Raw genomic sequence first — 57,445 nt, forward strand, 5'->3', positions numbered from 1 at the left:
CTACCATCCATTCGTGACAAAGAGATTTCTGAAGTCGCTTGTCCTGCACCAGGAGCCGGAATCGTGTAGACAAACCACTCGTCTTCTAAGTGTCCGTTTTGAAAAGGACGGAGAAGGCAGCAGTCTACCTCAAACATGTGCCCGACTGTCTCCACAATGGTTTGGAGAATTTCTTGGTAACTGAGGGCACTGCGAATGGTGTTGGTGACTGCATTGAGCAACGACTCTTGCCGCAGCGTGCGCTGAAGCTCTTGAGTACGGGCTTTGAGAATGCTATGGGTATCTGCGGCTTGGCGCACCACGACTTTGAGTTCGTCGTCGTCCCACGGCTTAGTAACATATTTGAAGACTTTGCCAGAGTTAATGGCTTCTACCAAATCGCCCACGTCGGTATAACCCGTGAGAATGATTCGAATCGTATCGGGATATTGGGTTGCCGTCAGACCCAAAAACTCCGTGCCGCTCATGAGCGGCATTCGTTGGTCTGAAATGATGACAGCGACCTCGCCCTGGCGATCGAGAATCTCTAGGGCAGCCGGGCCGCTTTCTGCTTTCAGCACCTTGAACTCGCGGTGAAAGATGCGATAAAGCAGATCTAGGTTATCCGGTTCGTCATCAACAACAAGGATCGTGAACTTGGTTTTAGTCTTTACATTCATAGCTTTCAGCATTGATCTCGGAGAGATGCCTGCATAAAGAGTTCCCAATTCTGGAAGAGCATAACCTTGAGAAAAGTAAAAGAAGGCAAAGAAATTTGATGCTTTTTGTTTTTTCCTTAACGAATCAGTAGCGAGTTCTCAGGAATTCCTTTGATCGAGTCGTAAAAGCTAGGTCGAAAATGCCAGACTAAAATAGAGGCATTCCATTTCATTCAGCCATGTCTACATCTCCTTTCCCTCGCAACTGGTCGGGTGACTTACCTCAAAATGGAGGTGCAAGTCCTTGGGGCAGAACACTTCCTGTGGCAGTTCGATCTGTTCAGCAACAGGACTTGGCAAGCTTGGCGGAGGTTTTGGTCAATAGCTTTCATTCCAAGGCAGGCATATTGGGGCTTCTTTACCCCTTATTAAGAATGGGAATTTACGAGGACTTACGGAGCCGATTGCGGAATAAGACCCACCGATATGTCTGTTTAGTTGCGGTTCATACCTCTAAAACAGAGACGTTCAATGCGGCACATCTGCACCAGTTAGCCACGATACCGAGGATGGTCGATTGTCCGATCGGCACCGTCGAGCTAACGGTTCGAGCCTCTCAGCCCTGGCACACACGTCAAGGCACTGGATATCTTTACCTTTCTAACTTGGCAGTGCAAGCTGAATATCGCTGTCATGGGGTTGCTCAGCAGCTATTACAAGCTTGCGAACAAACAGCGCTGGACTGGGGATTTGAAAATATTTATCTTCATGTTTTGGAAAATAACGCTTCTGCACGGCGGCTGTACCGGAAGGCGGGTTACCAACTTCATGAAGTAGAGACAGGGATAGGGACGTGGTTATTGGGGCAGCCGAAGCAATTGTTTCTGCGAAAGGTTTTGGTCAATCGGTCAGTAACTTGAAGGAGGATCGACCTATGTTTTTAGTGACAGGTGCAACGGGGGAGCTAGGACGTAAGATTGTGAGCTTGCTTCGACAAAGAGCGATCGCGGTAAGAGCATTTGTACGCCTTACCTCTCGGTATGGAGAGTTGGAGCAGCGGGGCGCAGAAGTTTTTATTGGAGATTTGCAGCAGGAGCGGGATATTCAGAAGGCTTGTCAGGGAGCGCAGTATGTGATCAGTGCCCATGGCTCGAATGAGTTTAATCGAGGTAAACCTGAGGCGATCGATTATCGAGCAAATGTTGATTTGATTGATGCGGCTAAAGCGGCAGGTGTGCAGCACTTCGTCTTTATTTCGGTGCTCGGAGCCGATCGCGGCTATGAAGATGCGCCTGTGTTCAAAGCAAAGTGGGCAGTCGAGCAATATCTCAGAGCCAGTGGGTTGAACTTCACGATTTTGCGTCCCTCTGGGTTTTCATCTAATTTACTGCCTTTGGCAGAACGATTTCAGCAAACGGGCATTTATCTATTGATTGGTGATCCCAAAAACCGATCGTCTATTGTCAGTATCGACGACTTAGCACGAATTGCTGTTGACTCAGTAAGCGTGGAAGGGGCGCGTAATCAAGCTTTGCCTGTAGGAGGGGCGCAGGCTTTAACACGAGATGAAGTTCCTCAAATTTTTGGGCGAATTTTTAACCGACAGCCACTGATTATCAATCCGCCTTTGGCAGCGCTAGATGGAGTAAGGGCACTGTTGGGCTTTGTGAACCCAGACTCGCAGGAAGCTTTAGGAACCTTGCGATCGCTCCTGGCTAACGAGTTCTTCTGCACGCCCACCGAGATTCAGCACCTAGAAACGTTGTTTAATTTCAAGCTAGAAACGTTGGAAAGCTACTTGCGGCGCTATCTTAGCGTTTAAGATCTTAGTGTTTAAGCCAATCCAGATACCAGTGACAGCCCATTGCGATCTGGATCAAGGAGGCTAACGGTGGTGCCTCCCCACGCCTGCTCTTGCGGTTTGCCCATGAACTCTACGCCACGGGTCGCCAGATCCCTATAGACTTTATCAACATCTTCAACGCTAAAAGATAGCCCTGCAAACCGTCCTACTAAGTTTGGCTGGCTGCCTTCGGTAACCTTTTCAACGACTAGAGAGACGCTGCCCAAGTCAAAAAGTAGAAAGCCTTTATCTCTGCCATCTGCCTTAAGAGGCATTTCTAGCAGATCGCAGTAAAACTGTTTGGCGCGTTCAATATCAGTGACAAACAAACGAACGGTGTTGAGCATCCAAGCGTTCATGGTCTTGTCCTCTCTCAGGTAAAAGGGTAGAAATTATCTCTATTGCGTCATTATTCCCTAACTTTATTTTGTTATTTTTACAGACCGGATGGCAATGCTAAAGCGATCAAAATAGCGACGATCGCTCCAATTAAAGTATTCAAAATATTGACCACATCATGGGTGAGCCAGCCTACCTTGCCTTCAATGGTCGCTCCAATCAAGCTTTCAATATTGGTAGCAATGAAAGCCGCGATCGCACAAATCCCAATTCCCACGGGGCTAATTAGACCCACTAGCCAGGCTAGGGTGGCGATCGCAATGGAACCTACGATTCCGGCTAACGTTCCCTCTAAGCTAACGGCTCCCTCAGTGCCCCGAGGGACAGCCTGTAAGGTCGTGATCAAAAACGTTCGCTGTCCGTAAGCTTTGCCAATCTCTGTGCCACACGTATCTGCTAGTTTGGTGCCAATACTAGCCACGTAGGCCAACTGTAAAAGCGGCACCCAACTTTGAGCATCACTAGAGCCATTCCAGTTTGCCCAATAAACTCCCAGCGCACAAAACGCGCCAATTAACGCCGATCCCCAAACGTTCTCAGGGCCTCTCGCCCCCGATCGCTTTTCGGCAATTCCTAGCGCCTCTTTTTGTGCTATTCCAATCCGAGTCACAGCAGAACCTACCAGAAAGTAAAACATCATCACCCCATAGCCTCGCCACCCCAACGTGCCCCAAAGGATAATACCTAGCGCTCCAGCGTGGAGAAGTCCGGCAGGGGTCAACAGCTTTTTGGGGGCGAGGGCAGCGATCGCCATCAGTCCAGCATTTAGTCCAAAGCCAATCAGCCAAGGAGTAACCATAGGAAAATTTAAGAAGGAATTGAAGTGAGAAGACAGTCTTAGAGGATGTCTGAGAAGTATCAAAGATTCTTACACTCGCCCCCCAAATCCCCCATTTTGGGGCAGGGACTTCCGAGCCACTCCTTCTTCAAAGTCCCCCAAAATGGGGGATTTAGGGGGCGGATTGGATAGCAACCTAGACTTCTCAGACAACCTCTTAGTGATTTTCGCATAAGTGCTGAGAAGCGTCACACCATCTAGGAAACTATTGGCACTATCAAAAATCAAAGAAATGTTTAAGAAATTGTAGTGATGCTACAGCAATGGGAAACCTACCAGAGAAGACCGAACTTAGCGATGCCTGCCCATGACTCCCTTAACAGCCGCAGAGAAGAACCATTTTGCCAAGGAAAGTAGCCTTCTCCGTCGAATTAATCAACAAATTCGCCGATCAATAGAGCTTAAAGATATTTTGAGCACTACAACAAACGAGGTGCGAGCATTTTTAGGGAGCGATCGCGTCAAAATCTATCAGTTTCACGCAGACAGTAGTGGTGAAGTGGTCGCTGAATCCATCCATAACCATCGGCTGCCGCCGTTGATGGGGCTAAGTTTTCCAGCCGATGATATTCCTGCCCAAGCACGACAGCTTTTTGTAGAAATTCAAGCGCGGGTCATGGTAGATGTCGCTAATCGACTCGTTGGACAAAGTTTTTGCCGCAATCTAGAAACCGGAGAACAGATTGCCGAGGAGGTTCGCTATCGACCCATCGATCCTTGTCATGCCGAGTATTTAACGGCGATGGGGGTTAAGTCTTCGATGACGCTGCCCATTCTTTATCACGATCAATTATGGGGATTGCTAGTTGCGCATCATTCAGAACCGCAAGAAATCTCAATGGACGACTTACAGGCAGTGCAAGGAGTAGTGGATCAAATTTCTGTCGCGATCGCTCAGTCTACGCTGCTTGCCCAAGCCCACGATCGTGCCGAGCGAGAAGCACAGCTTAATCACATTACCAACCTACTTCACTCCCGCTCCACCATAGAACTACAGGCGGCTTTAGAAACAGCCGTGACGACCTTTAAAGGTTCTGGCGGCAGGCTCTGCATCAAATCTGAATCGTTTAACAACAAAGGAAACGATGCGTCTCTCAGCTTTGCGAACTGTACAGAGGCAAACTGTTGTGCCATTCAGCTTTACCTGGATGGTAAACAGCCCCTCATGCCTGAACTAGCGATGTACCCTTTAATGGAGCAGTACTCGGTTTGGCAAGAGTACTTTCAAGCCCATAAGTTTCAGCCGTGGGCAATTTCAGATATTTACAACACGCCGCCGCTCCGGAACCTCCAACCCGCCTTCCGCGCCACAAAAATCCGGGGGATGTTGGTGGTACCTCTCCAGTACCGTCAACGCACCTTGGGTTACTTGAGCATTTTTCGAGATGAGTTTGCTACTGAAACGCTTTGGGCAGGACAGTTTGACCCAGATCAGCGACAGCTTTATCCCCGGCAATCCTTTGAACTTTGGCGCGATACCCGTAAAGCCCAGTCTTGTGAGTGGACGGCGCAGGAAATCAAACTAGGGCGTACCCTGGGCATTCACTTTGCCACAGCAATTCAACAGTCAGAAACCCATCAACAACTTCAAATTCTTAATGACAATTTAGAACATCTCAATGCGGGATTAGAGCAAAAAATATTTGAGCAAACTTCGGCACTCTGGCAGACTCATGAGCTACAGCAGATTTTGTTTCAGGTTGTTGTTAAAATGCGGAACTCGCTTGACCTGGACACGATTTTTAAGACCACGGCTCAGGAAGTGAGGCGATCGCTCAAGGTCGATCGGGTTGGTATATATCGGTTTACACCTGGCTCAGCCTGCTATGAAGGAGAGTTCGTCTCAGAAGATTGCTTACCTAAAGTTCTTTCTAATTTAGGTAAGAAAATCTATGACCACCACTTTCAAAAAGAATATGCAACTTCTTACCATCAAGGACGGATGCAGGTTCTTAATGATATCCGCACGTCCGGTTTACAGCAGTGCCATATAGAGTTGCTCGAAGGTTTACAGGTTAGGGCACAAATTGTTGTCCCTCTGGTGCGGCAAGAAGAGCTATGGGGACTTTTATGCATTCATCAATGCACCCAGCCTCGGGAATGGGAGCGTTCGGAAATTCAGTTTATTACCCAAATTGCCGCCCAGCTTGACGTGGCGATCCAGCAAGCCGAGTTACTTGCCCGAACTCAACAGCAATCCCATCAGCTTGCAGAAACTCTGGCTAATCTTCAAGAAACGCAACTCCAGCTCGTGCAAACCGAAAAAATGTCTAGTTTGGGGCATTTAGTTGCAGGCATTGCCCATGAAATCAACAATCCGATCAACTTTATCCATGGCAATGTTCATCATATTAATCACTATATTGAGGACATTCTAAATCTGCTGGATCTTTACCAGAAGCACTATGCTGATCCTCCAGCAGAAATTTATAACCGAGAGCAAGAACTAGACCTTAACTTCTTACGAGCAGACTTCCCAAAAATTCTTACGTCAATGAAGATAGGAACTGAGCGGATTCGTCAGATTGTCCTGTCTCTCAGAAATTTCTCGCGTCTTGACCAAGCCGACATGAAGCAGGTCGATATTCATGAAGGCATTGATAGCACCCTTTTAATTCTGCAACATCGCTTGAAAACTCAATCTATTAATGAGATCGAACTGATTAGAGAGTATGGTGATTTGCCGTTGGTGGAATGTTATGCCGGACAGGTCAATCAGGTGTTAATGAATTTGTTGAGTAATGCGATCGATGCCCTTGAAGAAAGCCCAGATTTTCTATCTGTTAATGCTGATGAGGATAGCCATGAGGTGATGATACGCCCCAGAATCCATATCCGGACTGAGGTTCTAGAAAATCAGCGGGTGGCAATTCGGATTGCTGACAATGGCAAGGGTATTCCCGAAAAAGCTCGAAACAATCTGTTTGATCCTTTCTTTACAACTAAGCCTGTCGGGAAGGGAACTGGGCTAGGGTTATCAATTAGTTACCAAATTATTGCAGATAAACATCAAGGTAGCCTTAAATATTTCTCGGCTCTAGGGAAAGGGACAGAATTTGTCATAGAACTACCCATTCGACAATCCTGATGCGATCCAGACGCGATCGCGCAGTTTTTTGACAATCTGGACTAAGAGTTCTGTTGAAATGACAGGAGTTTTGTGCGAATGAGCGTATCATTAATTTTTCCTTGTTCGTTCCGAGGCAGTTTCTCAACACAAATCCACTGCTTCGGATGTTTGTATTTACTCAGTGCTTGGTTGAGAAAAAATTGAATCATCAAAACGGTTACTTTTACGTTCACCGGGACATAAACCACCGTGATCATTTCTCCCCAATGAGGCTCGGCTAATCCTAATACATAAACATCTCTAACCAGTCCACTTGCCCGAATTGCAGCCTCAACTTCAGCCGGAAAAACGTTTTCCCCTCCGGTAATAATTTTCTGACTATTGCGACCGATGATATGAAGATAGTTTGCGGCATCGAAGTAGCCCAAGTCATCGGTTTGGAACAGGGGCGTTGAGAACAAATGAGGATAGTAGCCTAAGGCAAGGGAGCGAGCCTGAATTGCGATCGCTCCATTTTCTGCGATCGTAAGCTGCGCATGGGGCAAAACCTGTCCGCACCCGGTCTTTCCCTGCAAAAAATCCTTTGGCTTGAGCGTTGCTATTTGTGAAGCTGTTTCAGTCATGCCATAGGTTGGAGCCAATTGAATCTGCTGCTGCCTGGCAATTTCTAGTAATTCTGCCCAGGCGGGTGCGCCCCCCAGTAAGACTGTCTGAAACTGGGATAGCTGTGAGGATGCACTTTGTAATAGTCTCTGAAGCTGGGTCGGAACAAGGGATAGAAAAAATTCTGATGGATCAATGGAGATAAAATCAAGGCTTTTGCATGAAGAAATAACAAATTTTCCCTTCGTGAGGAGCGATCGCAAGAACTGCATTAAACCACTGACATGATAGAGCGGCAAAACACAAAAAGAACTCACTTTCTCGACCTGAAAATACTCATAAAATCCCATCACTGAGAATGATAATGTCTCATAGGTATGAATGACAAAGCGAACCTTTCCCGACGATCCGCCAGTCGGAATCATAATCCAACCCGGCGTTGTAGGGGGCAACTCGATTTGCAAAAGATTCGGCGGAGTTATTCCCCAAATTAAATCAGGGTTAACTTGCTGGAATACTTGCTGCCATTCTGATTCAGTCCAACCAGAATTTGCTAAAAACACGGGACAATGGGCGGTAGAGGCAGCAATAAAGCCAGCTAAAAAATAGAGTGGATCACGCTCTGAAATCAAGATAGTTGGATATTTCTTGGGGTGCTGAACGATCGCTTGATATCGATCTTCAGCTAGGTGAACTAGCGTCTGGCGATCGATGCCTCTCAGCCAGTCATCCTGACGGCTTTGAAGAATGACTAAAGGCTCTGCCATAGTTGTTCACCGTCAAGTTGATTCAAATCATCATCAAACCAGTGATTGACTCCAAACCCGATCGCTCTTTCCTGTGTTGAAAGCGATGGAATTAAATGATCTTGAATGTAGCGTTGAGCGATCGCGGTTTCAAATACCGACGACCAAACGATATCGATCCCATGGTTATTACAAAATGCTCGTAACCTTGAAGGAGAACCCGCGATCGCAGCTTTCACCACAAAAATGCCGCGCCATCCTAATTCATAGCAGTGTTCAAGTTGCTCAATAGTTGCCACAGATTCGTCCAGGGCGATCGGGGTTTGGTGCTGGTGGCTAAGCTGTAGCATTGCATCGAATTGAGCGGGCGGTAGGGGCTGCTCTAAAAACTCTACACCGTAGCGATCGCATTTTTGCAACCATAAATTTGCGTCTTCCCAACTCAAACCCCCATTGGCATCAAGCCGAAGCCGAGTCTGAGTTGGAAGAGCAGTCACAAGTTTTTCAAAGATTGCCATCTCCTGATGAATAGGTGCAACGCCAATCTTCCACTTAAAGGTACGCGTACCTTGGTTCCAGAGCGATCGCCAAGCCTGAATGGCAGCAGATCCAGTGGGCAGCAGAGTGCTGTAAGTTAGCCTTCTCGCTAGAGCATGATTCTTTAAGCCCTCCCAAGCTGACTCGAAACCGAAGCGGCAGGCTGGTAGGTAAGCAGGAATCTGAGAAATTTTGGATTGGTCGATCTCAGTCAACGATTGGCACAACCGTAGCGCTTGCTCAAAGCTTTCGCTGCCAAATGCCTCAAGCGGTGCAATTTCGCCCCAGCTTGTTTGCTGGCGATCGCTAAGGCGTAAAATAATGCCCTCTCGCACCTTCCATAGTCCATGATGCGTGACAAGGGGCTGTTTAAAAGAGCGCTGATAGCAGCGAAACTCGACTTTTAGCATAAGAGATGCTCTTTAAACACTTTAAGGGGAACCCCTAAAGCTCAAAAGTTCCCCTCACCAGTATTCGATAACCTTGACTAAGAATAGTAATCGGCTTCGGCGGGTGCTTTAGAACGAGATTTAGCCTTATTGGCGCTCTTCTTCAAAGCTTCGAGCCGCGCTTCGTACTTTTTACGCTGCTTCTTTTTCGGCGTTTGTTCAATCAATACTTTCAACGCGCTCCCCAAACTCTTATAAGCATTAGGCAACGTGTAGCCAAAACGTGTCGCGAGGGCGATCGCCTTTTCATCGGCTTCAATGGCTTCATTGAGAATCTTTTGGCTATTGTTTCGTTGATACAAGCGATAGCCCGAAACGCCACAGAGCGCTGTCGCCAAAAGCAGCAGCAGCCCATCCTGAACCCAAAGCTCACCGACTGCACCGCCTAACCCGATCGCCAGCGCCGCCATTTCCCAACCGTCTCTAGGAATCGTGTCGTTTTGAACACGAGCCACTTCATGCCAGAACATCAGGTTGCGCTGGTCTAGAGCTAATTGATCCCATTTAACTAAATCGACCTGGACTTCTATTTCATCCTTGCCGATTTCTTCGCTAGTGATGAGGGGCGGATTCACAGCCGTTGCCGCCTCAATCATGACCCAGCTTTTTAGTTCGGGGGGCAGTAAGGTCTTTAGCCGTCGGAGTTCGCTCAGATCGGATCGAGCTGTAGAAGTGGCGAATGAGGTCATAATCCGGGGGTTGATACGGAGGTTTAATTTAGGAGTATAGCGGTCTTTTTCACTATCTTCCTATCTTAACTTTTGGTTTAACAGATGGGGCGAACGGATGGGGCTAGGCAATACTGTTGCGTTTCCGAGATTCTTTGTAGGAGGTGCCGATATTTTTCAGCCCAGCGCGAATCATTTGTTGCTCAAGGAGGGCAAAGAAGCGGGTGCGATCGCCCCCTCTAACTACCGCCTGATTATGTGCCTCTGCTAAAGCCACCGGATAGCCATAGCCCTTGTGCACCTGTGTTAGCGTCAGGCTCAGCGCCGAATCTAAAAGCACTGGATCTTCGGCAACCCACGCCGGAAACTCCACCCGCGCCACTTCAGACCCCATATGGATATAGCAAAAATAAACGACATGATCGCCATAGGCTTCGAGAACTTTGGCAGAGCTTTTCCAAATCAAACTTCGCTGTCCGGGCGTTAGGAGCATTGACCAGAGCGCCGTATCTCGCAAGGGTGAAAAGACTTGACAGGGAGCCTGATCGGTTTTTCCGGGGCAGTTGGTCGAGCAATCGGGAGCCATGAAGGGGCAAGTGTGCAGGCGTAGAAAATTGACAGCCTCGCTGCTTCGGGCGGCACTAATATAGCTGACGAGGGGAACACCAGCAGCACGAAGTTGCTCCCAGGCTTGGAGCATGGGCGGTAGGATGCGATCGCGGGCATCGGCGGGTAATGACTCTAGAAACCAGTGAATTAGGGAGCCATCGACCATGGCTAAGGTAGGGGAATTTTGAAGTGGGTCTGCTGCCAGACTGATGCCAATTTCAGCTAACACGACTGCCTCTGAAACTGTGCGCTGATAGCCTATCCATTCTTCAGTACGAATGCCCCATTGCCGAGAAACATAAAGATCTTCGGGGCGGTAAAAAATCTCGGGCAGGCTGTCTAGAAGCGGGTGACGGTTTTGCCCATAGTGGAAGACGACACGCCCAACGTTGATCAAGTAACAGTAGGCGATTTCGTGGTGGCTGGGCGCAATTTGCGAGCCATCTGTGGCGATAACGGTATGGCTAGGGGGCGCGGCAGTCAGATCGATGCGCGTGTCTAGGGGTTCGATGGGTTCAGCGGCGGTAAACCCAAGGCGATCGCGCCAAATTTGCTGCTGGGCTACCAGGTCTGCTTGCCGTTCTCTGGCTTGCTCTAGCAGTCGGTGTGCTAAGTCTAGGCGTTGCCGAGTAGCAGCAGCTTCTTGGTTCAAATGTTGACCAATGCCCTGCATTTGGCAAGCGAGTTTCGTCAGGTCGAGCATGGGCGACGATCCATCAAATCGTTTGTACTAGTAGCTTATACTGTACTCTGATTCGTTGGGGTGGCAATGATAATTGTTTTTTGTAATTGTGGATGTTCAAAATGCAGTTCTTGGGCATGGAGATGGAGTCGCGTTGCCGCTGCAACGCATCCATAGAGGCGATCGCCCAAAATTGGCATTCCCAATCCTTCAACCGCATGAACTCTAAGCTGATGTGTTCGCCCCGTCACAGGGATAAGTTCTACCCGTGTTCCGTTTTTTGTTTCGTCTATGACTCGAAACTTTGTAATACTCGGCTTTCCCCGTTGCCAATCAACTTTTTGCCGAGGGCGCTCTTGCGGATCTCCCCAAATCGGGAGTTCGATGGTGCCTTGCTGGGGCAAGAGTGCTCCTGCCAAAACAGCCTCATACTTTTTATAAATCTGTCGCTGTTGAAACTGCTGGCTGAGATGACGATGAGTTTTTTGATCTTTCGCCAGCACTAAAACTCCCGATGTCTCTTGGTCGAGGCGATGCACTGGAAAGACTGTTTTACCCTGGAGGTGCAGACGAGTCAAAACGCTGTCTTGGCGATCGCCATATCGCCCAGGTACAGATAATAATCCAGGAGGTTTATCTACCACAATTAACCACGGGTCTTCGTGAAGGATGGAGAGTTCTGTGGCAGGCAACCCGGATAGTAAAAAACCCATTAAAGGCTGACAGCGATCGGCACAAGCTCCATAGAATTTTCCTGGCACTTTGTCAGCAGCAGCCGTGCCCCACCAAAATTCAGCCATGGCAATGGGCTTAAGATGATGAGTAGCGGCGTGGTGCAATAGTTTAGGGGCACAGCAATCTCCTGTTCCAGTCGGCATTCCAGCAGGCATGAGTTGCTGAAGTGTAGCGGATGTGCCCAGAAAGTTGATCAGACGATAGTTTTCATACAGTTGAGATTGAAGTGTTTGCGATCGCGCTTTCCGTTGCTTTTTTAGTTCACAAATCCGCATATCTGCTTGTTCAATGATTTGTTTAAGTGGCTGAATAACTGTGTCTCGATTTCGTTTCAGATTGCGTCGTTCTATTCCGTTCTGCTGGCTCTGCTGCTCTAATTTTCTTAGAGTATGTAAATCATTGGTAGTTTGGCGATCGCGCTGCCGTTGTTCTTTCTGTTGCTTATGAATCACTGCTAGTGTTTGCAAACGAGCCTCAAACTCGTGGGCTAAAGCCTGATATTGATGCCGCTCTGGGATTTGCTGTAAGGTAGTTATTTCTTGTTTTAGGTCGGCTAGAATTGCCAAAGTCTCGGCTTCTAAACTCGCGACTCGGTCACGTCCAGGTATGGGCGGCACCCATCCTTCTACCTCAGATAAACCATTCAATAAACCTGAAAATGCTTTGAGAACTTGTTGTTCACCTGTTGTAGATTCTGCTAATAATATGCCATACATTTTTCCTTCATGGACATATCGCTCATTACAGGAAAGCTGTTTCATTAAGATGTGAGCGATCGCTTCTACCTCTCGTGTCCGAGGTAGTCGCAACCGCGTACTACTTTGAGGACAACGTCCTTCATAGTAATAGGTCGGCACCTCACCCAAGTCGTCTCTAGGCATTGGTCGGGCGGTCTGGAGTCTTGACCAGTAATCTGATTTTGTAGACCGCAAAACCGATCGCCCCAATAACAACGGCAATTGCGATCGCCGGGACAGTAAGTGCCAACGCTGATAACACCGCTGCTGCCACTAACTCCAATGCTGAGAAAATTGGATTCGTCAATCCGCCTGAAACGGCTGTTGAGGTAGCGCGGAGAATATTCATTAAGCCCTTAGTGAGTCCTGCTGTGCCACCACCTGCTGCCAGCGCCAATGTCCACTTCACCAGTGGATCCATTTCGGGTGCAACGGATGCAGCAACAATGGTGCCTGTGATGATAGCAGCGGGTGTAGCGAGAATATCGAGTAAATGATCTACCCAGGGAATAGAGTAGCCAATGATTTCTAAAACACAGGCGATCGAAAATAGCCCTAACGCTTGAGGATTCTCGATCCAGTCAAAATTAGGAGGCAAATCAACATGACCTAAGACAGAAGCAGCACTCAAAGCTAGCAGTGGCACAAATACTCGAAAGCCAGCAGCAGCGCTTAAACTAATGGCAAGCATCAGTTCAATTAAGGTATCGAAGTTGAGAACTTGAGGCACAGGATTCTCCTGATTTTTGATTGTTCATTAAACTTTGATTTCAGCTAAATCATACCCGATCGCTAAAGTCCCATTAAATTGCATAGTTTGTAAACTGCCCTTGCCCCCACATTGCCATCCCATTCCCCATTCCCCACCTCAGAAACATCAAACCCAATCAACTGTCGCCCGCTGTTTACCACTTCACGGAATAAGCAAAAGGTCTGTTCTAGCTCCAGCCCGCCAGGAACAGGTGTGCCTGTATTGGGGCAAAGTTTGGGGTCTAGTCCATCGACATCAAAGCTGACATAGACTTGTTGAGGAAGTTCGGCGACGATTTGTTTGCACAGATCCAGCCAAGTCGTGCCAGCGTATAGCTTTTGCTTCAGCATGGGATCGTAATAGGCAGAAACTCGTCCGTCCGATTCTCGGATCAAAGTTACTTCCTCTTGACACAGATCCCGAACACCAACCTGAACGAGTTTGGATATCTGAGGAATCTTTAATGCATTAAACATAATAGATGCATGAGAATACTGAAATCCCTCGTAGGCATCACGTAAGTCTGCATGGGCATCGATATGCAAAATACCAAAGTCAGGATACTGTCCAGCTAGTGCTTGCAGATAGCCCAAAGGAACGCTGTGATCACCGCCAATGACTGCAACTCGTTTACCTTGTTTCAGAGCAGATTGGGATTGGTTGAATAGCCATTGGTTAACGGTTTGGCATTCCTGATTAATGGTTTGGAGGAGTTGAGCCAGGGCAGGATCATCTTCAACGCGATCGCCTCTCTCTAAACAGTCAATGATCTGCTTTGCATCTTGCCGCACTAACGTACTTTTCTGCTGAATCTCTGTCGGAATTTCTGCCATAAAAATTCCCTGCTTCCAGCCATCAGGATTATCAAAATCAAATACATCCAATTGCCGAGAAGCCTCTAAAACAACCTGTGGGGCAGCAGCGGTTCCAGCACCATAGGAAACCGTGACTTCCCAAGGCACACCAAAAATAATGATCTCTGCCGAGTCGTAATCAAACGGCAATCCTAGCAGGTTACCATTATCAACCCCAATAGCATTGGGGTCGTAAGTCCTAAGGATTTCTTCTTTAGTTGCCATGACTCGCCTACGTAGGGACATTTTTAACAAAGCAGATATCTATTATAGAAAAAGTGACGTTGCTAAATGGAGCAATTCCCGAACAGATGCAGGATTGGGGAGGGGTTCTCAGTTAAAACCTGGTCTTAAATCTCCATGATTCCAGGCAGACTCCTCCGTTAGGCGCTGCTGAAGGAAAGTATGAATCCCTTCAAAGCCCCTCTCCTAAAGGAAAGGGGTTGGGGGAGGGGTCTTTCTAGCTGCGTTGTAGAAACCTAACCCCTAGCCCCTTCCCTGCGAGGGCAGGGGAACATGATTTTCATATCGCAATTCGGCAACGCCCTCTGTCAAAAATGTTGGAAACCTCTCGTTAAATTCAACTCTTCATGGGGATGAGTACCGTAGCTATCGGTCAGGACAACACCTGTTTTTTGAGTAATTGTGCCGATAATTGCGGCATCTTCGCTCAAGCGTTGTACTAGCATTTGCGCCAGATGGGGAGCTAAACACAGCACTAGCTCAAAATCTTCGCCGCCGTACAATGCCCAGTTCAGCGCCTGCGGCTCTGAAAGCCAGGTTTTAAAGCACGACGGCAGAGAGATTTTCCGGCGATCGATCGCTGCCCCCACGCCGCTCGCCCGACAAATCTGCAACACTGCATCTGCCAAGCCATCACTGCTATCCATGCCGGCAATTCGGACAGAGGACTCGGTAACCTGCATTAACTTTTCAGATAGCAAAATTTCTTCTATGGCAGCCAAAGCATCGAATCGGGGCACGGGATATTGATGTTTCTTGAGCAACATCTGGCGATCGCGCTCTTCCAACTCGCTACCCTGCTCAGGATGCAACAAAAGCTCCAAACCTGCCTTCGATGCCCCGTGGGATCCCGTCACAACAATGGCATCCCCAGGCTGTGCTGCATTCCGTCGAATCGCGCGATTGGGAAAGACTTGCCCAAATGCTGCGATCGCCACTGTTACTACTCCTGCCCGACAAATATCTCCGCCTACAATTGGCGTATTATACTTGCCCAAACAAGCTGTCAGCCCTTGATAAAGTTGCTCTACCCAAGAAATCTTGATAGAACCGGGTAAACTCAACCCCACCGTAACGCCTAAAGGCGTTGCCCCCATTGCCGCCAAGTCCGACAAATTAGCGGCGGCGGCTCGCCAACCCGCGGCAGCAGCAGGCGTGGTGCGATCGCTAAAATGCACCCCGTCTACTAATAGATCTGTCGTTACTACCAGCGATTGACCAGGGGCGATCGGCATCAACGCCCCATCATCCCCTACCACATCGGCACAAAAGGGCAGGAGCCGCGCCAGCAACCCCTGCTCCCCTAAATCTTCCACCCGTTCACTCATAGCACCGTTCATTCGTAGCACTCTTCACTCATAACGCTCTTCTCTTATAGCGCTACAATTCAGGCTGCATCAAGTTTTCTGCTCCTTGAATCACCTTGGCAGAAATAATCTTGTCGCCCTGCTTTAGTTCTCTCAATACATCATTATTCTCAGTTACATAGCCAAACACAGCATAGCGACCATCCATGAGGTTGCGTCCAGCAGGGGTTAACTCGGCTTCAAATAAGAAAAAGAAAAACTGTGAAGAACCGCCATCGACATTATCTGCCGGACGCGCCATTCCTAAAGCACCATAGGACGAGAAAGGCAAAGCAGGCGCAGCCGTATAAAGCCCAGCATCTTCTAGGGTAATGCCATAGATAGGCTTGCTGTCTCCATCTACCATTACTTCCATGGGAATCGTGCGATATTTCTGCGTCTTGGGGTCAGTAAAGCCATCTTCCTTTCCTGGAGGATCACCAATTTGCACCACGTAGAAATCTTCTGCCCGCGTAAACTCTAACCCGTCATAGAAGCCTCGCTGCACCAAATCGACAAAATTCCCGGCTGTGATGGGAGCGTTGTAGCCATCCACTACCACTGTCATCGTGCCCTTTGTAGTTTCGATCGCCACTGTTGCCCGACCCTTCAGTTGAGGCAAATTGCTGTATTCCTCAGGCACCTCAAAGGGAAACTTCGTCACCATCAGTTCTTCAAGCTCACCAACACGATTCAACAACGCCGATCGCTTTGTCCAAATGGCATCCTTATCCTTTGCTTCGACATCGGCGCGCATCTCCTCAACGCCCGATCGCATCTCAGCAATTAGCTCTTCGGCACGGGGCTTTTTATCTTCAGGAATGCTTGCCAATAGCTCTGTCTGCTTTCGCTCTAAAACTTTCTGCGCCGTGTCTAAATTGCGATTCAGCGCTGCTAGCCGCCTGGCTCGGATGGCATCCGTCATTCGCTCCAGGCTGGTTTGCAATTCCCGTACAGGCTTATTATCGATAGGCAAAGAATAACGCAACAGCGCTTTGCCATCTGTAATGGCGTTACCAGGAGGCAAAGAAGCGAGCAAGCTAGCTGCTGCCGGACGAGCCCACGCCACGCTGCTGCTAAGTAACACCGTTGCAAGCAGCAAAGTCAGCAAACCATTTCGGAGCGCAGCCGCCAGCCGCAGCCCAATTGAGGATATTCCTAAATTGGCAGGAGTTCTAATCATGGAGTCACACAAGATAGCTCGGTAAAAATATTGTCCCACAACACGGTCGGGGCACTGCTCCAACCTGAATCTATGCAAATTAATATTGAGACGTGACCGATCCGCACCGAGAGCGGTAAAATAAATTGCCGAATGTTTTCCCAGAAACAGCAGGATTCATGATTTCTAGTAACGATTTTCGTCCCGGTGTCAGTATTGAGATAGATGGTGCAGTTTGGAAAGTTGTGGAGTTTCTCCATGTCAAGCCTGGTAAAGGCTCAGCTTTTGTGCGTACCAAGTTAAAAAATGCCCAAACGGGAAGCGTTATCGAACGCACCTTCCGTGCAGGTGAAACCTTGCCCCAAGCCACTCTTGAAAAAAGCGTGATGCAGCATACTTATAAAGAAGGGGATGAGTTAGTCTTCATGGATATGGAGACCTATGACGAAGGTCGTTTAACAGCCGCTCAGATTGGTTCTGGCGTTAAATACCTAAAGGAAGGCATGGAAGTCAGTGTCGTCAAGTGGGGCGCACAGGTGATGGAAGTAGAACTTCCTAACACGGTTGTGCTTGAAATTACCCAAACTGATCCGGGTGTTAAAGGTGATACTGCGACAGGCGGCACCAAACCTGCGATCGTTGAAACAGGTGCCCAAGTCATGGTGCCCCTCTTCATCACGACTGGAGAACGGATCAAAATCGACACCCGTACCGACTCTTATTTAGGTCGAGAAACCAGCTAGCAACCTTGGGTTTAACCCACTGCTTAGACACGTGTAGGATATCCAGGTTAGATAAAATTGTGGAACTAGACTTTAACGGACTCCGAGAATTACTGGCAGCCATTAATCAGACAGATGTCTCAGAGTTCATCTTGAAGAAGGGCGATTTTGAGCTAGTTGTGCGTAAAGGAGGAGCACCATCCTACTCTGCACCCTCTAGCCTTCCCATTCCTGAGCCGTCGGCAGCCGTGTCTTTACCGCCTGTAGCTCTGCCGCCCCCTGTTGCACCACAGCCTCTTGCCGTTTCACCCTTGGCTGACAAGCTAGCAGAAGTCACTTCTCCCATGGTCGGTACATTTTATAGTGCGCCAGGGCCAGACGAGCCTGCCTTTGTGCGAGTGGGCGATCGCATTCGTCTTGGGCAAACCGTCTGCATCATCGAAGCCATGAAGCTTATGAACGAGTTGGAAGCGGAAGTAGCAGGCGAGGTCGTTGAGATCTTGACACAGAATGGCGAACCTGTGGAGTACGGACAAGTCTTGATGCGGGTAAAGTCAGCTTGAATCTCTTAAGCCTCACCAAATTTCCTCTCACTCGTTATCATAGAAACTCCAAAATAGAGTAAGGCTAATCTGGAGGAACTCTGTCAGTTTATACTCGCCCACTCGCTCGATTAATTGAGCAACTTCAACACTTGCCTGGTGTCGGACCTAAAACCGCCCAAAGGCTAGCTTTGCACATTCTACGGCGACCCGAAGCAGAAGTCGAAGCACTCGCCCAAGCCCTGATCGAGGCTAAGCAGCAAGTCGGTATGTGTTCTGTTTGCTTCCACCTCTCTGCTGAACCCGTCTGTGACATTTGTCGATCGCCCAGCCGCGATTCCTCGACTCTCTGCGTTGTGAGTGACTCCCGCGATGTCATTGCCCTAGAAAGAACCCGCGAGTATCCAGGCAAATACCATGTCCTCGGTGGTTTGATCTCACCGATGGATGGCATTGGTCCCGACCAACTCAACATTACTCCCCTGGTGCGTCGTGTCAGCCAGCAAAGTATCAAGGAAGTGATCATGGCGATTAGTCCCAGCGTTGAAGGCGAAACCACTACGCTGTACGTGGGGCAACTAATTAAACCTTTCACAAAAGTTACCCGCATTGCCTTCGGTCTGCCCATGGGCGGAGACTTGGAATACGCCGACGAAGTAACCTTAGCCCGCGCCTTAGAGGGTCGCCGGGAAATCTAGCTAGTACCGTACTAACTGTCCTCTTCTAAAAAACTGCCGATTTACACCACCCACCACCAAAATTGTCGCGACCAAAGTCCCGATCGCCATCATAAATAAAATCAAAATCTGATACCCTGCCGCCACTAAAGGACTCGCTCCTCCTAGCAACTGCCCTGTAAAAACCCCTGGTAACGTCACTACTCCCACCACCAGCATCGTATTGATCGTCGGGATCAATCCTGCCTTGATCGCATCCCGGCGGTACTGCGTTGTTGCTTGTTGAGGTGTTGCCCCTAAACTCAAGTGCGTCTCAATTTCTACCTGGCTGCTATTGAGAATACTGACCAATCGATCGCCCGCGATCGCTGCTGCATTCATGGTATTTCCCAACAAAATGCCCATCAACGGAATCAAATTCTGTGGCTCGTACCAAGGATTGGGGCGCAAAACCAGCCAGTTAACGTATCCCACAGTCAAAGCCGTACTTAGCAAAAGCGCTCCGCCAACAATGGGCATTAGATAAGGAATTTTTTTACTAATCTGATTTCGGGCAACCACTGTGGCAATAGATAGCATCACTCCGATCGCCACCAATACAAAAAAAGGATTGCGGAAGGCAAACACTGCCTCAAGCAAATAACCTACTACCAAAAGCTGAAGAATACTGCGACCTGTGGCGATCGCTAAACTTCCTTCCAGTCCTAGCTTCTGCCATGTAGAGAGCGCGATCGCCAACACCATCAATCCTAGTGCCCCGGCTAACTGAACCCCATCAATTTCAATTCCTGCCATAGCTTCTCCTTTAACTCCTTATTAAAAAACTCAATACGAATCATCCCTACTTAACCATTAATCGCAATCAATTCGAGAGACAATGGAAAGCAAGAATTTAACTTGCTAGAAAAGCAGCGATTATTATGAAAAAGCTCATCAGTGGATTACGAGACTTTAAAAATAGCTACGTTTCCACCCATCTTGAGCTACTCGACCAGCTTTCCCAAGGGCAAAACCCCACCGTTCTTTTCATCACCTGTTCCGACTCCCGCATCGCCCCCTCGTTGATGACCAACACCGACCTAGGAGATTTGTTCGTCATTCGCAATGCAGGCAACATTATTCCACCTTTTGGAGCAGCAAACGGCGGCGAAGGAGCTACGATCGAGTATGCCATTCACGTCTTAGGCATTGAACAAATTGTTGTTTGTGGTCACTCTCACTGCGGTGCCATGAGTGGGCTTTTGCAAATTGGCAAACTAGAAGAGCAAATGCCCCTCGTTTATGATTGGCTACGCCACGCCGATGCTACCCGACGCTTAGTCGCAGATAATTATGCAGGTCATGAGGGCGAGGAGCTACTAGAAATTACCATTGCCGAAAATGTGCTAACGCAAATTGAGAACTTAAAGACCTACCCCGTTGTTCGCTCCAAAATGTATCAAGGCAAGCTCCATATTTACGGCTGGGTTTACTACATTGAAACAGGCGAAGTGCTGGCGTACGACCCTGAAACCCATACTTACGTAACTCCTCAAAGCCAGATAAATTATGAGGCAGGCTCCGACCATCCTAAAACTAATGCTCCTCCGGTTTTTTGTGAGTTGCCAGTTGATCCAGATGAACTTAAAACTGAACTAGTCCTCCATAAACCCGACGACAGTAATGGCAGTAGTATTGGGGATGAGAACGGAAATGGTGTATATCAATCGCCCGTTGAACCCGCTTGGATCCCCCCCCAACCAGCCAACGTTTATCGGGGTAGACCCAGAATTAAGCGTCGAGGGCGGTAGCGCGATCGCTTTGTTTTGATCTACCCATTTGATCTAAGTGTTGGGGCGATCGCCGCATCAGTTTCACATTAACTCGATCGCTTGGCATCAAGAAGCTTGTCAAGATCGAGTTGTTGGCGGTCGTAACATCTCCACTACAAAGGTGATGTAAAAGCGTTGAGCTAACACCGTCTGAGCATCCAAGAATGTCAATTGTTGGTAGAATTCTTTTCAGCCACAGCCATACTTCCCATCACATCTCCTGAGAAATCTACGTAAGTTCCTCTCTAACTTCCCAAAACTGGAAGATATACAGAAAATTTTCCAGCAACTCCCTAGCTATGGGTTATGAGTTGTACAAAACCCATCTTGATAACCAACTGAGGAGGGTTAGGTAGACTATGTCTATCTAATAATATTGTTATGCAGTTTAGTCTGTGAGGTAGGGGTGTTACCGAAATGTTGTCTGTTGATAGGGCTATTTAACGAAGATGATTTTAACTATGATCTACCAAAACTTCATCACAATTGAATCTGATAAACGGGGTGGGAAGCCCTGTGTACGTGGTTTAAGAATTACAGTTTATGAAGTGCTTGAGTACTTGGCTTCCGAGATGACTGAAGCAGAAATTCTTGACGATTTTCCCGATCTGACGCGAGAAGACTTAAAAGCCTGTATTGCTTACGCTGCTGACTGTGAGCGTCGGTTAATGATTTCTCCATTATCTGCATGAGATTACTTTTTGATAAAAACTTGTCGTCAAAATTGCTGAACCGTCTGGGCAATCTTCTCCCAAATTCGCTTCACGTTCCAGATTTGGGTATGAAGGCAACAATTGATCCAATCGCTTGGAATTATGCAAAAGACAATGATTTGATGATTGTCTCAAAAGATGCGGATATGCACGATTTGAGCTTAGTATTTGGCAATACCACCGAAAGTTATTTGGCTTCCCTTGGGAAACTGTTCAACATTGCAAGTATTATGTGAACCCTCGACTCGAGATGAAAACTAGCCCCACCACTCAACTTTGCAAACGATGAAGATACCTAATCAATGTGAAAACATGGCGGATATTCGAGCCGAAATTGATCGGTTAGATCGTCAAGTTGTTGCTCTACTTGGTCAGCGTTTCGCATACGTCAAAGCTGCCTCCCAATTCAAGACGAGTGAAACTACCGTTAAAGCACCTGAACGCTTTCATGCAATGTTGAAGCAGCGTCGAGTCTGGGCAGAAGAGGAAGGATTAAATGCAGATGCAATTGAAAAAATGTATCGGGATTTAGTTAATCACTTTATTGATGAGGAAATGAAGTACTGGAAGCAATCCAAAATTGAGTAGAAGCGCCGTATAAAAATCTGCTTGCACACCGACTATATCGAGATAGCTGGTTGAGTCCGAAAAGTTACTAGCGGCGGGGAAAGGGAATCGTTTTGTACTATATGCTGGAATTTAGTAACGCCATAGCCTAAGGGTGTTGGAACCGACAACCGCATTTTAGTTCTTTCTACTCAGTGAGCAGAACCGCAAGCGGTACGGCTCAACTAAGCTTTATACTGCTTAGTCCTCTGAGGGGGTGAGTGTCACTTACTGATTCACTAAGCCATTGACAGTTCACCGATGACTTCCAGGCGATTGAATTTTCCTAAGGTCATATAGGTTTCTGTCAGAACTTCAGCGATCGCCGGCGTAATCCATCCCATTTGTTTCAGCAGATGAATTGCCACCGCATACTTTGCCCGCTTGGCTCCATCTGCCACCTTAATTGCCAGCCCCAAGCCTTCACCCACACGCCCAATGCACTGAATCCCCTCTGCACCAGACTTGCTGACCAGTTCACCCTCAGCCAGCCGCATTAGCTCTGTATCGAACTGTCCTTCACCGGCAACCATACTCGGATGATGAGTCATGGCTCGCACAATTCGCTCCATATCTAAGCTATTGCCCGAAGAAAGTTGAGCATATAAGGTCGCCATTTGACCTAACTGCATATAGTAAGTAGGTGCGCCACAATCATCATGTGCTGAGATAAACTCGTCGGGCGGCATTCGCAAAAGCTCTGCAACCTTGCCTAAAATTAGTTGCTGCACCGGATGGTTCCGCTGAAGGTAACTGCTAAGGGGAAAGTTACGTTGCTGACAAACTGCTAGCATTCCAGCGTGTTTACCGGAGCAATTGTACTGAAGTGGACTTGCCTTACCTGCGGGCGTAGGGCACTGCAACGCCGATGGATCAATATCACATCGCCACAGAATATTGAATGCTTGTCTAGCTTGCTCAACATTGCCTTGGTGAGAGCTACAAATGATTGCCAAATCCCGATCGGTTAGCCCAAACCGTTCTAATGTTCCACTGCTTGTCACTGCCAAAGCTTGAAACGGCTTAAGGGCTGAGCGGACGAAGCAAGCAGTTTCGGCACTGCCCGCTGTGGTGAGAGTGCGCCCTCGATCGTCTGATACTACGGCTTGAACGAGATGGGTCGATTCGACGATGCCTTCTCGGAGCAAGTGAACTTTTAATTCTGCGGTGCGTTTTCCCCTAGTCATTCCTGAAACTTTTGCATAGTGCCGTATTGAGTACAAAAAATTGCGGGTTCGGAAGATTACTACAAAACAATCCACAATACGCCGCCACTCAAGAGCAGTAGCACTAAAGCGCCAAACGTTTGAGATAAGCGCTTTAAAAGCGATTGAATTTCATAGCTGACGATGAGGCGATCGCGCTGCAAGACCTCTTCTGGTTTCGTCCAAACCTGTCCATCATACCAGCCTGACTCTTCATAAAAAATCTCAGCTTGCGAGAGGCGATCGCGCACATACATCCAACCCAAGTACAGCCGCACCAGCGCCAACGTTGGCACAATCAGCGCTCCTGCTGCTGCACTCAAAGCAAATTGCACCGGATACTTTGCCATTGGGAAACTCACGACAGCAACGGGCGCAGAGAGAATTAATCCGACTCCCCAAAGAATGACAATAGGCTTCCAATAGCCTGCCCCCCTCAGCAACGCCCAACGAAAAAACCAGGAATCTTGAAGTTCCTGATATTCATTGAGAGGCTGTTGCTCAGTTGGAACAGGACAAACAGGCGCAGAAGATTTCATAGTAGAAGCGATATTCAGGAACCCAAAAGCTTGGCATTACTCGGCATCAGTTGAGCTCAAATGAGGCAAGCCCTCTTCTGTACTTTACCTAATCCATGGCTAGTCGAGGAACCGAGAAGCGCGTTTTTTCGGCATGTCCCCAAAATGCTTCCAGGTCATAGAACTCGCGCTCTTGGGGCATAAAGACATGGGCAATCACATCCCCATAATCCAATACAATCCAAGACCCATCGCTTTTACCTTCACTTCTGACAGGGAGCCGATGCAAGTCTGTCTCTACTTTATCTTCAATGGAACCCGCGATCGCCCTCACTTGCACACTTGACAGACCCGACATCACGACAAAATAATCTGCTAAGTAAGACACCTCAGATACTTTCAAGATCACAATGTCTACCCCTTTACGGTCATCTGCGCCTTCAGCAATTGTTAGGGCTAGTTGTCGGCTAGATGGGTCAGTGATGACCTGGCTATTGTGAAACTCGGATCTGGGGGTTGGGGACGAAAAAGAGTTAGACATCAAGGGGCAGTTTCTCCATTTTTAAAGGGGTTGTTAGGGACATTGAGTTAATTAGACTGACTCAGATAACGTAACGCTTCGTGGGCAGAGCGAGCCGGGCTAGTCTGTTGCAAAAACCAATTTCGGGTGAGTAACACACGCGGATGAATCAGCCGACGAGATACAGTTAAGTGCTTAATAGAATCGTCGCACGACATCCACACCGCCCGCTGTAAGTTTTGTCTACTGGTATGCCGCAAAATGTTAAGGTCTGGCGTATTACCTCGCCCCGGCTCAAGGCTATCTGCCAAAAAAACAACGCAACTCAAAGCACTCATGCCAGGTCTGCCTAGAGTATGATTAGCGATCGCTTCCAAGATTTCTGGGTCTTGAATTCCAAACTGATCCCGAGCGACGATCGCTCCTACCTCTGCATGAAGCAAATGGGGTGTCACTTCATCAACCGGGTCAAGGGGTAAACCTTCCCGACGAGCTATTTCTAGCAGTAGCTGCGGCTTGAAGTATTTTGCCAAGTCATGCATTAGCCCAGCTTGAGCGGCTTTGTCGGTGTTGAGAGAATGATCCTTAGCCAAAGCGATCGCCATCTGCTCAACTCTCAGAACGTGCTGCAAACGGGATTCAGGCACGTTATTTGATAACCAGTGCAAGATGTCATGACGCAATGTTTCTGGATTTTCTCCCATGTAAAGATTGATAAGTGTACAGGAATTAGGATTAAAAATGTGCCTTCATTCTAGATCAATTCCTTAGAGTTGAGTAAGTTAGGAAAGTGAAAATCTTTACCTTGTCAAGCGGTACCCGTTGAGAAATATTGAGAAATAGCGAGAAACAATAAAAAGCGATCGCTCACAGGCGATCGCTTTTTCAACAAGAACTTTAAGAGCCGCCTAATCACAAATAATCAGGCAACCGGGCAGATGGAAAAAATCATTGAAGGCTGATCAACCTCTTGTAGCTGCACATCAAGCCAGTAAGACTGATTGGGCTCTAAATCAAATAACTCTAAGCTAAAACTCCCAGCACCCGCACGCTGAGCCGTTGTGTGACTATTCTGCGCCCTAAAGTCAACCTTGCCCGCAGTGGGAAGTTGCCCCTGCACCCGCACCCGCTTCATTGTGACATCGTACTCAGCCATTAAATCCAGGATTCCCGCCGCCAGTGTCCATTGGCGTTGAACAGGATTGCGGGGCGAAACTTTGAGAGTCAGCGATTCAATGATTTCGCGAGCAGCGATCAGTGACAGCGCCATCTGTTGAGGGGGAGTTGCAGAGTCATAGTTGCTTGGAAAGTTAGCACCTGGAGCATTTTTAAGCGGGGAAGCGATCGCCCCACTCCGAACTGGAGAAGCAATCACAAGTCCCGCCAATTGGTTCAGCGCCACCTCTTGCCCAGGAAATAGCAGTTCCACTGCTCTAACTAACTTTGCCCCTTCTTGCAGTGAGGACTGCATCACAGATTGGCACTGGCTAAACAGTTGAGCTAAAACTTTCTCTGGCATCGGCACAGGCAAGTTCAGACTCTTCAGTTGGGTTGCCCAAGATGGAACTTGCTCAGAATCATACTTGTAGCCCTCAGTCTCCCAGGGAAAAACAGGAGGCTTTAGCTCAAGCTCGGCACGAATCCGACGCTTTATAAGGGAATGAAAACGGTCTTGCACAGCAGGTGTCTCTCCGGGTTCAAAAAAAGAAAATTCCTCAACTGGAAAATAGCTTGACTCTGATGAACGGGTCTGCCTCACAGCAACCGATTCAGAATCAAGGGGATCAGGAACAGACTGTAGATCCGCCGCACCAAACCCATCCGATTCAGTTTTCCGACAATTGAAACTCTTCCCCGATGGCGCTGCAACTATCCAGCTTGGCTCTTGAGACAGCCAGATCAGAAAGTTTTTAACAGCTTCTGCGTCTTTATTCATACACTTGTGCCCCTGTTCCGGATGCAAAATTGTTACAAATGCAGCAATCTTGTTTCAATCTTTTTGTAAACCCAGGTCTACATCGATCCAATCTTATCGAAATCATCACAATTAAAAGACAACCTTACGATATCCTCACTATTCATCTATTGCTGCCCCTGCTCCGGACACAACACTGTTACGAATTTCCCAAGCTTGCTCTAGCAGTTTCGACCACTGCTTTTGTAACTGGGTCGGGGTGCTGCCCAACGTTTTGGCGATCGCAACATCGGGTAACCTCTTCTGCTTCAAATGCAAAAGCTCTCTTTGCTGGGAAGTCATTTTGTCTTGAAACAGCTTCCACTGCTGCGGCGTTAAACCCAGGTTCCGATCTAAATCAGCCTCTAGCCATTGATGAACCAACTCCCAGTGGTGAGACAGAGCAAAGCGAATCAGGTGATATTTGAACCGCTGTTGTAGATAATCCCGTTGCCGAGCATTCAACCCCAAAATAGACTCAATTTCATTGGCAGGCAGGTCTTGAAGCCGCAGCGAAAAATAGTTGGCGCAATCCTGCTGATCACGCTCCTCCAAATACTGCATCAACTCTGTAATTACCGTATTGCGCAGCGCATCTTCTGATATCTCTGGTTCTTGCGCCATCATCTGTTCCCGCACCTGCGGAATCGAAGCCATGCTGCGCCCATGTTCCGAGTCACCCGAGGAGCCTTCTGCAACTTGCTCTATGTCTACCATCGTCTCAGGAGGCTGCTGCTGCGAGTAAGTTTGCGCTCGTAGAATAATGAGCTGCTGACTCCGCCGACCTGCTAAGGGAATCCGGCGCTTGCCGTATCGCTCGGTAAACGACATATATTCAGCTAACTCCAGTAGAGAGCGAGGGCTGTAAGTTGGCAAAAGCTGAGTTTCTCGCCGAAAAGCATTCAGAGATTCAATGTAAAAACCCTGAAGAAAATCTTCAATTAGAGTTAGTCGAGCTTGGTAGCTTGACTGAACTTGGGGCGGCGTGATGTAGCGATACACCACCGCACTGAGTGTACTATGCAGTTCTACCCGACCTCGATGGGAACCGAGCTGATAGTATTCAAGACATTGCTTGAGGCGATGGCGAGCCAAAGTATTTAACCAAGCCTCTACCTCCCCCGAATCTTGAATGCGTTTGCTCTCTGAACAGATGCGAGTGACTTCCTCTGCTAAACGAGTCGCCACATCTTTACAGTTGTGTTCAGAAGATCGAGTGGATTGCTTTAGTTCGCTGTACAACAGCTGAAAAATAGCCTCCACGCTTTATTACAGTCTCCCCCTGATGGTTAATCGCCTATAAACCTAACACAGTCTCATAAAATCGCTCACAACCGATAAATCCCTAACAAAACCAACGATAGGTGCACTTTCTGATCAAGAAATCTTTCGCTTTCAAAGGTCTAGACTAGACTATTGAAGCCGGTGAGCTTTGGCGCTACCCAAAATATAGATGACATGGATATCAATCAGCAAATTCAAATGTTAGTTCAGCAAGCTCCACAGTATGGAGCTTCTCCTAAAGAAGTAGAGGCGATCGCCCCTGCCCTGATTACGGTTGCCGATCGACTTAAACACCCTGAATATTATGTGCTGCAAACCCTGGAGCAAAACTGGGTCATGACGGTTCTTAACCATCCTACCGAATCTGAGGTCACAAAGAACATTCTGTCTGTTTTCCCGACCCTTGAAGACGCTAAAACCAGCGCTAGTGAATTTGACAATGCTCATGTGATTGCTGTGCCTGTGCCTGTAGTTCATATCCTGTTTCAGATGTTGGCAATGGAGCCGGTAGACAGCATCATCTTTTTTGAACAGCCTAGGGAATTCACTACAGGTGTAGAGGTCACACGGGCAGATCTTTTGGAGTTAGTTCAGATTTCTCTGCAAACGATGCGATCGCGCACTCCGACAGATATTGCTTAGCAGGTTCAGAGTTTTGGGTCTAGGCATTAGTAAAGGCGGCTTAGAACATAGTCTGCTAGCTCTAATAAAGCTTGCCGTGACTCAGTCGCCGGAAAGCCAGAAAGATGCCCAACAGCAGCCTGAGCATGATTGGCAGCAAGTTCGCGCGATCGCTGGATGCCTTGGCTGTCTTTAACCAGAGCGATCGCTTGCTCCAAGTCATCATCCTGGGCAAATTCTCGCTCAATTAATACCTCTAGGAAAGGTTTCTCTTCAAGTGCAAAGAGTACAGGAGCCGTTAGGTTGCCGCTTTGCAAGTCAGACCCAGCAGGTTTACCCAGAATTTCACTCGAAGCCGTAAAGTCCAAGATGTCATCCACAATTTGGAATGCCAAGCCAATATTACGTCCATAGTGATAAAGGTGCATATTTTCTTCTGCCGAGAGTCCACTCAGAACGCCCGCTGCCTTAGAGCTATTGGCAATGAGAGACGCAGTCTTGTAGTAACTCTTTTCTAGGTAGGCTTCTAGCGTCAAGCTGGTATCAAAACCATTTAAGCCCTGTTGAATCTCGCCTTCTGCCAAGTCCATAATGACTTCTGAAAGCAGCTTAACAACGGTCAAATTGTCCAAATTTGCTAAATACCAGGAAGACTGAGCAAATAAGAAGTCCCCAGCTAAAACCGCCACTCGGTTAGTAAAGCTGCTGTGAACGGTTGGAATGCCTCGACGCATTTCTGCTTCGTCAATGACATCATCATGCACCAAGCTAGCGGTATGGATCATCTCAGTGATTTCTGCCAAGCGTCGGTGCTTAGCAGTAATCTCCTGATTAGGCATTGTCGCTCTAGAGATGAGAAAAACGATCGCCGGTCTGAGGCGCTTGCCGCTTGCCCCAAACAAATGCTCTGCGGCGGCATAAAGAATGGGATGACGGGCACCGACCAACTGCTTTAGGTTATCGGTGAGGAGGTGAAGATCTTTTTCTACTGGAGAAAAAAGAGAGGTGGCTGAGGTCATGGATAAGCTGACTCTGGCTCGATGTTACGGAACTTTACATATCTTACACTTATTTTAAGCTAACCCTAGAGGGAACCTAGGATGTAGGGAAGATATGCCAAATTGGCGATCCCTGGCAAGACATCAACTAGGAATTTTCTAGTCTAAATTTTTGCACGATCGCTTCAGTGCAGCCGCGCGATCGCTGAGCCGATTTGCTTGAATCTGCGGCTCGATTTGGCGCATGTGAACGGCACGACTGGCGATCGTGGCTTCTTGCCCCTCAAACTTTACGAACACTCGCCCCGACAACCATTTGTTAATGCCCGATCGCGCGTAAACTCGCACCTCGTCTCCCTCTTCCTGAAGTTGATAGCCCATTGCGGTCAGCAAGGTTTCTAGCTCTACCAAAAATTTCTTTTTTTCTGCAAACGGAAGAGCTATGGCAACCGAGCGATTGAAGTAAACTCCGACCAAACCGGCTAATGCTCCTCCTAAAGCCCCGATTTGCTGAGGAATGCCTGTGGCAATTTGCAACCCTGTTGCCCGCGACACAACGATCGTTAAGACAATTGCAGTGGTTGAAAAATAGTAAATAAAAGTGGAAAGGAAACTGGGGCCTGCTTGCATAAATCTGATGGGAATGAAGATCGTACGGTTGAAAAGCTGAAATTATTTTACGGGCGATCGCGCGGCAGTGCTGGAACTCATGCCGATCGCTCATCCATTTGGGTGAAGTACTCAACGGTTGTCTAGCCCAATATGAGGCAACTAGGCGTTCTTTGTTGAGTCATTTCGGATGAATTAGGCAGTCATTTACACCGATAAAACATGGCAGTGAGTAGGCAACAACGAGAATCATTTGTACTGAGTGGAGGAGTGATTGCGATCGCATTATTACTCACTCAAAATGTAGTGTTACTGCTGCTTATCCTAGTCATCGGAATATTCGTTACGACAATAACTTTCACCCTCATTTCTGCGAAGCACCAAAAAGCCTTAAATACTACCCTTGAACAACAAGTCGAAGCACACACGCTGCAACTGCAAGCCAGCATGGCAGAGTTAGAAGAACTCAGCAATCTTCAGGATTTGCTGCTTTACGCAATTTCCCATGACTTGCGCACTACGGTGATGGGCAGCCTGATGGTTTTAGAAAATTTGCAGGGGCAAGCCGGAGACATGATTCCCGTGTCGCGTGAGCTATTGCGACGCATGACCCAATCTGGCAAAACTCAACTCAATCATCTCAACCAACTCTTGGAAGCCTACGCCAACATTACTGATGGCATTCAGCTTGAAAAAACCTGGGTTTCGATGAGTGCAGTGCTGCAAGAAGCGATCGCCGCCCTCTCTCCACTTTTGCAAGAAAATCACATTACGCTGGTTAGTCCTATTTCGACCGACCCACTTTGGGTAATGGCAGATATAAGCCAGATCCGCCAGGTCTTTCACCATCTTATTTCCAATGCGGCGAACCATAACCCACCGGGCATAGAAGTGCGCGTGGAGGCGACCCTTGCGGTATCTACGAGGCAGCCCGTTGAGAAACAGACCTTTCAGTTCACTATCACTGATACGGGCATTGGCATTGATTTATTGGAACAAAAAAATATCTTTGAACTATGCCTAAAGCCATCTCAAGAGCGCCAACTGACTCGCATGAGTTTAGGTCTGTGCCTTTGTAAGCAAATTGTCAAGGCACACGGAGGACAGATTGAGGTTCATAGCCAAGTCGGAGAAGGCACCACAATTGAATTTACGTTGCCAGCTGAAGGGTAATTGCCACCGTTTCGGCAATGATGTCTGCAACAAAACTTAACATTTAGTTCACGCCTCACGCTAAATTCTGCTATATTTGATACAGAAACAAACCGTTCATCTCTTTCTAAAAGTCTAGATTTTTGGCAAGAGACGGAAGTAAGGGAATCCTGAAGGAACGCGCCTCCGAATCACACTAACTGTAAAGAGGTAAGCACCATGGAAAATACAAATCAACAACCTAATAAATCTAAAACCTATCGGGTTAGTCCTGATACGGTTGCATTCATGCTGTCGAGTGGCTTTTCCACCGATGGTAGCTGGTATCAGTGGGTTAAAAAGAACCGTCAACAATCAATCGATCGCTAGTCCGATCGCTTAATTGGCTGGGCCAGTTTTAATTTATGTAGAGACTTGTTCCTCTAGCTTTTTGTCCCTTGGGTAAGAGCTAGAGGAATTTTTGTTTGACTGCTTACTTGAAGTAAATCAGCAGGTTCAATCCTGGAATTGTCCGAGAGAGCGTCCATAGCAAGAGCGCAAAGTAAAGTAATCCTACTCCCCACTGGTACCAGACGAGTGCAGTAATCAAGGCAGGCATTTGTTCATCGCGTAACCGAATATCGTTGAACCCAAATTTAAGCAAATTGTTGAGGCTGAAATCTAAGTAATTTAGCCAACTCCAGCTTTTGTTCCAAAGGATAGGGATGTAGCGTTCCCGAAAATAAGGAAACGCTGGAATATTAGGTAATCGACCAATTAAAAACCTTAACTGACGCATACTGCTATCTTCAACAAAATAGCTAGTGTCCATCAGGTCATGGTAACGACCTTGCCCGTAAAGAATACCAATAAGCAGGGCTGGAATAGGAATGATGACTCCGCCTAAACAAGCTAGAGTGAGCCAAGGCTGTTCTGCTGTCCGAAACAGGGCAGAGAAGCCGAGGATTGAAAAAATGCCAAAGCCACTAATGCTCCAGACGACTTCTTCGGGTGTAGGAATAATCGGTTTAGGGTGCAGTTTGCGGAAGCGATCGATTAACCAAAACAAGAAGGCAAAATGGGCGATCGCAATCATTCCCACTCCTAACACCAGCCAAGAACTTGTCCCAAATCGGGTCAGCAGCAGCAGCAAGCTTAAACCCAACCAATTTACCCCTTCCACAAACCAGTTGCCCACAGAAACAGGCTTACCGACCACAACGCGATCGCGCACCTTGACATAAGCTCCCAGCATTCCTTCTAGCTTGAGCAAATCGGCGATGCTGCGGAAGGGTTGCTGAGAACGAGTTTGGGCGATCGTAGCGGCTTGCTTCGCTGAAAAGCCAACTGCTTGAAGCTGAGCTACTGAGGCAGTATTTAAATCTACTCCCAACAATCGCTGGCGCAGTTCCTTCAGGCGTAATCGCTCGGTGGTGTATTCCACCTGGTTCGCATCCGAAATTTGTTGCTGCAACCGAAAGTTTTGCACCAGGTTACGCAACAGCGTTTCATTCCCTTGCAGTGTTGGCACCGAAAGCACCCGCCCCACCTTACCGAGGTCGCCCAAAATACGGGCAGAACGCGGGTCAAATTGCAAATCTGAAATATTGAGATAAGCCCCTTTCGCAAACCCAGCATTGGCAAAGTCTGCCTGGTCTAAAATGCTGGCTCCACGGAGGTTGACCAATTTATTGAACTGGGTTTGGCGAAAGCTGACCAGTTTATCAAACCGCGTCTCTGTTAAAAACAAAGCCTGGGCAAATTTATCGCGGTCAAAAAGCACCTGACCCATCCAGCGAATCTGTGAGAAATCGGCTTTGTCATACCATTGAATTCGGGTAAAGTTGGCAAGCTGTTGAAACCGGGACTGATGAAAGCTGGCAAATGCTCGAAACTCACTGCTTTGAAAGTTGGCATTGGTTTTGAACTCCGCTTCGTTAAAGATGGCACGATTAAAAAATATGGTGCTAGGAAATCGGGCTTCACGCTGAAAAACGGCATCCATAAAGGTGGCTGTTTGACTGAAGCGTGCGCCTGACCAGTCTACGTCTTGCCCAAAATTTACGCCTTGTGCCTCGACGCGCCCCAGAAAAAATGTGTTGGTGAAATTAGCAAAGTTTTCAAAGCGAGTTTGGACTAGCGTCAGTGTGCCACGCAGAACGGTGAGTTGGAGCGGCGCAGCTTGGCTTTGTAACAGAAGCGATCGCGACAAATTACTTAACTGAAACAATCGCAAACTATCGCGCTTCAACTGTGCCTGCTCGGCTTCACTAAACGGGAAAGGCGTTTGCCCAAACAGATCCGTCCGTAAACCTAAGTCCCGAATGGTTAACTCTCCTCGAATCAGCGAGTAACTCAAATCAATTCCCAGTGGCGATCCGGGTTGCTGAAGCTGAGCCTGAACTAAACGATAAAACTGATCACGAAATGCTGCATTTTCGGGGCGTAAATCAATGACTAGCCTCCTTAGATCAATAGTTCGGATGCCTTCTGTTTGAGTCGGCGATTTTAGTCGTCTTTGTAGGAGTTCTAAAGTTAAATCGATCCGCTCAGGTGCAGGAGCAGCCCAAGCAGGGTAGGGCAAGACGAAGCAAAAGCAGAGTAATAGACAAATTAACGCACGCAACACAGGCTTGGACAAGTGAGTACTTCACAAGAAGTATAGGTGAGTCCTAGGTTATCTTCTATTTGCCATCTATCTGCCAAACTAAGTGAGCCATCAGTCAAGACTTATGGCTGCATGGCTACTTTTACAACCTTCCGATGTTTCATGTCCTGAAACACTTGCTCTAGCTGGGTTAGGGGTTGATAATCACTAATTAGCAATTCAAACGGTAAAGCGCTACTAGATAACAAATTTAGGGCTTGTCGAACGTAGTGCGGTGTACTGTGAAACACGCCCTTAAGAGTTAGTTCGCTGTAATGCAATTGCTCGGTGTTGACGGTAATGGTGGTGTTTCGGGGACACCCACCAAATAGGTTTATTGTCGCTCCAGGGCGGGCACAGGCGATCGCCGTTTCCCATACAGCAGGCGAACCCGTTGCCTCCACAACCACATCTGCGCCCCAACCATCGGTGAGTTCTTGGACGGCTGCTGGAATATCGCTGACTTGGTGATGGTTAAACGTCTGCACTACGCCAAACTTCTCCCCAATTTTCAATCGATCGCCATTGCCTCCAAATAAAAAGACCTCTGCACCCAACTGCACCAACGCCCCCGCAAACATTAGCCCGATCGCCCCATCGCCTAGCAACACCACGCGATCGCCGGGCTTTGTGTTAGAGCGGGCAACACCGTGGAGAACGCAGGCAAGTGGTTCAGTCATGGCAGCGATCGCATCTGGCACTCCTGGTGGAATGGGGAGCAGATTATGCCGAACGATTTGTGCTGGAACCTTAAGGTATTCGGCAAAGGTGCCATTGTTAAAACTCAGGTCAGTGCAGAGTGAATACTCTGCTTTTTTGCAGAAAAAGCAGTTTAAGCAGGGGGCAGAGTTATTGGCAACAACGCGATCGCCTATCTGCCAGCCTGTAACCTCATCACCTAAAGCCACAATCTGTCCCGCCGCCTCGTGCCCAAATAGAGTTGGCAGACTCAACATCTTGGCGTGTCCGCCCCGTCGCCACACCTTCAAATCAGTCCCACAGGTGGTAGCAGCAGTCACCTTAATCACAACCTCGCCTGCCGCTGGTGTAGGGTCAGCGACCTGTTCTAACCGCAAATCTTCCTGACCATAAAGTAAAGCTGCTAGCACGGCATCAGTTATTGATAAGTGAAAGTTAATAAGTGAAAATTGATCAATGAAGAAGTAAATAGTAAGTAAAACTAAGTCATTTTCTGTAGAACCTTCCCCTTCCCCAAGCTCCAGCTTAGGGAAGAGGGAATACAAGACCTAACTCAAAAATTTACTCGTAAACCCAAGGCATGATCGTCGGTTGCCAAGTAATTAGTTCATCCTGGGTAAACCAAAGCGCAATTTCCTGCTCAGCCGTCTCGATCGCATCAGAGCCATGAATCAGGTTGCGACCAATGTTTGCCCCATAATCGCCTCGAATGGTTCCTAGCTCGGCGGCTAAAGGGTTCGTTGCCCCAATCATCTTCCGAGCCGTAGTGACTACGCCATCGCCTTCCCAAACCATTGCCACAACTGGAGAAGCAGTAATAAAATCGACCAGACCTGCAAAAAAAGGTCTGTCCTTATGAACGGCATAGTGGTTTTCAGCAAGTTCACGACTGACTTGCATAAACTTCATGCCCACTAAAATAAAGCCCTTGGCTTCAAAGCGACGGACGATGTCGCCGACTAACCCACGTTGCACGCCATCAGGTTTAATGGCAATAAATGTCCGTTCCAAAGGTAAACTCCTCGTTTAATTAAAGCGCCAGTCCAACCTTACCTTAGAAGAATCTGATCTCAGCAAAGTTTTGTAGGGTGCGCTACAGCTTCACCTCACACCCTACAAAACTTTGTACTAACCCTTCTTCTTGATGTCGCGCGCCATATTGCGGAACATATCCATACTGGGGTCACTACGGCGACGCTCAGAGGAATTTGAGGAATTTGAAGGACTGGAGGAGGGAGGCTCTGAAGGCTTAGATGGCGGCTGAGAGCCATTGAGAGGCGTAGTGTTAAAAGGCGATACTGTAGGCGGCTCCTTGCGGTCAGACTTCTTCATTGAAGATACTTCATTGATGAATTCATTAATTTCGCCGACTATTTTTTTTGGGAAGGTTCTTCGGGTTTTCTTGCTAGAACGCATGTAATCAATGTCGCCAAAGGTTTTGGCATCATCGTCAGGTAGATAAAAAGCCTCTCTGGACTGAGGAGTTTCTTCCGAATCACGCTTTGACTTGGAACCAAACAGCCCTCTAATAAATCCGGTCACTGATTTCTCCTAGCATATAAAATATTAATTACATTATGCTAAGCATTGTGAATATTTATCAAGCTCTTGAATCCCTTATTTCGAAAGGGTTAGAAGTTTGTCAGCTTCTGATGACTTCTTTGAGAGTGAAAATAAATTTAGCAAGCCTCCCTAATGAGCGTGGATCTTTGGTGAAGAATGCTTACACACTCCTGCCGAAATAAAATTGCGGTGATAGGCTGGGCTCAGTAAAGGGAATTTGGTGTTATACCAAGAATCCTGTTAGCATTTCCAAGTGATTTTAGGTCATGGGTGCTTACTTAAAACTCAGTTATCCTAAGGGCTATTAAAGTGAAACAACTTCAATGCAATTCGGTCTCTCTGTCTTTGCAAAAAACGTTGGATGAGATTTCTGGAAGAACTGCCGACCAAAAGAATGAAGTGGTTGATTTACTAAGCGACGAGCAACCTTCTAAGAGCCGTTTAGTTGACATAACCTACAACCAATGTATTTGGTGGGAAGGCTGCTACTACTGCCAGGATGAATCTAGGAGTTGGTATCAGGTGAAGTGCTTCATTTAAGCTGAGCGACGACAAGAAAAGCCATTGCATCAGCGATCGCTCTTCTTATGTCCATTGAAATATCCAGACAAATGCAGATTTTTAATTCTTGCTTAGAAATCTGCATCTTCTACTTAATTTCGGCAGCATTTCTCTCCAATGCTGCTTGCCGCTTTGCCCATGCAGGGACTGCCATAGAACCTCCCGCAGAGAGTTGAGCGGCAGCTTCTTGCAGGTATTCTAGAAAGGCTGTTGCCACGACAGAAAGTCGTTTGCCTGAGAGCGAAACGATGTACCACTGACGGGGCAAGGGAAAGCCTTCAACATCCAGAATAGTTAGCTCTTCGCTATCGGAGGTCAGAGTATGGCGCGAAAGAACAGAAAGCCCTAGTTGCCCGGCGATCGCCTGCTTAATCGCCTCATTACTGCCTAACTCTAGCCGTACCCGCACCGACAGATTGTGGGTATCTAAAAGTTTTTGAAAAGAACGACGAGTGCCAGAACCAGGTTCGCGCATGATAAAGGTTTCTTCGACCAAGCGCTGCAGCGAAATATTATGCTCTTCGGCAAGAGGATGGTTGCGAGGAGCCACAACTACTAATGGATTTTCTAAAAAAGGATAGGCTTTGACATCCATATTCTCAGGCAATTGGCTCATTACGTAGAGATCGTCTTGGTTGTGAGCTAATCGCTCGATCACTTGTTCATGGTTAGTCACTGTCAGGGAGACATCAATGCCAGGATAAAGCTGACAAAAAGGCCCCAAAAGGCGAGGCATGAAGTATTTGGTAGTAGTAATCACAGCAATCCGAAGTTTGCCTTGCTTCATCCCTTTGAGATCAGCAATTGTCATTTCAAATTGATCAAGCTTAACAAAAATTTCTTCACAGGTAGAAAAAAGCTGCTTGCCGGCTTCAGTTAAATATAGTTTTTTGCCGACTTGCTCAAACAACGGCAACCCGATCGCCTTTGTTAGTTGCTTAACCTGCATAGAGACAGTGGGCTGAGTTAAAAACAATTCTTCGGCAGCACGAGTAAAGCTGCTATGACGGGCAGTGGCTTCAAAAACTTTGAGTTGATGTAAGGTTGCGTGAATCATTGCCCTTTTTCCTATGCGATCGTGTGGCTAAGCAGTGGAGGATTTATAGACATAAGACTATCATAAATATTAAAACAAGTGAATTTTATCTATGGAAAATCGAGTATAGTTATTTTTACTAGAAATAGTAAAAGTTTTCAAAAGTTCCCTTCTAGTCAGCGTTGATTGCTAACAGAACGGGTGTTGAATTTAGTATGCTCTCAATGCTGGTGAGCTATCTAACCTGGTGAGCCGTCTAAAATGTCAACCTCTTTCCCCATACAAGCAACGCTTTTTCCCTATTTTTTAGCGAGATAAAATCTATGGCAGATATTGTGGACATTGCGATTAGTGCAGGTTCTTTCACAACACTGGTAACTGCTGTGGAAGCAGCTGGGTTGGTAGAAACGCTCAAAAGTCCAGGGCCCTTCACCGTTTTTGCTCCCCATGATGAGGCGTTTGCAAAGTTGCCTCCCGGAACCATCACGACGTTAGTGCAGAATATTCCCCAACTGGCACGCATTCTGACATTTCATGTCGTGCCTGGTAAACTCATGCAGGCAGACCTGGCTAAGCTAGGCGTAGTAACTTCGGTAGAAGGCTCACCAATTCCAATTCACTGCAACGGCGCATTGGAAATAAAGAACGCCACTGTTGTTGCTGCTGATATTGAGGCGGACAATGGCGTTATTCATGTCCTTGACACGGTAATTTTGATGGGTTGATTTTGATGGGTTGATGCTGTGACGAATTGCACTAGCTGTTTCGGCAGAAAAAGCGGATGAAGGTTGCCAGGTGAAGACCATTAAGCTTTAGAGCAGTCCTTCTAGCTCAATTTCTTCAATGACTTGCAGACCTCGCGGGTCGCCTACCTTCAACATGGCAGAACGAGCATCTTCCCGAACGCCTAGTTCTTCATCTTCAGCAAAAGCTTCAATTAAGGCATCGATCGCCGTAGCATATACCACGTTAGACGGTAGCTCTCGACAGAGTTGACCAAGTGACCAGGCGCAATTACTCCGTACTGCCGCGATCGCATCTCGGCGCAGTCCTTGAATTAAAGGTGGGATGGTGGCAATCATTGCCTCGTAGCTAATGACTGCCATCTGTGCCAGCGCAGTGGCTGCCCATAGACGCACAGCAGGAATATCCGTCTTGAGGGCATCGATCAGAGGCTCTAGAGAACGGCGATCGCGGCTATTGCCCAATGCCCAGACAATGCCTTTACGAGCATGACCATTCCAATCTTGCTGAAGCTGAGCAATTAATGGCTCAACTGCGGTTGGGCTAGGGTTTCGCCCTAAACCATAGGCGGCGCTTACCCGCAAGAGAGGACACGCAGCCGTTAGGAGATCGATCAAATAGGGAATTGCCCGTGAGTCTTCTAATTCGCAAAAAGCTCTGGCGGCAAGAATTCGTTGCGCCTGAGTTGGTGACTCTAACAGACGCAACATCTCCTCTGGGTCAGGTTTGGCGATCGCTTCCTCACTACCCACTGTGCCCACGTGGTCGAGGGGATCAAGTTCAAGGGTAGTGTTAAGGACTGTTAAGTCGTCGTTGTCATCCATACTGCCACTTTACCGAGAAAAGGGACGAAGATAACGAGATAATAAAGAAGCATAGCGAAAGTGATGCTGCATTTCTAATTGGCTCTTATCAGAAATCTATGATGAGGACTTCTGGTTAGAAGTAACGACTGGCATCTGGCATTCTTGGCATCTGAAATTCTTGGCATCCATGACTAGCATTCAATGAGCATTCAAACTTCTGTGTTGGACGAGCTACTCAAACGCTCGCCTCAGCTACGCCCCCAGCTTTACTTCAAATCTTCTTTAACGGCTTTGTCTCACGCAATGGAGGATCAAGTTTTGGCAGGTGGGGCGGCTCAGTTGCCGTTAGTCATTGCCAGTTTTCAACGAGAACGATTTTACCGCCAGGAAGCGAATCGCTATTCGCGAATTGCAGCACTCACTCGGCAAGTATATGTTTTAGCTGCACCCGAAACTAGCTTCACAAATGAGTCGCGAGAATATGAGGCGATCGCCTTTGACCCGAGCGATCAGCTCAGCCAAGAGTGGCATTTGGTTGTCATTGGACAAAAATACGCAGCTTGTTTGGTCTGTCAGGAGCGTAAAAATCTTGTAACTGAACGGGTGACGACCGAGCCGCCTGCAATGGATCAAACCCGTCGCTTTGAAGGCATCTGGACGTTCGATCGCCAGGTCAGCTACCATGCCGCAGATATTTTGCTAGATCGAATTTTGGTCTATCGCCCCGAACTTTGGCAAAAGATTGAGCAAGCAAAACAGGAGTTTTTGGGGGAAGTTTCTCAGCAGTCTCAAGAAGTTGACCCTGATCCATTTGCGCAACGACTGATGACGTACATTCAAGCGAGTCAATATAAGTTGCAAAAAGCCTATCGTTCCATCGCTTCGCAAGAGCGCCGAGAACGATTGACTAACTCTATTACGTCGGCAATTCGACGATCGCTTGACCCCAACGAGATTTTCAAGGTCGCCGTTAAAGAAATAGGGCAAGCAACCCAAAGTTGTCGTTGTTTGATCTACCCCTGCAAATCTACAGATACCAGCACTGTCATTACTTACGAGGCTCTGGCTGATGATACCTTGTCTTCTTTAATGGGACAAACTTGGTCATTGGTCAACAACCCGCTATTTCAAGTGGCAGCACAGCGCCAAGAAAGTCTGGCAATTGCCGATACTCGGGCAAAAGAAAATGGGTCAGTTGACTTTTCGACGATGAGCGATCGTCTTGAACGTTGGCAAATTCGTTCTTGGCTAATGGTTCCTATCCTCTATCAAGGGCGACTGCTAGGCATTGTTGAATTACATCATTGTCAAGTTTCCCCACACGTCTGGACGCACGACGAAATTACACTCATTGAAGCCGTTGCCACTCAACTCGGCGTTGCACTGATTCAAGCCGAATCCTACGCCAACCTGGAAGACCTGAACCAGCAACTCGCAGCCCTCGAACGCACCCGCAGCAACCTCATTGCCATTACAGGACACGAGTTGCGTACGCCCCTCACCACCATTCAGGTCTGTCTTGAAAGCCTCGCTAGCGAACCCGACATGATCCCCGAACTGCGCCAAGTCATGCTAGACACGGCATTAACCGATGCTGACCGAATGCGAAAGTTAATTCAAGACTTTTTAATTCTGTCGCGCCTAGAGAGCGGTCGGGTTGAATGGCACCTCGAACCCATCTCTCTAGACGAATGTGTCAGCCTTGCCCTCAGCAGCATCCACACCCGTCCCACCCAACAAAGCTTGCCTCACATTCGGGCTCAAGTCCCTTTAGAACTCCCCCTCGTTCAAGCCGACGGGGAGTGGCTCGTAGAAGTCATCTCCAAGCTATTAGACAATGCCTGCAAGTTTACTGAACCCGAAGGCGAAGTTTTGATTGAAGCTAAACCCAACGGCGGCAAAATGCTAGAAATCACTATCACAGACACGGGACGCGGCATTGAACCCAACCGTCTAGAAACCGTATTTGAACGCTTCTACCAAGAAGAAGGTGCCCTCCGCCGCACCGCAGGCGGCACTGGCATAGGACTTGCCATCTGTCGGCAAATTATCCGCAATTTGGGCGGACAAATCTGGGCAGAGTCTTTGGGACGCGATCAGGGCAGTCAGTTTCACTTCACTCTACCGATCGCCTCAGAGCGAGTTTCCTCTAGCCAAAATGAACCCAAGCCCGCCAAAGGAAAACGCCAATCCAAAGTGAAAAGCAAAAAATAACCTTTCCTGTCTTTTCTTTACGAGGATGTCTGAGAAGTATCAAAGATTCTTACACTCGCCCCCAAATCCCCCATTTTGGGGGACTTCTGAGCCACTCCTTCTTCAAAGTCCCCCAAAATGGGGGATTTGGGGGGGGCGGATTGGATAGCAATCTAGACTTCTCAGACAACCTCTAACGCTGTTCTGGATTACTTTGCACAGAACGAACTTTAAAGCGTGTGTAACCCAAAGTAGCGATCGCCCCCAACAGCAACCAGTAGGGACTGTAAACCATTAGCCAGATTCCTAGCTGAAGTAAATCAACGGTGAATTTGCCAAAAGAAGAGGTTGCACTTTCCCAGGTATTGCTGATTTGCGCACCTACAGCAGGCTGCGATCGCGCTGAAGCCGTCACCTCAACTAGATTTAACTGCACAGAAGAATAAGCTACTTGGTTTTGCAGTGCCGTTAACTGAGCGGTGATTTGCTCAACCTGATTCCGTACATTGCTCAGTTCTTGCGCCACCTTCAATACATCACTGACCCCGCCCGATCGCTCCATAATCTCTAGCAGCGTCGCTTCTGTCTTCCGCAAATTCTTTAACCGCGCCTGCGAATCGATTAACTGAGTTGAAACATCCTCCGCAGTAATGGACTGGCGATCGAGACTGCCTAAGGCTTTCAAAGCCTGCAAGGCAGCATCTAATTTTGCTTGAGGCACCCGGATTTGCACCGATGCAGTCCGATGGCTATTACCATCGGTCGGAATTTCATCGCGCAGGTTCAAAATATTGCCCTGCTGCTGTTGGGCGATCGCCTTCGCTTGGTCAATGCTAGTGATAATTGATTTGACTGTTAGTTGGAGGTTTGCTGTCTTGATGAGTTGAGGCTGCACTTGCGATAATGGCAAAGCCGAGCGGAGCGATGCTGGGGCACTTGCAGAGACATCTGTCCCCACAGAATTCTGACTCAAAGCCTCGCTCATTGGGGCAGAAGCAGGGGCTCCAGAAGTAGCTGTTTGAGGAGCCGAGGCACAACTTGCTAACACGGCACTGGCAATCAACGCCCCAAACCACATAGGCTTGAATTGAGTACGGTTTACGGAATTCATAGAGGGATTACAGGTAGCTTCTTACCCGCTAGTATGGCTAATCATTGAGGCGCTTTCGCAACTGTTACATTTTGCGTAACGTCCGGCGTAAAACCCTCAACACTTTCCATTAAAATATGTGAAGAATCTGAGCAGGAACCGTTAGCGGATGAAAGTTGCAATTATTGGAGCAGGTTTGGCGGGTTTGGCAAGTGCCGTTGAGCTAGTCGATGCCGGACATGAAGTAGAAATTTTTGAATCTCGTCCGTTTTTGGGAGGCAAAGTTGGGAGTTGGGTTGACTCAGACGGTAACCATATCGAAATGGGACTGCACGTCTTTTTCAATAATTACTACAACCTGTTTGCTCTAATGAAGAAAGTGGGAGCCTGGGAAAACCTCTTACCCAAAGCGCATGTTCACACCTTTGTAAACCGAGGTGGAGAAATCAGCACGCTTGACTTTCGGTTTCTAGTGGGCGCTCCCTTCCATGGGCTGAAGGCATTTTTTACGACTGGGCAATTGACTGTGCAAGATAAGGTGCAGAATGCGATCGCCCTGGGCACCAGCCCGATCGTTCCCGGCTTAATCAACTTCGACGTTGCCATGAAAATGATTCGGGCGCTCGACAACGTTAGCTTTGCCGATTGGTTTCGCAGTCATGGCGGCTCCCAAAATAGCCTGAAGCGAATGTGGGATCCGATCGCCCTTGCTCTGGGCTTCATCGACACCGAAGAGATTTCCGCCCGCTGTATGCTGACCATTTTTTTGATGTTCGCCACCAAAACCGAAGCCTCACGCCTCAACTTGCTGGCAGGTTCTCCCGCCGAATACCTGCTCAAGCCCATCATCAATTATTTAGAAGCACGGGGCGCAAAACTCCACATCCGCCGCCAAACTCGCCAAATTTTGTTTGAAGCCGACCCTGACAGTCTCCCCGAAGCAGTGCGCGTCACTGGTTTAGTCATTGCCAACGGCGACACCGAAGAAACCATCACCGCCGATGTTTATACCGCCGCCTGTGATGTCCCTGGCATTCAGCGACTGCTGCCTCAAGAATGGCGAAAGTGGAAAGAGTTCGACAATATTTATAAATTAGAAGCCGTTCCCGTAGCTACTGTTCAGCTTCGATTTGATGGCTGGGTCACAGAACTAAACGATGCAGACCAACGCCATCAAGTCGAACACGCAGCCGGAATTAATAACCTGCTCTACAGTGCCGATGCCGACTTCTCTTGCTTCTCCGATCTCGCCCTTAGTAGCCCCAAAGACTACTACCGCGAAGGTCAAGGTTCACTCATTCAGCTGGTGCTGACTCCTGGCGATCCATTCATCAAAATGAGTAACGAAGACATCGCCAACCATGCACTTCAGCAAGTTCATGACCTCTTTCCCTCCGCTCGGAAACTCAAGATGACTTGGTTCAATGTTGTTAAACTTGCCCAATCTCTCTACCGCGAAGCACCTGGTTTAGATCCCTACCGTCCTCCTCAAAAAACGCCCGTTTCAAACTTCTTCCTTGCAGGCAGCTACACCCAACAAGACTACATCGACAGCATGGAGGGCGCTACAATTTCGGGGAAACAAGCCGCCGCAAAGATTCTAGAAGGAACAGGATACACAGTGGAAGGGACAGGGTTGTTCAAGTATTAATGAAAATCAGGGTATGCGGTATATTGTATTGTTTGTTACCTATAAAGATGAATAACACTGAGCGATCTAAACCTGCTTCATAATGTAGAAAATTCCTTTGAACATATTTTCCTGATTTTTCCTTCATTCTTTAATCTCTTATGACTGACTGGCTAGAACACACGGTTCAAGTAGAAGTGGCAATTCCCATCGATCGCGCTTGGAAAATTTGGTCTGACCTGGAGCAAATGCCGCGTTGGATGAAATGGATCGAGTCGGTGAAAGTGCTGGAAGACAATCCAGAACTTTCTCAGTGGAAACTAGCCTCGGGCGGACTTGATTTTCGGTGGCAGTCTAAAATTACTCGGCTCATCACCAACCAGATTATGCAATGGGAATCTGTAGATGGGCTGCCTAACCGAGGAGCAGTAAGATTTTACGATCGTGGTGAGAGCAGCATCGTCAAGCTGACCGTAGGATATGCTATTCCAGGAATTTTAGGAAAGCTCATGGATGGGCTTTTTTTAGGAAGAATTGTAGAGTCGACGCTTCAAGCAGATATGGATCGGTTTCGGGAGTACGTGGCTCAGTTAGAGACATCTAACGACGTATGAACTTAGGGTCAAAGTGATTAAAGCTCTTCCCGTAGCATTTGCTCATAAATTTGGGGAAGGTCGTTACTGACCGAATTCGTCTCGATACCATAGCCCAAACTTGTCCAAGTGGGCGAAAGAATGCGAAGAACTTCATTGACCCTGCCCTCTCTCAGCATTTGAGACAAGTCAGCACCCCAAGCTTGGGGGTCGCTGAGCCATCGATAGGTGACTTCATCTTGATACTCTGGCACAAAGCTGTAGCTTTCCCAAGGCAAAAACGGGGGCTGAGGATGGTATGACTGGGCTTTGTCTAACCACGTACTGCTGAGCATTTGGTAACGTCCGGCGGCAGTCGTGCAGTCGCCTAAATTAGGTCCTGTTATGATGCGAACACATTGATCAGGATGGTTGCTGAGGTTAGCAATGTGTTCTCCACCATAGAGTAAGGAATAGGGGCGATCGCCACTTGCCTCACTCGCTGAAATTGTTCGCATCATTGCCCGAATATAGGGATCACCCCCCTTCATGACCAAAGGAATCGGAGAACCATTCCCTTGAGGTTCGTTGAAGGGTATCATCTGCCGCCACGAAATCCCTCGTAGTCCACCCGTCCATCCTGCAATCAGCACAAGTGCTGAACAGCTAATCAAACACCACCAAACTCCCGAAGAAGATTCAGCGGCAGTTGTAACAGGGCTGCTGGCAACGAGTTTGTTGGCAAGAGGACATTGATTCTCCGACTTTTTGCTATTAGAAGTCACGGTGGGATGCAATGATAGGTACGACTACAAATTGTTATTCATCATATCCTCACTTCTTCGACCCTAACCTAAACCGCTGCAAATAAAGCCTCAAGAGGTTGAGCCGGACTGTCGGGTTTCGCCACAATTTCAACCACTTTATTGCGGGCGGCAGGCTGAGACAGTGCCTCAACACAGACTTGGGCAACCTTCGTACGAGGAATACTGCCATCAAATAGTTTGTCTGCGCCAGTCATAACAATTTGATCTGAATTATCTTCATTCTTTAAGCCGCCGGGTCGGACAATTGTGTAGGGCACACCACTTTTTTGTAAATAGTCCTCAGCTTGCTTTTTCCAAACCAAAATTAGCCAAAATAAGTTGAGCGGATGGAAGAGTAAGGAAGTACAGAGCGAAGAAACCATGACAAACTGCTGAATGCCTTTTTCTTTGCCAACATCCACTAAGTTTTTCGTGCCCTCATAATCTACTTTGTAGGGCCCTGTCGGGTCAAAACTTGGGGCTGCGCCTGTGGCAGAAAGAATAACTGTGCAGTCTGCGATCGCCTCCCTTAAACTCTCTAACTTCAGCACATCTCCTACCACTAACTCTGCTTCAGCAGGCAACATTGCTCTTGCCTTTTCAAGATCTCGTACCAGAGCCCTTACCGGAATCTGGCGTTCTACCAAAGCTTGAACAATCCGCCGACCTGTCTCACCTGTTGCCCCTGCTACAAAAGCTTTCATAAACTACCCCTATATTTCTTGATTACTGAAGGTTGATGTTAATCTTTTAGTTAAGATCCTTAATGGATTGTAATGAATCCACTATTCATTACGAAATAAACCTGAAAGTTTAAGTAAAGAACTTTGGCAGTTCCTATCTTTTACTTAGTAGAAAAGAGTGTTTTTTATTACTCTCTCTGGAAAAATACTTCTTCTTAGTGTTTCAGTAAATCAATTGAGACACCTCAACAGAAAGGCGTAGATTAGATTCTTTTCTACGTATATCAATCATCACTCTGTAGCAATTTTGCAAGATATGCTGAGTACGTTGCAATCTGCCCCTTCTCTCGATAGGCTGCTAGACTAGGCTCCAGACCTTAGCTATTAACGAGCCAACCCGTCAGTTGGAGAGACGCAACTCGATTCAAGACGATTTTTAGGAAGACTTCGTATGCAGGCAAATCCGGCTGAACAAAACGCTTTCAAAACCACACCCACCGTCTTTGGGGCAACTTCCGGTTTGCTCGAAGCGCAGGACAATCAAGAACTCCTAACCCAGGAGCAACAGCCTATCAGTTTTCATGGCAACTTTGAAAGCTGCATGGAAATGTACACCAACGCCCAAACAGTTGCAAGTTATTTAGATGCCCATCGGAGTTGGTTTCCTCAGTCTGCTCGACCCATGAAAGCAGTTCCTATTGGAGCCAACGGTTACGACTTGACAGTAGGAAGATTTGGGGCGTTTGGATATGAAGTGGAAGCTAAGGTAGGGCTAGACTTGCTGCCTCAAGATCAGGATGTTTATCGCATTCAAACGATTCCGATTCCAGGGTATCAAGCTCCAGGGTACGATGTTGATTTTCAGGCAGCGATGCAACTCACTGAAGTCGCAAATGGTCAGGCATCTGAGCCAGTGACCCACGTGGAGTGGGAATTAAGTTTGCAGGTCACGCTCCAGTTTCCTCGCTTTATTCATGCTATGCCGAGAACTTTGATTCAATCGACGGGCGATCGCCTCCTCAATCAAATTGTTCGACAAGTCTCTCGTTGTCTTACTTACAAGGTGCAGGAAGATTTCCACCGAGCAGTCGGAGTCAAGTTTCCCAAAAAGCGGCGAATGCTTTGGACAAAGGGCAAGGACATGAAACTTGGAGTCAGCGAATAATTAATTCGTAGGCTTATATTTATTTAGAAAGGCGGAATCTTAGGAATTCCGCCTTTTGTCTATCTAGCGTTCCGACCTAAGACTTACCGAAACTCTGAGTCCAGTAAGCGTTGTAGTTAGTAGTTCCAGTATCTTGAGCTAGAAAGAAATACCCTACCCCAATTTCTTTGATAGTGGTATTCAGAATATTTTCTCGATGTCCAGAACTATCAATCCAAGAGTTAACGACTTCACTGGGCGTACTTTGCCCTGCTGCAATGTTTTCTGCCACAGTGCGCCAGTCGTAGCCTACTCTGGAGACGCGATCGCCTACTGAAGAGCCGTCTTTGCCAACATGACTAAAAAAGTCTTGAGTCGCCATATTTCGGCTATGAGTTTGTGCTGCCTGACTGAGCTTGGCATTAAGGGCGAGCGGTGCAAGTCCATTCTTGGCACGAAATTGATTAGTAAGTTTTACGACCTGTCCTGTAAAGCTCTGCACGCTCTTAGTTTCTGCACTGCCTGCCGCCGCTGCCGATAGCTTCAACCGGTACGGGCTGCTACCCTGGGCAGTAACTTGCAGGTAGTAAGTCCCTAGTGCCAAATCTGCCAAATCAAGTTTTCCAACTCTCTTCGATTTGGATGACAGAGTTTGAAAAACTTCATCGGCTTCAACCACTCCGTTTTGATTGAGATCTCGAATCAGATTGAGGCTTGCCGATCGCCCCAAACTTTTGAATCTAATGCTTAGCACACCAGGATTGGTCAAATTAAAACTAAATACATCGCTCGGGTTTCTAGAACTTACTTTATCTCTAAAGGCTGTACTGCTAGGAATTGCAGCAGCCTGTCCAAGGCTGATTCCAATGGGCTGACTAGGCATAGTTTTATTTACTCAGGAACTTTCTTTAATCAGTTCCAGTAAGCAAGTAAGTGCCTAAACAAGTCACCCTAAAATATACCGAGTTTAAGCCTATAGCCTAAGTAGCTCTACGGAGTTTTTGCAGCTTAAAGTCTCTTCCTGTGGTCAAAAGTAAATATGTGGCTGAAAACTTTGCTGTAAAAAAACAGATCTATTGTTTCCCGTATGTCAAGGTTGACAACAAGTGACTAAAGGCAGTCAAGAGGTTCAAAGCTCCGAAAATGCTGAGTAGCTAGTTCTAGGGGATCTCAGTCATCTATTAGTCCGAACAGTGCAAAAAATAGAGATTGCTTGAGAAGTCCAAACAATCTCTATAAAAAGTATGAACGCTTACTCAAGTGCAACTTGGGCAAGCGTTCACCAAAGTAGGATAAAACGACAAATCTATCGCTACAAATCTATCGCTTAGACGTTTTGAGCCGCCAATTCCTGTTTTTCAGGTAGATCTGCGTATTCTGCTACCAATTGCCTAAACTGCTCTCCTTCAATCGTCTCTTGATCCAGTAGAACTTCAGCTAATCGATCGACGAGAGGACGATTCTCCTTAATCAGACGACGAGCTTCGGCATGACAACGAAAAACAATTTCGCGGATCTGGCGATCGATCTTTGTTGCCATTTCTTCTGAACACTCAGACGATTGATTCATTAAATCTCGTCCTAAAAACACTTCTCCGCCACCGCCTTCTAAAGCGATCGGTCCCAGATCAGACATTCCGTAGATAGTCACCATCTGACGAGCAATACTAGCAACACTGCGAACATCGCCTGCCGCTCCATCTGTCACTTCGTCATGACCAAACACTTCCTCCTCAGCGGCTCGCCCGCCTAAAGAGACCGTGATGCGATCGAGAATTTCGCTGCGGCTGTCAATCCGCATGTCTTCACCACTCAGTAAAGGCTTGGCAAAGCCACCAATGCCCCCCGAACGAGGAATAATAGTGACTTTATCAAGGGGGTTAGTGTTTGGCAGGAGAGTCATTAGCAGCGCATGACCAACCTCGTGATAAGCAATCAGTCGCTTTTTTTTGCTGTCTAACAGCGGCGTTAGGGTAAGACCAATGGTAACGCGATCGATCGCGTCATCAATCTCAAGCCCACTGATAGCATCTTTGCGCCGTCGAGCCGTCAAAATAGCCGCCTCGTTGAGCATATTGGCAAGCTCTGCTCCCGAAAAGCCAGGAGTACGACGAGCGATCGCCTCCATCGAGACCTCTGGGTCTAGCTTTTTGTTACGAGCATGAACTTCCAGAATGCCCAAGCGACCCTTGTAGGTCGGTAAGTCTACCATCACCTGCCTATCAAACCGACCCGGACGTAGCAGCGCCGAGTCTAGTACATCTGGACGGTTAGTTGCAGCAATAATAATAATACCTGTATTGCCCTCAAACCCGTCCATTTCAGTCAATAATTGGTTAAGGGTCTGTTCGCGCTCATCATTGCCACCCCCAATCCCAGCACCTCGCTGCCGACCCACTGCATCAATTTCATCAATAAAAATAATGCAGGGCGCGTTTTCTTTTGCCTTCTTAAACAAGTCCCGAACGCGAGAAGCGCCAACCCCCACAAACATTTCCACAAATTCAGAACCCGAAATACTGAAGAAAGGAACGCCTGCCTCTCCGGCGATCGCCCTAGCCAACAGGGTTTTCCCGGTTCCTGGAGGCCCTACTAACAACACACCCTTAGGAATCTTCGCGCCCACAGCGGTGAATCGCTCTGGCTTTTTCAAAAAGGTCACGACTTCTTGAAGCTCTTCCTTCGCTTCTTCAATGCCTGCCACGTCGTCAAACATAATGCCTGTTTTGGCTTCCATTTGAAACCGTGCCCTCGACTTGCCAAAACTCATGGCTTGCCCTGAAGAACCTGCACTACGTCGCAGGAACATCAGCAGCGCCATAACCAGCACAAAAATCAACAACCCATTCAGAATAAAGCCAGTGACGGCGCTACCGTCGGTAGAAGGTTGAACACTTAGCTCAACATTTTTTGTCCGAGCAAGGGCAACTAACTCAGGATTGCGATCGCCTAAAAATAAAGGCACTTCTAAAGGAGCGGTTTCCCGTGGCTTGCCTTTGAGCTGCACAAGAGCCACGTTACGCACCGGGTCAATTTCAACTCTATTGACTTCGCTCGCTTCAATCTTACGGAGCAAATCGCTGTAACTAAGAGCCTGCTGCTGTTCCTTCGGAGCGTTTGCCTGCGCTAAAACTGGACTGCCTATTACACTTTGCAATACTAGCCAGAGTACAGTTGCAGCACCAGTCAATTGTGAACCTGTTCTGCGCTTAACACCCCGAAGAGAGAACCTCGATATTTTTTGCTCAGCCTGCTTCATAAACTTCACTTACCTTTTGATCTCTACCAGGACGTGGTTCTTCCATGCTAGTTCTCAGCCAAGGATTTGACCTCAACGTAACGATATAGGAAGAGTTATCAACAAGATTTTTGAACTTCAAATACCAGTGTACTCTTCTCATCTTAACTATTGGAGGCAGATCTTTCACCTAAATCGTAGTCATATCGACTTCGCCTTGCTAAGATAGAGGAAATAAGTCTGTCTCTTTATCAAAATCGCAGAGGGATCTATGGTGAAAATCGTTGGGATTGTGGGAAGTTTGAGGGAAGGTTCTTATAGTCAGCAAGCATTGAAAGTTGCGGTGCAAAAAGTTGCAGATCTGGGGGCTGACGTGGAAATTGTGGATTTGCGATCACTTCATCTTCCCTTTTGTGATGGCGGTGATGATTACTCTGCATATCCTGATGTGGCAAAGCTGAGTCAAACGGTTAAAGCCGCTGATGGTCTGATTTTAGCGACACCCGAATACCATGGCAGTGTCAGTGGTGTCCTCAAAAATGCCCTTGATCTGATGGGATTTGAAGAACTTTCAGGCAAAGTAACAGGGCTGATTAGTGTCTTAGGTGGGCAACCCAACAGCAATGCGCTCAACGATTTGCGCACTATTCTTCGCTGGGTTCATGCTTGGACTATTCCTGAGCAAGTGGCGATCGGGCAAGCTTGGCAGGCGTTTGGAAAAGATGGTGAACTGCTAGATAACAAACTCGCCCAACGATTTGATTCATTTGCTCGGAGCTTGGTAGAAAACACTCAAAAACTGCAAGGAGCAACTTTGGCTCAGGCATCTTAAAAAGCGGGGCAAGAGTGCCTTGCCCCGATCAAAAGGTTGTTTGAAGTTGGTTTTAATTCCCTAGTTCCTAAGTTTTCTCGGGGGAAGACTTTGAAGCGATCGATCGTACCAACTGCTCAGAGTCTGGTGATGGTTCACTCTTATGACCATGAAATCGAATTCCTAAAAACAAATCATAAATAAAACTCCAAAAGTCTTTCCCTTTCAGCAGCCCTAAAGACTGATGACAGCCTTTGGCATCTAACAAAGGTTGGATGTCTCGATAAGCCTGTTGATAGTTGTACCAAGGGATAGAGGGCCAGAGATGATGAATTAAGTGGTAATTCTGACCCATAATCAAAATATTGAGGATGGAGTTAGGGTAGACTCTGGCATTTTTCCAGCGATCGCGTTCTTGAAAAGGACGATGAGGTAAGTAGTCAAAAAATAGTCCTAAAGCTAGTCCTACCACCAAGGCTGGGGAAAACCAGAAATCGAAAACGTACCCTAAAAAGTCATACTGAACTGCCAGATAAATCACGACACCGACTGCCAAGCGGGCAAGAAACCACTCAAGGAGTTCATATTTTCGCCATAGTTTTCTTTTAAAGAAGAAAATCTCGTGATAGAAGAAACGCGCTGCGATCAGCCAAAGCGGACCACCCGTAGAGACATAGTGATCAGGATCATTCTCGGGATCGTTGACATTTGCGTGATGCTGCATATGGACACGAGTAAATACTGGGAAGGAAAACCCCAGCATTAACGCACTCCCATGCCCCAGAATTGAATTCATGATGCGGTTTTTATGCGCCACATTATGTGAAGCATCGTGAATGACCGTACCCACCAGATGAAGGGCGATCGTATTAATCACGAAACAACACCAGCCCAACCAATCCCAGTACCAGTAGCCTAGGGTCGAAAAGACTGCCATTAACACTGCTAGTAGAAAAACTATCAGCGTTGGGTTAAAAGCACCCGGCGGACCTAACAACTGTCTCGGCACAGTCAGGGGCTTTATTGCCTCCGACATTATGTTTTCACTCCTTAACATCCACTTTGCGTAGTATAAAATACTGGACTACCAGAATAAAGTTTTGTTAAATCAGCTGATTTAATCAGATACTTAGTCAGAATGCTTTTCTTCCTATATGTCAAGCCTACAACGTAGGAAGAAGCAAGAACGACTGAAGTTATTTTCCAACGATTCCTAACCCTCCAAGATTCTCTAAAGCTTTTCAAAATTCATCATGCCTTTATGCAGGAAAGGTGAGTTATTCCGGAAAGGTTCACAAAGCAGTCGAAGCTTTTCCGTAATACTACTGGAAATAGTAGTGGCTTTCGTTGGACGTAGAATTTATTGTCCTTTTGAAACGTACTTATTCTCTTCTGGTTCCTCTTCACCTGTACCCTAAACCGATATTTTCAGCTTTTTGGAGATTTCAGTACTTTCAACCTTACTTTCGTAAGGCGGACACCTTATTAAGTGACATATAGAAACCCTTGTAGAAAACCGAAGCACTAGACACTGCTTATAAGGGTTCTAATAGCAGATTCATTATTCATTAGGCTCTAAACGTTGTGAGGACGATATGGACATTAGCTCTTTTACGGGTCAAAGCAAGCATACAAGACGATTGACCAGAGTCATGGAAACGAAGTCTCATGCAGGTGGCTCTACCCATAAGCGTTGGCAGCCCAAGTCCCACAGAAATCATTCTAGTCCTTCGCAATTGTTACCCTTAGTTTTCAAACCAGAGTCTGATTTGATGCTACGCCAAAGGAGTTTAGCGAAGGCTAAGATGGGTCACTATGATGAGGCGATCGCCCTTTTTACCCAGCTTATTGAGCGTAACCCCCTTAATGCAACTGATTATAGCAACCGTGGCTTAACCTACTTTCAGAGCGGACGACGAGATGAAGCATTTGCAGATTATAGCCGCGCTATTGAGCTAAACCCGCGTCTGGATGGAGCATACAACAATAGGGCGAACTACCACGCCGCGCAAGGACAATTCTTAGAAGCAATCTTGGACTACGATATGGCGCTAGATTTGAATCCTGCGAACATTCGTGCCTGGATTAATCAGGGTATTACGTTTCGGGATTTGGAGATGTATGAACGGGCGATCGAAAGCTTCGATCTGGCGCTCCACTTAGGTTGCCTGAAAGGGCATATCTATGCAGAGCGCGGTAGAACTCATCATCTTTACGGAGATTGGAACTGTGCGATCGCTGACTACCAAAGAGCGATCGTAAACATGCCTGAGACTCTAGCTTCTAATCGCCTTTACTTACAAGTCGAACTTTGGATGGACGAATTGCTTGCACCTTTGCATGGGTAGTCTATGTAGCAATAGTGCATGTAGCCTTAAGCAGCTAGCGTAATGAGCAGGCTTAGCCAGTATTAGTCAATATTAGTCATATATTATCAGTCAATATCGATCGATTGGGGTCCGGAACGACCATTAGCGTACGTAGCTGTTCCTGTAGTAGACGTATGTTGATCTAACCAGCTTTTAACAGGATCGTCGGATAAATTCAGGCGCAGCAACCCAGAAACAAAGCCACCTAAAAACGCTATAGGCTGACCGACTAACTCTTTGACCAGAGGGGTTATTTCAGTTAAAAACATTCTGGGACTCCTTCCATATCTATACCTATTGATCCTAGCGTGAAATTTGGGCATCGCCACAATACCCTGAAGCAGCTATACCTTTAAGAAAGCCCTACCTAGACAAACGCAACGGCTCGTCAGTTTCATAGATATTGTTGTAAGTACTTCTGATCACAAACGGCATAAGAGAAATCAGAGGAAATTTGACTTCATAAACTCAATCCGTTTTCGGCTGACGCTTGTACTCACTACAGAGCCTTTACAGATAGCGCTTTGCCACGCATCAGAGCTATTGCTAGACGCGTGGATAAAGGTTGCGATCGGTAGGGAGTCATTCTTAATTGCATCAATCAACGCAGGCTGCAGACAAAGTAGCTTCACGACAGATTTGGAGGGGCAGATGCCGGAATCTCAGGTTTCTTGGAAGGGTTGGGTTGTAATCGGTATTGTGACGGCTGGGATCACTCCATTTGTGATGGAGTTACTTCCTTCGATCGCCTTGGCTATCTCTAAACAATGGCATTCTTCTACTCACTGTACGGCTATAGTTAGCCAGCCTCAGCTACCGCTTAAAATTCATCAGGCTCCTACTTTAAAGAGCATGGCTAGCATTTGGACACAGCAAGGTTCTGCGGCTCAGGTCATAGTCGTGGGAGAGCAGCAAGGGTGGTATCGGGTAAGTGAACCAACCAAAGGTTGGGTCGAGCGCGATCGCATCAGCGGCGCTTGTTTAAAGGCATTTTAGGAAAAGCTTAAAGTTTCAAAGTCTGCTTGCCCATAGGTCATTTGGCGATCGACCGCCGACAGCACCCGGTTGTCTGCTCGGTCGGACTCTAGGCATTGGCAGACAAGTCTGGCTACATCAGGTCGGTGAATGGTTCCGGCGATCGTTGGATCAGGCGTTAATACACCGTTTCCTGTAGCAGATTCAGACTTCAGCCCACCAGGACGAATAATGACATAGGTTAAGCCGCTGCTAATGAGGTACTGCTCTGCCTGCGCTTTCTCAATCAAGACAGGACGCAAAGTTTCTAGGGCTGCGGGAGGCAAGGCGATCGCGCTATTTCCACTGCCAATGGAAGAGACCAGAATAAACTTCTGCACACCTGCTTTAAGTGCTGCATCAACTAAGTTTTTGTTACCCAAGTAATCTGCCCGCTCTCCGTCTTTAGGAAGTCCGCCGACGGTGCTAATTACTGCCCAAACAGGCTCTGCCAGCATGGCTGCCTCTAGCTCTGTAGAATTGAGAGCATCGCCTCTAACGGTCTTAATGCCTAAGCTTTCTAATTCAGCTTGAGCAGCATCGGTTCGCAACAAGGCTTTGACCTGACAAGCTCTTGTCAGGATCTGAGCAATTTCTCTCCCTACGCCTCGGCTGGCTCCTGCTAAAAAAATGGATTTGTTCTCAAACACAATGATTTCCTTCTGGGTTACGTCGTTTGTAGCGCTTCTACAAGCTGCGCCTCGATCGCCCTCTGAGCTTCTGTTTCCGCATCTAAAACTTGCCAAACCTGCTGCAACAGAGGGTCTAATCCTACCCTTGCCACCGCAGAAATGACGAATACTGGACAGCCACTAAGGTCTTCCAATTGAGCCTTGAGATCTTCTACGAGCGGGTCATTAGGGGCGATCGCGTCTATTTTACTCAGTGCCACAATTTGCGGACGCTCTGGCAAACCTCGTCCGTATGCCATCAGTTCTGCCTGAATCGTTTGGTAAGCTTCAATCGGCGCTTCCTGGGTCACATCTACTAAGTGCAGCAGTACCCGCGTCCGTTCAATGTGCCGAAGAAAGTCGTGCCCTAATCCTGTTCCCAAGTGCGCACCTTCTATTAACCCAGGAATATCTGCAAAAACGGTGCCATCTCCGCTGGGCTTCTGCACGACACCCAAGTTGGGCACCAGAGTTGTAAATGGGTAATCTGCCACCTTGGGACGCGCCGCTGATAGAGCAGAAATCAGAGTTGACTTTCCAGCGTTGGGTAGCCCAATAATGCCAACTTCTGCGAGTAGCTTCAGTTCCAGGCGAATAAATCGCTCTTCGCCAGGTAATCCGGGTAATGCCCGTTCGGGGGCGCGATTGCTGTTGCTGAGAAAATGCTTGTTCCCTAGTCCACCCTTGCCACCTGACGCAATGCAGAGAGTTTGGTTGGTGCTGACTAAATCGCCGATCACCTCGTCGGTATTGGCATCGTAAACCACTGTGCCACAAGGAACTTCGATGATGCGATCGTTTCCTGAAGCACCCGTCATATTTTTTGACCCCCCGCGCTCGCCATCCTCTGCTTTGAAAATGTGGGCGTAGCGAAAGTCGAGCAAAGTCTGCAAGTTATCGACCGCCTTCAGGATCACCGAACCCCCTAGCCCTCCATTCCCTCCGGCTGGACCTCCGGCGGGTACATATTTTTCTCGACGAAATGCGACTTTTCCATCGCCTCCATCCCCTGCTTTAACCTGAATTTCTGCTTGGTCTATAAATTGCATGATGCCATTATCAAGATCTCCCACATGCCATATTAGGTGATTTTGCACAAGTCCTGTTTCTTGAATCAGTCAATCCTTAATGAAAAACTAAGAAACCATCCGGATTTGATATTCTATTGCATGATCACTGGAAAGCTGAGCTTTAGTTAGCTTAGCCTGAGCCAGGGGAAGGTTAAATAAGAATTATGGGCAGGATATGCGTGTCCTGGCATGAATATTTTACTAATGGGTTTTAAAAAAATTGAGCCTTTAAAGAGCCTATTGGACTTTATAAAGAGTACTATCGGCTTCTTAACCCATCAGTTCAAAAAATTCTAACCTTGCTTGCTACAACTATGTAGCTTTAAGCACGTCTAAAAATAGAGATTCCTCGGATATCTATTGCTACTCTCTAAGCAATTCAGAAGGCATACCAAGCATGACGCAGAAGAAACGCGCACTGATCACAGGAATTACTGGTCAAGACGGCTCCTACTTGAGCGAACTCTTGTTGGATAAGGGTTACGAAGTTCATGGCATTATTCGCCGAACCTCAACCTTTAACACCGATCGCATTGATCACATCTATGATGATCCCCACGAGGAAAGCGCTCGTCTATTTTTACATTATGGAGATTTAACAGATGGCACGACGCTGCGCCGCATTTTAGAAGACGTTAAACCCACTGAGATCTATAACTTGGGCGCGCAGTCACATGTTCGGGTTAGTTTTGACTCACCTGAATACACTGTTGATGCAGTTGGGATGGGTACCCTGCGCTTGTTAGAAGCAATCCGAGATTATCAGCACCGAACAGGGATTGAAGTGCGATTTTACCAAGCTGGATCTTCAGAAATGTATGGGAAAGTGCAAGAAGTTCCTCAGAGGGAGGACACGCCTTTTTATCCTCGAAGTCCTTATGCCTGTGCCAAGGTTTATGCCCATTGGCAAACAGTGAACTACCGAGAATCTTATAACCTATTTGCTTGTAACGGCATTTTGTTTAACCATGAGTCGCCTCGACGGGGCGAAACCTTTGTAACTCGCAAAATTACTCGGGCGGTTGCCCACATTGTTGCTGGGAAACAAAAGAAACTTTTCATGGGTAACTTGGAATCTAAGCGCGATTGGGGCTACGCCAAAGACTATGTACAGGCTATGTGGTTGATGTTGCAGCAAGAAACTCCCGATGACTATGTAGTGGCAACTGGCGAAACCCATGCCATTAGCGAATTTCTCGACCTTGCTTTTGGTTATGTCAATCTAGATTGGCACGACTATGTAGAATTTGATTCTCGCTATCTCCGCCCCGCCGAAG

General features: G+C 47.5%; 58 protein-coding genes and 1 pseudogene (2 of these 59 cut by a window edge). 23 read left to right on the top strand and 36 right to left on the bottom strand.

The features are described from left to right. Nucleotides 1-659 carry the 5' portion of a response regulator gene (locus tag KME11_09405; GenBank protein ID MBW4515428.1) on the bottom strand. The gene continues 2,791 nt to the left of window position 1, outside the view, so 659 of the gene's 3,450 nt are visible here — the first part of the coding sequence; it begins with the start codon at nt 657-659; the stop codon falls past the left edge of the window. 218 nt (nt 660-877) lie between these two features. Here KME11_09405 and KME11_09410 point away from each other — a divergent pair, with 218 nt between their 5' ends. Beyond that, nucleotides 878-1,558, top strand: coding sequence for a GNAT family N-acetyltransferase (locus KME11_09410; GenBank protein ID MBW4515429.1), 681 nt, complete (start codon nt 878-880; stop codon nt 1,556-1,558). Between the two features lie 14 nt (nt 1,559-1,572). After that, the gene (locus tag KME11_09415) at nt 1,573-2,460 is read left to right on the top strand and encodes an SDR family oxidoreductase (GenBank protein MBW4515430.1); all 888 of its coding nucleotides are present in this window, start codon (nt 1,573-1,575) and stop codon (nt 2,458-2,460) included. Nucleotides 2,461-2,471: 11 nt separating this feature from the next. On the opposite strand, the gene KME11_09420 is transcribed toward KME11_09415, so the two are convergent. After that, on the bottom strand, nt 2,472-2,840 hold the full coding sequence (locus KME11_09420; protein MBW4515431.1) for a VOC family protein: 369 nt from the start codon (nt 2,838-2,840) through the stop codon (nt 2,472-2,474). Between the two features lie 77 nt (nt 2,841-2,917). Beyond that, nucleotides 2,918-3,679, bottom strand: coding sequence for a TIGR00297 family protein (locus KME11_09425; GenBank protein MBW4515432.1), 762 nt, complete (start codon nt 3,677-3,679; stop codon nt 2,918-2,920). 346 nt (nt 3,680-4,025) lie between these two features. On the opposite strand from KME11_09425, the gene KME11_09430 reads away from it, so the two are divergent. Then, nucleotides 4,026-6,806: a GAF domain-containing protein gene (locus tag KME11_09430; protein MBW4515433.1), complete on the top strand. Its 2,781-nt coding sequence runs from the start codon at nt 4,026-4,028 to the stop codon at nt 6,804-6,806. Nucleotides 6,807-6,847: 41 nt separating this feature from the next. On the opposite strand, the gene KME11_09435 is transcribed toward KME11_09430, so the two are convergent. From KME11_09435 to KME11_09475, 9 genes are all read right to left on the bottom strand, one after another. Continuing rightward, entirely contained in the window at nt 6,848-8,158 is a 1,311-nt protein-coding gene (locus tag KME11_09435) for a 2-succinylbenzoate--CoA ligase (GenBank protein MBW4515434.1), read from the bottom strand. Then, nucleotides 8,143-9,084 (bottom strand): o-succinylbenzoate synthase, encoded by a 942-nt coding sequence (locus KME11_09440; protein ID MBW4515435.1) that lies wholly within the window; start codon nt 9,082-9,084, stop codon nt 8,143-8,145. Before KME11_09440 ends, KME11_09435 begins: the two co-directional genes overlap by 16 nt. Nucleotides 9,085-9,161: 77 nt before the next feature. Continuing rightward, the gene (locus KME11_09445; protein ID MBW4515436.1) at nt 9,162-9,812 is read right to left on the bottom strand and encodes a DUF3318 domain-containing protein; all 651 of its coding nucleotides are present in this window, start codon (nt 9,810-9,812) and stop codon (nt 9,162-9,164) included. A 103-nt stretch (nt 9,813-9,915) separates the two neighbouring features. Beyond that, complete coding sequence (locus KME11_09450; protein MBW4515437.1) at nt 9,916-11,103, bottom strand: DNA double-strand break repair nuclease NurA; 1,188 nt, start codon at nt 11,101-11,103, stop codon at nt 9,916-9,918. Between the two features lie 35 nt (nt 11,104-11,138). Beyond that, on the bottom strand, nt 11,139-12,698 hold the full coding sequence (locus tag KME11_09455) for an RluA family pseudouridine synthase (protein MBW4515438.1): 1,560 nt from the start codon (nt 12,696-12,698) through the stop codon (nt 11,139-11,141). Continuing rightward, complete coding sequence (locus tag KME11_09460) at nt 12,691-13,245, bottom strand: DUF4126 domain-containing protein (GenBank protein ID MBW4515439.1); 555 nt, start codon at nt 13,243-13,245, stop codon at nt 12,691-12,693. The genes KME11_09455 and KME11_09460 overlap by 8 nt, the downstream gene beginning before the upstream one ends. A 101-nt stretch (nt 13,246-13,346) precedes the next feature. Then, nucleotides 13,347-14,384 (bottom strand): agmatinase family protein, encoded by a 1,038-nt coding sequence (locus KME11_09465; protein MBW4515440.1) that lies wholly within the window; start codon nt 14,382-14,384, stop codon nt 13,347-13,349. Nucleotides 14,385-14,710: 326 nt separating this feature from the next. Beyond that, nucleotides 14,711-15,730 (bottom strand): thiamine-phosphate kinase, encoded by a 1,020-nt coding sequence (locus KME11_09470; GenBank protein MBW4515441.1) that lies wholly within the window; start codon nt 15,728-15,730, stop codon nt 14,711-14,713. 52 nt (nt 15,731-15,782) lie between these two features. Then, nucleotides 15,783-16,931 carry a peptidylprolyl isomerase gene (locus KME11_09475; protein ID MBW4515442.1) on the bottom strand — a complete coding sequence of 383 codons (1,149 nt, stop codon included), beginning with the start codon at nt 16,929-16,931 and terminating at the stop codon, nt 15,783-15,785. 158 nt (nt 16,932-17,089) lie between these two features. Between KME11_09475 and efp the strand changes: the two genes are divergently transcribed. The 3 genes from efp to recR all read left to right on the top strand — a co-directional run bounded on the left by efp (nt 17,090) and on the right by recR (nt 18,872). Continuing rightward, on the top strand, nt 17,090-17,653 hold the full coding sequence (gene efp, locus KME11_09480; GenBank protein ID MBW4515443.1) for an elongation factor P: 564 nt from the start codon (nt 17,090-17,092) through the stop codon (nt 17,651-17,653). Nucleotides 17,654-17,712: 59 nt separating this feature from the next. After that, nucleotides 17,713-18,195, top strand: coding sequence for an acetyl-CoA carboxylase biotin carboxyl carrier protein (gene accB / locus KME11_09485; protein ID MBW4515444.1), 483 nt, complete (start codon nt 17,713-17,715; stop codon nt 18,193-18,195). An 80-nt stretch (nt 18,196-18,275) separates the two neighbouring features. After that, the gene (gene recR, locus KME11_09490; GenBank protein MBW4515445.1) at nt 18,276-18,872 is read left to right on the top strand and encodes a recombination mediator RecR; all 597 of its coding nucleotides are present in this window, start codon (nt 18,276-18,278) and stop codon (nt 18,870-18,872) included. On the opposite strand, the gene fetB is transcribed toward recR, so the two are convergent. Beyond that, entirely contained in the window at nt 18,873-19,646 is a 774-nt protein-coding gene (fetB, locus tag KME11_09495; GenBank protein MBW4515446.1) for an iron export ABC transporter permease subunit FetB, read from the bottom strand. A gap of 125 nt (nt 19,647-19,771) precedes the next feature. Between fetB and KME11_09500 the strand changes: the two genes are divergently transcribed. The 4 genes and pseudogenes from KME11_09500 (at nt 19,772) to KME11_09515 (ending at nt 21,963) form a co-directional block, all read left to right on the top strand. Further along, nucleotides 19,772-20,641: a carbonic anhydrase gene (locus KME11_09500; GenBank protein ID MBW4515447.1), complete on the top strand. Its 870-nt coding sequence runs from the start codon at nt 19,772-19,774 to the stop codon at nt 20,639-20,641. 482 nt (nt 20,642-21,123) lie between these two features. Continuing rightward, on the top strand, nt 21,124-21,354 hold the full coding sequence (locus KME11_09505) for a DUF433 domain-containing protein (protein MBW4515448.1): 231 nt from the start codon (nt 21,124-21,126) through the stop codon (nt 21,352-21,354). Then, nucleotides 21,351-21,636: pseudogene (locus KME11_09510) on the top strand (DUF5615 family PIN-like protein). Before KME11_09505 ends, KME11_09510 begins: the two are co-directional and overlap by 4 nt. A 24-nt stretch (nt 21,637-21,660) precedes the next feature. Next, nucleotides 21,661-21,963, top strand: a complete 303-nt coding sequence (locus KME11_09515; GenBank protein MBW4515449.1) for an isochorismate lyase — start codon at nt 21,661-21,663, stop codon at nt 21,961-21,963. Nucleotides 21,964-22,220: 257 nt separating this feature from the next. Here KME11_09515 and KME11_09520 read toward each other — a convergent pair whose 3' ends face one another. The 6 genes from KME11_09520 to hetZ all read right to left on the bottom strand — a co-directional run bounded on the left by KME11_09520 (nt 22,221) and on the right by hetZ (nt 27,441). Then, nucleotides 22,221-23,168: an asparaginase gene (locus tag KME11_09520; protein MBW4515450.1), complete on the bottom strand. Its 948-nt coding sequence runs from the start codon at nt 23,166-23,168 to the stop codon at nt 22,221-22,223. 59 nt (nt 23,169-23,227) lie between these two features. Further along, nucleotides 23,228-23,725, bottom strand: a complete 498-nt coding sequence (locus KME11_09525) for a CGLD27 family protein (protein MBW4515451.1) — start codon at nt 23,723-23,725, stop codon at nt 23,228-23,230. A gap of 88 nt (nt 23,726-23,813) precedes the next feature. Further along, nucleotides 23,814-24,245, bottom strand: coding sequence for a ribosome silencing factor (gene rsfS, locus KME11_09530; GenBank protein MBW4515452.1), 432 nt, complete (start codon nt 24,243-24,245; stop codon nt 23,814-23,816). A gap of 47 nt (nt 24,246-24,292) precedes the next feature. Beyond that, complete coding sequence (gene yqeK, locus KME11_09535; GenBank protein ID MBW4515453.1) at nt 24,293-24,928, bottom strand: bis(5'-nucleosyl)-tetraphosphatase (symmetrical) YqeK; 636 nt, start codon at nt 24,926-24,928, stop codon at nt 24,293-24,295. A 218-nt stretch (nt 24,929-25,146) separates the two neighbouring features. Continuing rightward, nucleotides 25,147-26,160 (bottom strand): hypothetical protein, encoded by a 1,014-nt coding sequence (locus KME11_09540; GenBank protein MBW4515454.1) that lies wholly within the window; start codon nt 26,158-26,160, stop codon nt 25,147-25,149. A gap of 138 nt (nt 26,161-26,298) precedes the next feature. Beyond that, nucleotides 26,299-27,441, bottom strand: coding sequence for a heterocyst differentiation protein HetZ (gene hetZ, locus KME11_09545; protein MBW4515455.1), 1,143 nt, complete (start codon nt 27,439-27,441; stop codon nt 26,299-26,301). A gap of 162 nt (nt 27,442-27,603) precedes the next feature. On the opposite strand from hetZ, the gene KME11_09550 reads away from it, so the two are divergent. Then, nucleotides 27,604-28,104 (top strand): hypothetical protein, encoded by a 501-nt coding sequence (locus KME11_09550; protein ID MBW4515456.1) that lies wholly within the window; start codon nt 27,604-27,606, stop codon nt 28,102-28,104. Nucleotides 28,105-28,130: 26 nt separating this feature from the next. Here KME11_09550 and sds read toward each other — a convergent pair whose 3' ends face one another. Then, nucleotides 28,131-29,102, bottom strand: a complete 972-nt coding sequence (gene sds / locus KME11_09555; protein ID MBW4515457.1) for a solanesyl diphosphate synthase — start codon at nt 29,100-29,102, stop codon at nt 28,131-28,133. A 138-nt stretch (nt 29,103-29,240) separates the two neighbouring features. Then, nucleotides 29,241-29,711, bottom strand: coding sequence for a hypothetical protein (locus KME11_09560; protein MBW4515458.1), 471 nt, complete (start codon nt 29,709-29,711; stop codon nt 29,241-29,243). 201 nt (nt 29,712-29,912) lie between these two features. On the opposite strand from KME11_09560, the gene KME11_09565 reads away from it, so the two are divergent. Both KME11_09565 and KME11_09570 read left to right on the top strand, forming a co-directional pair. Then, nucleotides 29,913-30,863, top strand: coding sequence for a hypothetical protein (locus KME11_09565; protein ID MBW4515459.1), 951 nt, complete (start codon nt 29,913-29,915; stop codon nt 30,861-30,863). Nucleotides 30,864-31,061: 198 nt separating this feature from the next. Next, nucleotides 31,062-31,211, top strand: a complete 150-nt coding sequence (locus tag KME11_09570) for a hypothetical protein (protein ID MBW4515460.1) — start codon at nt 31,062-31,064, stop codon at nt 31,209-31,211. 103 nt (nt 31,212-31,314) lie between these two features. On the opposite strand, the gene KME11_09575 is transcribed toward KME11_09570, so the two are convergent. From KME11_09575 to KME11_09590, 4 genes are all read right to left on the bottom strand, one after another. After that, nucleotides 31,315-33,462, bottom strand: a complete 2,148-nt coding sequence (locus KME11_09575; protein ID MBW4515461.1) for a helix-hairpin-helix domain-containing protein — start codon at nt 33,460-33,462, stop codon at nt 31,315-31,317. 89 nt (nt 33,463-33,551) lie between these two features. After that, complete coding sequence (locus tag KME11_09580; GenBank protein MBW4515462.1) at nt 33,552-34,577, bottom strand: alcohol dehydrogenase catalytic domain-containing protein; 1,026 nt, start codon at nt 34,575-34,577, stop codon at nt 33,552-33,554. A gap of 151 nt (nt 34,578-34,728) precedes the next feature. Next, nucleotides 34,729-35,178 carry a nucleoside-diphosphate kinase gene (gene ndk / locus KME11_09585; GenBank protein ID MBW4515463.1) on the bottom strand — a complete coding sequence of 150 codons (450 nt, stop codon included), beginning with the start codon at nt 35,176-35,178 and terminating at the stop codon, nt 34,729-34,731. 117 nt (nt 35,179-35,295) lie between these two features. Then, nucleotides 35,296-35,709 carry a hypothetical protein gene (locus KME11_09590; GenBank protein ID MBW4515464.1) on the bottom strand — a complete coding sequence of 138 codons (414 nt, stop codon included), beginning with the start codon at nt 35,707-35,709 and terminating at the stop codon, nt 35,296-35,298. 378 nt (nt 35,710-36,087) lie between these two features. Between KME11_09590 and KME11_09595 the strand changes: the two genes are divergently transcribed. Then, nucleotides 36,088-36,270 carry a hypothetical protein gene (locus KME11_09595; protein ID MBW4515465.1) on the top strand — a complete coding sequence of 61 codons (183 nt, stop codon included), beginning with the start codon at nt 36,088-36,090 and terminating at the stop codon, nt 36,268-36,270. A 109-nt stretch (nt 36,271-36,379) separates the two neighbouring features. On the opposite strand, the gene KME11_09600 is transcribed toward KME11_09595, so the two are convergent. Then, nucleotides 36,380-37,348, bottom strand: a complete 969-nt coding sequence (locus KME11_09600; GenBank protein MBW4515466.1) for a LysR family transcriptional regulator — start codon at nt 37,346-37,348, stop codon at nt 36,380-36,382. A gap of 302 nt (nt 37,349-37,650) precedes the next feature. On the opposite strand from KME11_09600, the gene KME11_09605 reads away from it, so the two are divergent. Continuing rightward, on the top strand, nt 37,651-38,052 hold the full coding sequence (locus tag KME11_09605) for a fasciclin domain-containing protein (GenBank protein MBW4515467.1): 402 nt from the start codon (nt 37,651-37,653) through the stop codon (nt 38,050-38,052). A gap of 87 nt (nt 38,053-38,139) precedes the next feature. Here KME11_09605 and KME11_09610 read toward each other — a convergent pair whose 3' ends face one another. Then, entirely contained in the window at nt 38,140-38,895 is a 756-nt protein-coding gene (locus tag KME11_09610; protein MBW4515468.1) for a HEAT repeat domain-containing protein, read from the bottom strand. Nucleotides 38,896-39,078: 183 nt separating this feature from the next. On the opposite strand from KME11_09610, the gene KME11_09615 reads away from it, so the two are divergent. Beyond that, nucleotides 39,079-41,091 (top strand): GAF domain-containing protein, encoded by a 2,013-nt coding sequence (locus tag KME11_09615; protein MBW4515469.1) that lies wholly within the window; start codon nt 39,079-39,081, stop codon nt 41,089-41,091. A 172-nt stretch (nt 41,092-41,263) separates the two neighbouring features. On the opposite strand, the gene KME11_09620 is transcribed toward KME11_09615, so the two are convergent. Further along, complete coding sequence (locus tag KME11_09620) at nt 41,264-42,181, bottom strand: DUF4349 domain-containing protein (GenBank protein ID MBW4515470.1); 918 nt, start codon at nt 42,179-42,181, stop codon at nt 41,264-41,266. A gap of 148 nt (nt 42,182-42,329) precedes the next feature. On the opposite strand from KME11_09620, the gene zds reads away from it, so the two are divergent. Continuing rightward, nucleotides 42,330-43,811 (top strand): 9,9'-di-cis-zeta-carotene desaturase, encoded by a 1,482-nt coding sequence (gene zds / locus KME11_09625; GenBank protein MBW4515471.1) that lies wholly within the window; start codon nt 42,330-42,332, stop codon nt 43,809-43,811. Nucleotides 43,812-43,951: 140 nt separating this feature from the next. After that, nucleotides 43,952-44,404, top strand: a complete 453-nt coding sequence (locus tag KME11_09630; GenBank protein ID MBW4515472.1) for an SRPBCC family protein — start codon at nt 43,952-43,954, stop codon at nt 44,402-44,404. Between the two features lie 17 nt (nt 44,405-44,421). Here KME11_09630 and KME11_09635 read toward each other — a convergent pair whose 3' ends face one another. Further along, nucleotides 44,422-44,964 (bottom strand): glycoside hydrolase family protein, encoded by a 543-nt coding sequence (locus KME11_09635; protein MBW4515473.1) that lies wholly within the window; start codon nt 44,962-44,964, stop codon nt 44,422-44,424. Nucleotides 44,965-45,215: 251 nt separating this feature from the next. Next, complete coding sequence (locus KME11_09640) at nt 45,216-45,872, bottom strand: SDR family oxidoreductase (GenBank protein MBW4515474.1); 657 nt, start codon at nt 45,870-45,872, stop codon at nt 45,216-45,218. A gap of 430 nt (nt 45,873-46,302) precedes the next feature. Here KME11_09640 and KME11_09645 point away from each other — a divergent pair, with 430 nt between their 5' ends. Further along, nucleotides 46,303-47,016 carry a DUF1997 domain-containing protein gene (locus KME11_09645; protein MBW4515475.1) on the top strand — a complete coding sequence of 238 codons (714 nt, stop codon included), beginning with the start codon at nt 46,303-46,305 and terminating at the stop codon, nt 47,014-47,016. Nucleotides 47,017-47,092: 76 nt separating this feature from the next. Here KME11_09645 and KME11_09650 read toward each other — a convergent pair whose 3' ends face one another. Both KME11_09650 and ftsH read right to left on the bottom strand, forming a co-directional pair. Then, nucleotides 47,093-47,878, bottom strand: coding sequence for a CAP domain-containing protein (locus KME11_09650; protein MBW4515476.1), 786 nt, complete (start codon nt 47,876-47,878; stop codon nt 47,093-47,095). 444 nt (nt 47,879-48,322) lie between these two features. Beyond that, nucleotides 48,323-50,254, bottom strand: coding sequence for an ATP-dependent zinc metalloprotease FtsH (ftsH, locus tag KME11_09655; protein MBW4515477.1), 1,932 nt, complete (start codon nt 50,252-50,254; stop codon nt 48,323-48,325). A 250-nt stretch (nt 50,255-50,504) separates the two neighbouring features. Between ftsH and KME11_09660 the strand changes: the two genes are divergently transcribed. After that, nucleotides 50,505-51,065, top strand: a complete 561-nt coding sequence (locus KME11_09660; GenBank protein MBW4515478.1) for an NAD(P)H-dependent oxidoreductase — start codon at nt 50,505-50,507, stop codon at nt 51,063-51,065. A 67-nt stretch (nt 51,066-51,132) separates the two neighbouring features. On the opposite strand, the gene KME11_09665 is transcribed toward KME11_09660, so the two are convergent. Beyond that, nucleotides 51,133-52,080, bottom strand: a complete 948-nt coding sequence (locus KME11_09665) for a fatty acid desaturase (GenBank protein ID MBW4515479.1) — start codon at nt 52,078-52,080, stop codon at nt 51,133-51,135. A 559-nt stretch (nt 52,081-52,639) separates the two neighbouring features. On the opposite strand from KME11_09665, the gene KME11_09670 reads away from it, so the two are divergent. After that, the gene (locus KME11_09670) at nt 52,640-53,392 is read left to right on the top strand and encodes a tetratricopeptide repeat protein (GenBank protein MBW4515480.1); all 753 of its coding nucleotides are present in this window, start codon (nt 52,640-52,642) and stop codon (nt 53,390-53,392) included. A gap of 86 nt (nt 53,393-53,478) precedes the next feature. Here the strand turns inward: KME11_09670 and KME11_09675 are convergent, their stop codons facing one another. Then, nucleotides 53,479-53,682 carry a hypothetical protein gene (locus KME11_09675; GenBank protein MBW4515481.1) on the bottom strand — a complete coding sequence of 68 codons (204 nt, stop codon included), beginning with the start codon at nt 53,680-53,682 and terminating at the stop codon, nt 53,479-53,481. A 382-nt stretch (nt 53,683-54,064) separates the two neighbouring features. Here KME11_09675 and KME11_09680 point away from each other — a divergent pair, with 382 nt between their 5' ends. Next, on the top strand, nt 54,065-54,409 hold the full coding sequence (locus KME11_09680) for a hypothetical protein (GenBank protein MBW4515482.1): 345 nt from the start codon (nt 54,065-54,067) through the stop codon (nt 54,407-54,409). Here KME11_09680 and KME11_09685 read toward each other — a convergent pair. Further along, nucleotides 54,406-55,077, bottom strand: coding sequence for an SDR family oxidoreductase (locus KME11_09685; protein ID MBW4515483.1), 672 nt, complete (start codon nt 55,075-55,077; stop codon nt 54,406-54,408). The two genes, KME11_09680 and KME11_09685, sit on opposite strands and share 4 nt — an antisense overlap. Nucleotides 55,078-55,094: 17 nt before the next feature. Then, nucleotides 55,095-56,147 (bottom strand): GTPase ObgE, encoded by a 1,053-nt coding sequence (obgE, locus tag KME11_09690; protein MBW4515484.1) that lies wholly within the window; start codon nt 56,145-56,147, stop codon nt 55,095-55,097. Between the two features lie 418 nt (nt 56,148-56,565). Here obgE and gmd point away from each other — a divergent pair, with 418 nt between their 5' ends. Continuing rightward, nucleotides 56,566-57,445: the 5' portion of a GDP-mannose 4,6-dehydratase gene (gmd, locus tag KME11_09695; GenBank protein ID MBW4515485.1), read on the top strand. The gene runs 197 nt beyond the window's last position; only the first 880 of its 1,077 coding nucleotides appear in the window; its start codon is at nt 56,566-56,568; its stop codon lies beyond the right edge, outside the window.

This window comes from Timaviella obliquedivisa GSE-PSE-MK23-08B, assembly GCA_019358855.1.
GTDB classification, from domain to species: domain Bacteria; phylum Cyanobacteriota; class Cyanobacteriia; order Elainellales; family Elainellaceae; genus Timaviella; species Timaviella obliquedivisa.

Excerpts from the sequence above, each read along its gene's own strand:
- KME11_09600 (MBW4515466.1), bottom strand. The coding sequence starts at position 37,348 with ATGATTCACGCAACCTTACATCAACTCAAAGTTTTTGAAGCCACTGCC.
- fetB (MBW4515446.1), bottom strand. The coding sequence starts at position 19,646 with ATGGCAGGAATTGAAATTGATGGGGTTCAGTTAGCCGGGGCACTAGGA.
- KME11_09525 (MBW4515451.1), bottom strand. The coding sequence starts at position 23,725 with ATGAAATCTTCTGCGCCTGTTTGTCCTGTTCCAACTGAGCAACAGCCT.
- KME11_09500 (MBW4515447.1), top strand. The coding sequence starts at position 19,772 with ATGAAAAAGCTCATCAGTGGATTACGAGACTTTAAAAATAGCTACGTT.
- rsfS (MBW4515452.1), bottom strand. The coding sequence starts at position 24,245 with ATGTCTAACTCTTTTTCGTCCCCAACCCCCAGATCCGAGTTTCACAAT.
- KME11_09470 (MBW4515441.1), bottom strand. The coding sequence starts at position 15,730 with ATGAGTGAACGGGTGGAAGATTTAGGGGAGCAGGGGTTGCTGGCGCGG.
- KME11_09630 (MBW4515472.1), top strand. The coding sequence starts at position 43,952 with ATGACTGACTGGCTAGAACACACGGTTCAAGTAGAAGTGGCAATTCCC.
- sds (MBW4515457.1), bottom strand. The coding sequence starts at position 29,102 with ATGACCTCAGCCACCTCTCTTTTTTCTCCAGTAGAAAAAGATCTTCAC.
- KME11_09670 (MBW4515480.1), top strand. The coding sequence starts at position 52,640 with ATGGACATTAGCTCTTTTACGGGTCAAAGCAAGCATACAAGACGATTG.
- KME11_09660 (MBW4515478.1), top strand. The coding sequence starts at position 50,505 with ATGGTGAAAATCGTTGGGATTGTGGGAAGTTTGAGGGAAGGTTCTTAT.
- KME11_09520 (MBW4515450.1), bottom strand. The coding sequence starts at position 23,168 with ATGACTAGGGGAAAACGCACCGCAGAATTAAAAGTTCACTTGCTCCGA.
- KME11_09465 (MBW4515440.1), bottom strand. The coding sequence starts at position 14,384 with ATGGCAACTAAAGAAGAAATCCTTAGGACTTACGACCCCAATGCTATT.
- KME11_09430 (MBW4515433.1), top strand. The coding sequence starts at position 4,026 with ATGACTCCCTTAACAGCCGCAGAGAAGAACCATTTTGCCAAGGAAAGT.
- KME11_09560 (MBW4515458.1), bottom strand. The coding sequence starts at position 29,711 with ATGCAAGCAGGCCCCAGTTTCCTTTCCACTTTTATTTACTATTTTTCA.
- KME11_09440 (MBW4515435.1), bottom strand. The coding sequence starts at position 9,084 with ATGCTAAAAGTCGAGTTTCGCTGCTATCAGCGCTCTTTTAAACAGCCC.
- KME11_09665 (MBW4515479.1), bottom strand. The coding sequence starts at position 52,080 with ATGTCGGAGGCAATAAAGCCCCTGACTGTGCCGAGACAGTTGTTAGGT.
- efp (MBW4515443.1), top strand. The coding sequence starts at position 17,090 with ATGATTTCTAGTAACGATTTTCGTCCCGGTGTCAGTATTGAGATAGAT.
- KME11_09425 (MBW4515432.1), bottom strand. The coding sequence starts at position 3,679 with ATGGTTACTCCTTGGCTGATTGGCTTTGGACTAAATGCTGGACTGATG.
- zds (MBW4515471.1), top strand. The coding sequence starts at position 42,330 with ATGAAAGTTGCAATTATTGGAGCAGGTTTGGCGGGTTTGGCAAGTGCC.
- KME11_09540 (MBW4515454.1), bottom strand. The coding sequence starts at position 26,160 with ATGAATAAAGACGCAGAAGCTGTTAAAAACTTTCTGATCTGGCTGTCT.
- KME11_09455 (MBW4515438.1), bottom strand. The coding sequence starts at position 12,698 with ATGCCTAGAGACGACTTGGGTGAGGTGCCGACCTATTACTATGAAGGA.
- KME11_09640 (MBW4515474.1), bottom strand. The coding sequence starts at position 45,872 with ATGAAAGCTTTTGTAGCAGGGGCAACAGGTGAGACAGGTCGGCGGATT.
- KME11_09435 (MBW4515434.1), bottom strand. The coding sequence starts at position 8,158 with ATGGCAGAGCCTTTAGTCATTCTTCAAAGCCGTCAGGATGACTGGCTG.
- KME11_09675 (MBW4515481.1), bottom strand. The coding sequence starts at position 53,682 with ATGTTTTTAACTGAAATAACCCCTCTGGTCAAAGAGTTAGTCGGTCAG.
- KME11_09460 (MBW4515439.1), bottom strand. The coding sequence starts at position 13,245 with ATGCTTGCCATTAGTTTAAGCGCTGCTGCTGGCTTTCGAGTATTTGTG.
- KME11_09515 (MBW4515449.1), top strand. The coding sequence starts at position 21,661 with ATGAAGATACCTAATCAATGTGAAAACATGGCGGATATTCGAGCCGAA.
- KME11_09680 (MBW4515482.1), top strand. The coding sequence starts at position 54,065 with ATGCCGGAATCTCAGGTTTCTTGGAAGGGTTGGGTTGTAATCGGTATT.
- KME11_09475 (MBW4515442.1), bottom strand. The coding sequence starts at position 16,931 with ATGATTAGAACTCCTGCCAATTTAGGAATATCCTCAATTGGGCTGCGG.
- yqeK (MBW4515453.1), bottom strand. The coding sequence starts at position 24,928 with ATGGGAGAAAATCCAGAAACATTGCGTCATGACATCTTGCACTGGTTA.
- KME11_09645 (MBW4515475.1), top strand. The coding sequence starts at position 46,303 with ATGCAGGCAAATCCGGCTGAACAAAACGCTTTCAAAACCACACCCACC.
- KME11_09450 (MBW4515437.1), bottom strand. The coding sequence starts at position 11,103 with ATGCTCGACCTGACGAAACTCGCTTGCCAAATGCAGGGCATTGGTCAA.
- ftsH (MBW4515477.1), bottom strand. The coding sequence starts at position 50,254 with ATGAAGCAGGCTGAGCAAAAAATATCGAGGTTCTCTCTTCGGGGTGTT.
- KME11_09620 (MBW4515470.1), bottom strand. The coding sequence starts at position 42,181 with ATGAATTCCGTAAACCGTACTCAATTCAAGCCTATGTGGTTTGGGGCG.
- KME11_09565 (MBW4515459.1), top strand. The coding sequence starts at position 29,913 with ATGGCAGTGAGTAGGCAACAACGAGAATCATTTGTACTGAGTGGAGGA.
- KME11_09420 (MBW4515431.1), bottom strand. The coding sequence starts at position 2,840 with ATGAACGCTTGGATGCTCAACACCGTTCGTTTGTTTGTCACTGATATT.
- KME11_09505 (MBW4515448.1), top strand. The coding sequence starts at position 21,124 with ATGATCTACCAAAACTTCATCACAATTGAATCTGATAAACGGGGTGGG.
- KME11_09570 (MBW4515460.1), top strand. The coding sequence starts at position 31,062 with ATGGAAAATACAAATCAACAACCTAATAAATCTAAAACCTATCGGGTT.
- KME11_09415 (MBW4515430.1), top strand. The coding sequence starts at position 1,573 with ATGTTTTTAGTGACAGGTGCAACGGGGGAGCTAGGACGTAAGATTGTG.
- KME11_09615 (MBW4515469.1), top strand. The coding sequence starts at position 39,079 with ATGAGCATTCAAACTTCTGTGTTGGACGAGCTACTCAAACGCTCGCCT.
- obgE (MBW4515484.1), bottom strand. The coding sequence starts at position 56,147 with ATGCAATTTATAGACCAAGCAGAAATTCAGGTTAAAGCAGGGGATGGA.
- KME11_09610 (MBW4515468.1), bottom strand. The coding sequence starts at position 38,895 with ATGGATGACAACGACGACTTAACAGTCCTTAACACTACCCTTGAACTT.
- KME11_09605 (MBW4515467.1), top strand. The coding sequence starts at position 37,651 with ATGGCAGATATTGTGGACATTGCGATTAGTGCAGGTTCTTTCACAACA.
- KME11_09635 (MBW4515473.1), bottom strand. The coding sequence starts at position 44,964 with ATGATACCCTTCAACGAACCTCAAGGGAATGGTTCTCCGATTCCTTTG.
- KME11_09410 (MBW4515429.1), top strand. The coding sequence starts at position 878 with ATGTCTACATCTCCTTTCCCTCGCAACTGGTCGGGTGACTTACCTCAA.
- KME11_09650 (MBW4515476.1), bottom strand. The coding sequence starts at position 47,878 with ATGCCTAGTCAGCCCATTGGAATCAGCCTTGGACAGGCTGCTGCAATT.
- KME11_09445 (MBW4515436.1), bottom strand. The coding sequence starts at position 9,812 with ATGACCTCATTCGCCACTTCTACAGCTCGATCCGATCTGAGCGAACTC.